The organism is Paraclostridium tenue (genome assembly GCF_039521565.1).
Taxonomy (GTDB): domain Bacteria; phylum Bacillota; class Clostridia; order Peptostreptococcales; family Peptostreptococcaceae; genus Paraclostridium; species Paraclostridium tenue.
In genome coordinates, this window is sequence record NZ_BAAACP010000014.1 from 1 (window position 1) to 57,671 (window position 57,671).

General features: G+C 27.9%; 54 protein-coding genes, 1 rRNA gene and 1 other annotated feature (1 of these 56 running past the window's edge). Of the genes, 52 read left to right on the forward strand and 3 right to left on the reverse strand.

All coding sequences use genetic code 11. The annotated features are described in order from the left end of the window. The 10 genes from rrf to ABFX13_RS11090 all read left to right on the forward strand — a co-directional run. Positions 1 to 89 (forward strand): 5S ribosomal RNA (rrf, locus tag ABFX13_RS11045); the annotation flags it as partial. A gap of 196 nt (positions 90 to 285) precedes the next feature. Next, positions 286 to 1,710 (forward strand): aminotransferase class I/II-fold pyridoxal phosphate-dependent enzyme, encoded by a 1,425-nt coding sequence (locus ABFX13_RS11050; RefSeq protein WP_346045933.1) that lies wholly within the window; start codon positions 286 to 288, stop codon positions 1,708 to 1,710. A 70-nt stretch (positions 1,711 to 1,780) separates the two neighbouring features. Beyond that, positions 1,781 to 2,470 (forward strand): dTMP kinase, encoded by a 690-nt coding sequence (locus ABFX13_RS11055; RefSeq protein ID WP_346045935.1) that lies wholly within the window; start codon positions 1,781 to 1,783, stop codon positions 2,468 to 2,470. Positions 2,471 to 2,472: 2 nt separating this feature from the next. Beyond that, a complete protein-coding gene (locus tag ABFX13_RS11060; RefSeq protein ID WP_346045937.1) occupies positions 2,473 to 3,408 on the forward strand; it encodes a DNA polymerase III subunit in 936 nt (311 codons plus the stop codon). Beyond that, the gene (locus ABFX13_RS11065) at positions 3,405 to 4,289 is read left to right on the forward strand and encodes a PSP1 domain-containing protein (RefSeq protein WP_346045939.1); all 885 of its coding nucleotides are present in this window, start codon (positions 3,405 to 3,407) and stop codon (positions 4,287 to 4,289) included. The genes ABFX13_RS11060 and ABFX13_RS11065 overlap by 4 nt, the downstream gene beginning before the upstream one ends. A 61-nt stretch (positions 4,290 to 4,350) precedes the next feature. Continuing rightward, complete coding sequence (locus ABFX13_RS11070) at positions 4,351 to 5,103, forward strand: tRNA1(Val) (adenine(37)-N6)-methyltransferase (protein ID WP_346045941.1); 753 nt, start codon at positions 4,351 to 4,353, stop codon at positions 5,101 to 5,103. Next, the gene (gene rsmI, locus ABFX13_RS11075; RefSeq protein ID WP_346045943.1) at positions 5,104 to 5,937 is read left to right on the forward strand and encodes a 16S rRNA (cytidine(1402)-2'-O)-methyltransferase; all 834 of its coding nucleotides are present in this window, start codon (positions 5,104 to 5,106) and stop codon (positions 5,935 to 5,937) included. A 17-nt stretch (positions 5,938 to 5,954) separates the two neighbouring features. Next, complete coding sequence (locus ABFX13_RS11080; RefSeq protein WP_346045946.1) at positions 5,955 to 6,653, forward strand: HD domain-containing protein; 699 nt, start codon at positions 5,955 to 5,957, stop codon at positions 6,651 to 6,653. A gap of 191 nt (positions 6,654 to 6,844) precedes the next feature. Further along, on the forward strand, positions 6,845 to 8,035 hold the full coding sequence (locus ABFX13_RS11085; protein WP_346045948.1) for a pyridoxal phosphate-dependent aminotransferase: 1,191 nt from the start codon (positions 6,845 to 6,847) through the stop codon (positions 8,033 to 8,035). 160 nt (positions 8,036 to 8,195) lie between these two features. Next, positions 8,196 to 8,894: a M15 family metallopeptidase gene (locus tag ABFX13_RS11090; protein ID WP_346045950.1), complete on the forward strand. Its 699-nt coding sequence runs from the start codon at positions 8,196 to 8,198 to the stop codon at positions 8,892 to 8,894. 38 nt (positions 8,895 to 8,932) lie between these two features. Here the strand turns inward: ABFX13_RS11090 and ABFX13_RS11095 are convergent, their stop codons facing one another. Both ABFX13_RS11095 and ABFX13_RS11100 read right to left on the reverse strand, forming a co-directional pair. Then, a complete protein-coding gene (locus tag ABFX13_RS11095) occupies positions 8,933 to 9,361 on the reverse strand; it encodes an Lrp/AsnC family transcriptional regulator (protein ID WP_346045952.1) in 429 nt (142 codons plus the stop codon). Positions 9,362 to 9,389: 28 nt separating this feature from the next. Further along, positions 9,390 to 10,820, reverse strand: a complete 1,431-nt coding sequence (locus ABFX13_RS11100) for a nicotinate phosphoribosyltransferase (protein ID WP_346045954.1) — start codon at positions 10,818 to 10,820, stop codon at positions 9,390 to 9,392. A gap of 148 nt (positions 10,821 to 10,968) precedes the next feature. On the opposite strand from ABFX13_RS11100, the gene ABFX13_RS11105 reads away from it, so the two are divergent. From ABFX13_RS11105 to ABFX13_RS11150, 10 genes are all read left to right on the forward strand, one after another. Continuing rightward, a complete protein-coding gene (locus tag ABFX13_RS11105; protein ID WP_346045956.1) occupies positions 10,969 to 11,526 on the forward strand; it encodes a nucleoside recognition domain-containing protein in 558 nt (185 codons plus the stop codon). Next, positions 11,526 to 12,050 carry a spore maturation protein gene (locus ABFX13_RS11110; protein ID WP_147547798.1) on the forward strand — a complete coding sequence of 175 codons (525 nt, stop codon included), beginning with the start codon at positions 11,526 to 11,528 and terminating at the stop codon, positions 12,048 to 12,050. Before ABFX13_RS11105 ends, ABFX13_RS11110 begins: the two co-directional genes overlap by 1 nt. A gap of 181 nt (positions 12,051 to 12,231) precedes the next feature. Further along, positions 12,232 to 12,463, forward strand: a binding site (T-box leader). Positions 12,464 to 12,526: 63 nt separating this feature from the next. Next, positions 12,527 to 14,461, forward strand: a complete 1,935-nt coding sequence (metG, locus tag ABFX13_RS11115) for a methionine--tRNA ligase (protein WP_346045958.1) — start codon at positions 12,527 to 12,529, stop codon at positions 14,459 to 14,461. 12 nt (positions 14,462 to 14,473) lie between these two features. Beyond that, positions 14,474 to 15,244 (forward strand): TatD family hydrolase, encoded by a 771-nt coding sequence (locus ABFX13_RS11120; protein WP_187006788.1) that lies wholly within the window; start codon positions 14,474 to 14,476, stop codon positions 15,242 to 15,244. A 155-nt stretch (positions 15,245 to 15,399) separates the two neighbouring features. Continuing rightward, on the forward strand, positions 15,400 to 15,930 hold the full coding sequence (gene rnmV, locus ABFX13_RS11125) for a ribonuclease M5 (RefSeq protein ID WP_147547792.1): 531 nt from the start codon (positions 15,400 to 15,402) through the stop codon (positions 15,928 to 15,930). Positions 15,931 to 15,954: 24 nt separating this feature from the next. After that, on the forward strand, positions 15,955 to 16,824 hold the full coding sequence (rsmA, locus tag ABFX13_RS11130) for a 16S rRNA (adenine(1518)-N(6)/adenine(1519)-N(6))-dimethyltransferase RsmA (RefSeq protein ID WP_346045961.1): 870 nt from the start codon (positions 15,955 to 15,957) through the stop codon (positions 16,822 to 16,824). A 68-nt stretch (positions 16,825 to 16,892) separates the two neighbouring features. Next, positions 16,893 to 18,053: a hypothetical protein gene (locus tag ABFX13_RS11135; protein ID WP_346045963.1), complete on the forward strand. Its 1,161-nt coding sequence runs from the start codon at positions 16,893 to 16,895 to the stop codon at positions 18,051 to 18,053. A gap of 98 nt (positions 18,054 to 18,151) precedes the next feature. Further along, a complete protein-coding gene (locus ABFX13_RS11140) occupies positions 18,152 to 19,267 on the forward strand; it encodes a M20/M25/M40 family metallo-hydrolase (protein WP_147547786.1) in 1,116 nt (371 codons plus the stop codon). A 181-nt stretch (positions 19,268 to 19,448) separates the two neighbouring features. Further along, positions 19,449 to 20,345, forward strand: a complete 897-nt coding sequence (locus ABFX13_RS11145; RefSeq protein WP_346045966.1) for a cation diffusion facilitator family transporter — start codon at positions 19,449 to 19,451, stop codon at positions 20,343 to 20,345. Positions 20,346 to 20,455: 110 nt separating this feature from the next. Then, the gene (locus ABFX13_RS11150; RefSeq protein ID WP_346045968.1) at positions 20,456 to 21,250 is read left to right on the forward strand and encodes a hypothetical protein; all 795 of its coding nucleotides are present in this window, start codon (positions 20,456 to 20,458) and stop codon (positions 21,248 to 21,250) included. A 50-nt stretch (positions 21,251 to 21,300) separates the two neighbouring features. Here the strand turns inward: ABFX13_RS11150 and murC are convergent, their stop codons facing one another. Then, the gene (gene murC, locus ABFX13_RS11155) at positions 21,301 to 22,653 is read right to left on the reverse strand and encodes a UDP-N-acetylmuramate--L-alanine ligase (RefSeq protein WP_346045970.1); all 1,353 of its coding nucleotides are present in this window, start codon (positions 22,651 to 22,653) and stop codon (positions 21,301 to 21,303) included. A 224-nt stretch (positions 22,654 to 22,877) separates the two neighbouring features. On the opposite strand from murC, the gene purR reads away from it, so the two are divergent. From purR to ABFX13_RS11315, 32 genes are all read left to right on the forward strand, one after another. After that, complete coding sequence (gene purR, locus ABFX13_RS11160) at positions 22,878 to 23,762, forward strand: pur operon repressor (RefSeq protein WP_270647011.1); 885 nt, start codon at positions 22,878 to 22,880, stop codon at positions 23,760 to 23,762. A gap of 169 nt (positions 23,763 to 23,931) precedes the next feature. Further along, positions 23,932 to 24,210: a septation regulator SpoVG gene (gene spoVG / locus ABFX13_RS11165; protein ID WP_147547775.1), complete on the forward strand. Its 279-nt coding sequence runs from the start codon at positions 23,932 to 23,934 to the stop codon at positions 24,208 to 24,210. Between the two features lie 207 nt (positions 24,211 to 24,417). Continuing rightward, on the forward strand, positions 24,418 to 25,785 hold the full coding sequence (glmU, locus tag ABFX13_RS11170) for a bifunctional UDP-N-acetylglucosamine diphosphorylase/glucosamine-1-phosphate N-acetyltransferase GlmU (RefSeq protein ID WP_346045973.1): 1,368 nt from the start codon (positions 24,418 to 24,420) through the stop codon (positions 25,783 to 25,785). A gap of 98 nt (positions 25,786 to 25,883) precedes the next feature. After that, positions 25,884 to 26,837, forward strand: a complete 954-nt coding sequence (locus tag ABFX13_RS11175; RefSeq protein WP_147547771.1) for a ribose-phosphate diphosphokinase — start codon at positions 25,884 to 25,886, stop codon at positions 26,835 to 26,837. 1,571 nt (positions 26,838 to 28,408) lie between these two features. Continuing rightward, complete coding sequence (locus ABFX13_RS11180; RefSeq protein WP_346045986.1) at positions 28,409 to 29,470, forward strand: type IV pilus twitching motility protein PilT; 1,062 nt, start codon at positions 28,409 to 28,411, stop codon at positions 29,468 to 29,470. Further along, positions 29,470 to 30,249, forward strand: coding sequence for a prepilin peptidase (locus tag ABFX13_RS11185; RefSeq protein WP_346045988.1), 780 nt, complete (start codon positions 29,470 to 29,472; stop codon positions 30,247 to 30,249). The genes ABFX13_RS11180 and ABFX13_RS11185 overlap by 1 nt, the downstream gene beginning before the upstream one ends. Before the next feature lie 113 nt (positions 30,250 to 30,362). Further along, a complete protein-coding gene (locus tag ABFX13_RS11190; protein ID WP_346045990.1) occupies positions 30,363 to 30,977 on the forward strand; it encodes a prepilin peptidase in 615 nt (204 codons plus the stop codon). 45 nt (positions 30,978 to 31,022) lie between these two features. Next, a complete protein-coding gene (gene pth / locus ABFX13_RS11195) occupies positions 31,023 to 31,583 on the forward strand; it encodes an aminoacyl-tRNA hydrolase (RefSeq protein ID WP_346045992.1) in 561 nt (186 codons plus the stop codon). Between the two features lie 20 nt (positions 31,584 to 31,603). Further along, entirely contained in the window at positions 31,604 to 35,005 is a 3,402-nt protein-coding gene (gene mfd / locus ABFX13_RS11200) for a transcription-repair coupling factor (protein ID WP_346045994.1), read from the forward strand. A gap of 14 nt (positions 35,006 to 35,019) precedes the next feature. After that, a complete protein-coding gene (locus ABFX13_RS11205; protein WP_346045996.1) occupies positions 35,020 to 36,015 on the forward strand; it encodes a peptidylprolyl isomerase in 996 nt (331 codons plus the stop codon). Positions 36,016 to 36,116: 101 nt separating this feature from the next. Continuing rightward, positions 36,117 to 36,656: a stage V sporulation T C-terminal domain-containing protein gene (locus tag ABFX13_RS11210; RefSeq protein ID WP_346045998.1), complete on the forward strand. Its 540-nt coding sequence runs from the start codon at positions 36,117 to 36,119 to the stop codon at positions 36,654 to 36,656. Between the two features lie 164 nt (positions 36,657 to 36,820). Next, positions 36,821 to 37,360, forward strand: coding sequence for a stage V sporulation T C-terminal domain-containing protein (locus ABFX13_RS11215; protein ID WP_346046072.1), 540 nt, complete (start codon positions 36,821 to 36,823; stop codon positions 37,358 to 37,360). Positions 37,361 to 37,478: 118 nt separating this feature from the next. Then, positions 37,479 to 39,104 (forward strand): putative polysaccharide biosynthesis protein, encoded by a 1,626-nt coding sequence (locus ABFX13_RS11220; protein WP_346046001.1) that lies wholly within the window; start codon positions 37,479 to 37,481, stop codon positions 39,102 to 39,104. Positions 39,105 to 39,187: 83 nt separating this feature from the next. After that, positions 39,188 to 40,639: a bifunctional methyltransferase/pyrophosphohydrolase YabN gene (gene yabN / locus ABFX13_RS11225; RefSeq protein ID WP_346046003.1), complete on the forward strand. Its 1,452-nt coding sequence runs from the start codon at positions 39,188 to 39,190 to the stop codon at positions 40,637 to 40,639. Positions 40,640 to 40,725: 86 nt separating this feature from the next. Continuing rightward, the gene (locus tag ABFX13_RS11230) at positions 40,726 to 41,004 is read left to right on the forward strand and encodes an HU family DNA-binding protein (protein WP_147547760.1); all 279 of its coding nucleotides are present in this window, start codon (positions 40,726 to 40,728) and stop codon (positions 41,002 to 41,004) included. A gap of 62 nt (positions 41,005 to 41,066) precedes the next feature. Next, complete coding sequence (locus ABFX13_RS11235) at positions 41,067 to 41,309, forward strand: RNA-binding S4 domain-containing protein (RefSeq protein WP_346046006.1); 243 nt, start codon at positions 41,067 to 41,069, stop codon at positions 41,307 to 41,309. Positions 41,310 to 41,372: 63 nt separating this feature from the next. Beyond that, positions 41,373 to 41,627 (forward strand): sporulation protein YabP, encoded by a 255-nt coding sequence (gene yabP / locus ABFX13_RS11240; RefSeq protein ID WP_346046008.1) that lies wholly within the window; start codon positions 41,373 to 41,375, stop codon positions 41,625 to 41,627. Continuing rightward, positions 41,627 to 42,121, forward strand: a complete 495-nt coding sequence (gene yabQ, locus ABFX13_RS11245) for a spore cortex biosynthesis protein YabQ (protein ID WP_346046010.1) — start codon at positions 41,627 to 41,629, stop codon at positions 42,119 to 42,121. Before yabP ends, yabQ begins: the two co-directional genes overlap by 1 nt. A 13-nt stretch (positions 42,122 to 42,134) precedes the next feature. Further along, positions 42,135 to 42,434, forward strand: coding sequence for an FtsB family cell division protein (locus ABFX13_RS11250; RefSeq protein WP_346046012.1), 300 nt, complete (start codon positions 42,135 to 42,137; stop codon positions 42,432 to 42,434). Positions 42,435 to 42,487: 53 nt separating this feature from the next. Beyond that, positions 42,488 to 43,408 carry a Ppx/GppA phosphatase family protein gene (locus tag ABFX13_RS11255; protein WP_346046014.1) on the forward strand — a complete coding sequence of 307 codons (921 nt, stop codon included), beginning with the start codon at positions 42,488 to 42,490 and terminating at the stop codon, positions 43,406 to 43,408. 91 nt (positions 43,409 to 43,499) lie between these two features. Further along, positions 43,500 to 45,866 carry a stage II sporulation protein E gene (gene spoIIE / locus ABFX13_RS11260; protein ID WP_346046016.1) on the forward strand — a complete coding sequence of 789 codons (2,367 nt, stop codon included), beginning with the start codon at positions 43,500 to 43,502 and terminating at the stop codon, positions 45,864 to 45,866. Between the two features lie 439 nt (positions 45,867 to 46,305). Beyond that, on the forward strand, positions 46,306 to 48,207 hold the full coding sequence (pepF, locus tag ABFX13_RS11265; RefSeq protein WP_428833877.1) for an oligoendopeptidase F: 1,902 nt from the start codon (positions 46,306 to 46,308) through the stop codon (positions 48,205 to 48,207). Between the two features lie 262 nt (positions 48,208 to 48,469). Continuing rightward, positions 48,470 to 49,117, forward strand: coding sequence for a fructose-6-phosphate aldolase (gene fsa, locus ABFX13_RS11270; RefSeq protein WP_346046018.1), 648 nt, complete (start codon positions 48,470 to 48,472; stop codon positions 49,115 to 49,117). Positions 49,118 to 49,274: 157 nt separating this feature from the next. Continuing rightward, positions 49,275 to 50,273, forward strand: coding sequence for a class II fructose-bisphosphatase (glpX, locus tag ABFX13_RS11275; RefSeq protein ID WP_346046021.1), 999 nt, complete (start codon positions 49,275 to 49,277; stop codon positions 50,271 to 50,273). A 198-nt stretch (positions 50,274 to 50,471) separates the two neighbouring features. After that, positions 50,472 to 51,908, forward strand: a complete 1,437-nt coding sequence (gene rho, locus ABFX13_RS11280) for a transcription termination factor Rho (RefSeq protein ID WP_346046077.1) — start codon at positions 50,472 to 50,474, stop codon at positions 51,906 to 51,908. A gap of 113 nt (positions 51,909 to 52,021) precedes the next feature. Next, positions 52,022 to 52,222 carry a 50S ribosomal protein L31 gene (gene rpmE / locus ABFX13_RS11285; protein ID WP_025161269.1) on the forward strand — a complete coding sequence of 67 codons (201 nt, stop codon included), beginning with the start codon at positions 52,022 to 52,024 and terminating at the stop codon, positions 52,220 to 52,222. A gap of 57 nt (positions 52,223 to 52,279) precedes the next feature. Beyond that, positions 52,280 to 52,855, forward strand: a complete 576-nt coding sequence (locus ABFX13_RS11290) for a thymidine kinase (RefSeq protein ID WP_187006811.1) — start codon at positions 52,280 to 52,282, stop codon at positions 52,853 to 52,855. A gap of 87 nt (positions 52,856 to 52,942) precedes the next feature. Continuing rightward, a complete protein-coding gene (locus ABFX13_RS11295) occupies positions 52,943 to 53,842 on the forward strand; it encodes a DUF1385 domain-containing protein (protein ID WP_346046025.1) in 900 nt (299 codons plus the stop codon). Positions 53,843 to 53,856: 14 nt separating this feature from the next. Then, entirely contained in the window at positions 53,857 to 54,708 is an 852-nt protein-coding gene (gene prmC / locus ABFX13_RS11300; protein WP_346046028.1) for a peptide chain release factor N(5)-glutamine methyltransferase, read from the forward strand. 43 nt (positions 54,709 to 54,751) lie between these two features. Beyond that, positions 54,752 to 55,816, forward strand: a complete 1,065-nt coding sequence (prfA, locus tag ABFX13_RS11305; RefSeq protein ID WP_147547747.1) for a peptide chain release factor 1 — start codon at positions 54,752 to 54,754, stop codon at positions 55,814 to 55,816. Positions 55,817 to 55,953: 137 nt separating this feature from the next. Next, positions 55,954 to 56,631: a ZIP family metal transporter gene (locus tag ABFX13_RS11310; protein ID WP_346046030.1), complete on the forward strand. Its 678-nt coding sequence runs from the start codon at positions 55,954 to 55,956 to the stop codon at positions 56,629 to 56,631. A 28-nt stretch (positions 56,632 to 56,659) separates the two neighbouring features. After that, positions 56,660 to 57,671 carry the 5' portion of an L-threonylcarbamoyladenylate synthase gene (locus ABFX13_RS11315; RefSeq protein ID WP_487047215.1) on the forward strand. The gene runs 29 nt beyond the window's last position, so only the first 1,012 of its 1,041 coding nucleotides appear in the window; it begins with the start codon at positions 56,660 to 56,662; its stop codon lies off the right edge, out of view.

Below are 57,671 nucleotides of genomic sequence, written 5' to 3' on the forward strand. Positions count from 1 at the left end.
CTGTTCCCATTCCGAACACAGAAGTTAAGCTCTTTAGCGCCGATGGTACTTGGTGGGAAGCTGCCTGGGAGAGTAGGACGTAGCCGCGTAATCTTTTTTATTTTGTTATAATAAATTTAATAAACTAACTTGTATTTTAAAGAATGAAGTGTAAAATAAATATAAGAATATAACTTAATAAAATTTTAATGTAAAAGTCACTTTAATAAGTGGCTTTTATTTGTATAATAAAGTGTATTATTGAAAGGAGGAGCTTTAGTGTAATATTTACCTAAAGCTATAAAGATGGAAACACCTATTATAAATTCGTTAAGAAATTTAGTTGATGAAAACATAATATCATTTCATGTTCCAGGTCATAAAAAAGGGAATATTTATGATAAATTAGGATATGGAGATTTGTTTAAAAATTTATATAAACTAGATACAACAGAAGTACCTGGAACAGATAATTTACATTCACCTGAAGAATGTATAATGGAATCACTTAAAATAGCATCAGAGACATTTAAAAGCGATAAAACATATTATTTGATAAATGGATCAACTTGTGGAATTGAGGCAGCTATAATGGCTGTAACAAAGCCTAAAGAAAAGATTATAATGAATAGAGAATGTCACCAATCAGCTATAAATGCATGTATTGTTGGAGATATAAACCCTGTATATATAAAAGCAAATATAAATGATCATAGTAATACTTTAAATGGAGTTAAATTTGAACATGTAAAGACTGTTATAGATAGTAACTTGGATGCAAAAGCATTATTCTTGACGTATCCAACTTATTTTGGAAATATATGTGACCTAAAAAGCATTTGCGAGTATGCTCATAGTAAAGATATGATTGTAGTAGTAGATGAAGCTCATGGAGCTCATTTAGGATTAAGTGATAAACTACCAGATACTGCATTGAGTCAAGGTGCAGATTTAGTAATACAAAGTACACATAAGACATTGCCAGCATTTACACAGTCATCTATGATCCATATTAAGGGTAATAGAATAGATGAGAATAGATTATCTAATATGCTTAGAATAACACAATCATCAAGTCCATCTTATTTACTTATGGCATCTCTAGAGATTGCTGTAAATATTTACTTAAATAAAGGAAAAGATTTGATGGAGGAGTTACTTGGAAATATATCAGAATTTAAAAATGATATTTATAAACTTAAATATATTTCAACAGATGAATCTGACGATAAAACTAAGATATTTTTAAACACAAAAAAATTAGGAATAACAGGATATGATTTAGAAAAAATTTTAAGAGAAAAATATAAAATACAAGTTGAGTTAGCTAATTATTATGGAGTTTTACTTATATCGACTATAGGAAATACAAAAGAAGATTTTTCTAAATTAAAAGAGGCTTTATATGAGATTGATAAAAAGTATAAAGATGAATCTACATTAAGAAATATATATTATCCATTGAATATGCCTAAAAAAATATTAACTCCAAGAGAGGCATTTTACACTGATAAAAAAAATGTTAAAATAAATGATAGTATAGGCAAAATAGCTGGTGAATATATTATTCCATATCCACCTGGTATTAGTTTAGTATCTCCTGGAGAAGAGATTACGGAAGAAGTTATTGAATATATTATAGAATGTAGAGAAAAAGGTATGAATGTTAGCGGAGTTAAAGATTCTAATCTTGAATATATTCAAACTATAGACATAAAGCAAACTAAGTAGAAAGGAATTAACTTTTAAGCAAGGATATATAGTTTTAATAAATTTGCTTATATAGTGATAGGTGTAAAATATGAAAGGTAAGTTAATAATTATAGAGAGTGGCTCAGATGCTAGTGGAAAGGCTACTCAAACTAAAAAATTATATAATAAATTAATTGAAGATGGATATAATGTAAAAAAAGTGGAATATCCAAATTATAAATCAGAATCATCTGCTTTAGTAAAAATGTATTTGAATGGAGATTTTGGAAAAAATGCTGACGATGTTGATGCGTATGTAGCATCTACCTTTTTTGCAGCAGATAGATATGCATCTTTTAAAACTGAATGGGAGTCGTTTTATAATGAAGGTGGAATTATAATAGCGGATAGATACACTACATCTAATATGGTTCATCAAGCATCTAAAATGGATGAAAATGAAAGAGATAAATTTATTAATTGGTTATTTGATTATGAGTTTAATTTATATAAAATACCAAAACCAGATTGTGTAGTATTTTTAGATGTTCCTATAGAGTTTAGTAAAAGACTTATGGAAAATAGAAAAAATAAATTTACAGGTGATGATAAAAAAGATATACATGAAGGTGATATAGAGTATTTAACTAGATCTTATAATAATGCTTTATATATAGCGGATAAGTATGATTGGAAGAAAATTAACTGTATAGAAAATGAAAATTTAAGAAGTATAGACAGTATTCATGAAGAAATATACAAAATAGTTAAAGAAACTATAGATTCTATGGAGAAGTAAATATGTATTTTGATAAAATTATAGGTCAGAGTTTTGCAAAAAAATATTTATCAAATTCTATTAAAAAAGATAAGATAAATCATGCATATTTATTTGAGGGAATAGATGGAGTTGGAAAAAGTACATTTGCAAAAGAGTTTGCAAAGTACTTACTTAAAACAGAACATATTGAAAATAGCCCAGACTATATAAATATAGAACCTCAAGGTGCAAGTATAAAAATTGCTCAAATAAGAAATTTGCAAACAGATGTAATAATAAAACCACATGGTGATTATAAAATCTATGTAATAAATAATGCAGAAAAAATGACTATAGAGTCACAAAATGCATTATTAAAAACATTAGAAGAACCTCCTATATATGTAATAATAATACTTATAACTAATAATAAAAATTCTTTACTAGATACAATAAAATCTAGATGTGATATAGTCAAGTTTTTACCAATACCACTGGTGGAATTAAAAAGGTATTTAGAAGATAGAGGTATAGATGAAAAAAAATCTAGTATGTTATCAACTTTTTCAAGAGGAAGTATTAGTAAAGCATTGGAGTTATCTGAGTCATCAGACTTTATGATTATGAGAGAAGATATCCAAAATAATATACAAATAATGTTAGAAAAAAATGTAGTAGAAGTATTAGAGCTTCCTAATAAATATGATAAATATAAAGATAATATAATAGAAGTTTTAGATATAACTATAAATTATTTTAGGGATATAATGATGTTAAAAGAAAATATAGATAAAGATATGATTATAAATATAGATAAAATAACGTATTTGCAAAATATGAGTAAAAAAATTAACTATTCTCAAGTATCTAAGATTATTGATATAATAGAGGAGACTAAGAAAAAGTTAAGAAGCAATTGTAACTTTAATTTGAGTGTACAAGTAATGGCTTTAAATATATATGAGGTGATTAAATGATAAGAATAGTGGGTGTTAGATTCAAAAGTGCAGGGAAAATATATTATTTTGATCCTGTAGATTTTGAAATAGAGAAAACTATAGATGTAGTTGTAGAAACTGCAAGGGGATTAGAATACGGTAAGGTTGTTGTAGGACCTAAAGAATTAGATGAAAGTGAACTTGTATCACCTTTAAAGCCTATCGTTAGAATAGCGACTGAGGAAGATACTAAGATATATTTAGAGAATAAAGAAAAGGCAAAAGAAACTTTTGAAGTATGTCAACAAAAAATAAAAGAACATAATTTAACAATGTTTCTTATAGATTGTGAGTATACATTTGATAGAAATAAGTTAATATTCTACTTTACAGCAGAAGGAAGAATAGATTTTAGAGAGCTTGTAAAAGATTTAGCATCTATATTTAAGACAAGAATAGAATTAAGACAAATAGGTGTAAGAGATGAAGCTAAATCTATAGGAGGATTAGGGCCATGTGGAAGAAGCTTATGTTGTTCTTCGTGGTTAGGAGACTTCCAACCTGTTTCTATAAAAATGGCTAAAGACCAAAATTTATCACTTAATCCAACTAAAATTTCGGGTATATGCGGTAGATTATTCTGTTGTTTAAAATATGAACATGATGTATATAGTGAAGCATTAGAAAAAATGCCTACAGTAGGATCAGTAGTTCAAGTTCCAGATGGAAAAGGTAAAGTAATAGAAATTAATCCACTTTTAGAACAAGCTAAGGTAGAATTACAAGATAAAAATATCAAATTATACGAAGTAGAAGATATAAAGGTTTTACAAGAAGCAAGAAAGTGTGGAGGCTGTGGTTCAAGAGATGAAAAACTTGATGCAGAAACTCTAAGAGAGTTAAGAAAACTAGAAGATTAATATGGGGTAGGATAATTCCTACCCTTTAAATTATAGATTTTTTATAGCAAGGAGTAAATTTATGGACGTAAAGATAAAAGACACGGAAAGAATAGATGATATTCAATTAAAAGGACTGAGGTTAATACAAGATACAACAGGTTTTTGTTTTGGAGTAGATGCTGTATTACTTGCTAACTTTGCAAAGGTAAAAAGAGGAGCTAGTGTTGTAGATTTAGGAACAGGAACAGGTATAATACCAATACTTATAGCTGGAAAAAGTGAAGCTAAAGAAATAATAGGTGTTGAAATACAAGAAGAAGTATATGAGATGGCAACAAGATCTGTATTATTAAATGATTTACAAGATAGAGTAAAGATAGTTAATGGAGATATAAGAACTATAGATGAAACTTTAGAAGTTAATAAATTTGATGTAGTTACTTCAAATCCTCCATATATGCATGATAACGGAATTAAAAATCCTAATGATAAAAAAGCTATATCTAGACATGAAGTTAAATGCAACTTAGAAGATGTAATAAGATCTTCATCTAGATTACTAAAAGACTTAGGAAAATTTTATATGATTCATAGACCAACAAGACTAATAGAAATAATAACATTGGCAAGAAAATATAAATTAGAACCTAAACAAATTCAATTTATACACCCAAAACAAGGAAAAGCTCCTAATATAATGTTAGTTCAATTTACTAAAGGTGGAAGACCGGATTTAAAAATATTAGACCCACTATATGTTTATGATGAAGATGGGCAATACACTAAAGCAATCAATGATATATACGCAAATGAGGATATAGGAGAGAAGTAAATGAGTGGAAAATTATATGTATGTGGAACTCCAATAGGAAACTTAGAAGATATAACATATAGGACTTTAAGAGTGTTAAATGAAGTTGATTTAATAGCAGCAGAAGATACTAGACATAGTATTAAACTTTTAAATCATTTTGAGATATCTAAGCCACTAACAAGTTATCATGAACACAACAAGGATAATAAAGGTGAATATCTAATAAATAAATTATTAAGTGGAGAAAATATAGCATTAATAAGTGATGCAGGAATGCCTGGTATATCAGATCCAGGAGAGGAAATAATAAAACAAGCTATAGAAAATGATGTAGAAGTAGTTGTTTTACCTGGAGCTACAGCTTCAATAACAGCTTTAATAGGTTCAGGTCTTGAAACAGGTAAATTTGCATTTGAAGGATTTTTAGATAGAGACAAAAAAAGAAGAAGAGAACAATTAGAAGAACTAAAACATGAAAAAAGAACTATAATATTTTATGAATCACCACACAGATTAAAAGATACATTAAAAGATATGCTTAAAATATTAGGAAACAGAAATATTGCTATAAATAGAGAATTAACTAAGAAGTATCAAGAAGTAATAAGAAATGATATACAGGGATGTATAGATATATTCAATGAAAGAGAAGTAAAAGGTGAATTTGTACTTATAGTTGAAGGATTTAAGGGTGAAATAGAAAAAACTTGTGAATATGATAATCTAAATGATAGAGAATATGTAATAAAGCTTATGGAAGAGGGCACAACTAAAAAAGATGCAATTAAAGTTGTATGTAAAGAAAGAAAACTTAAAAAAGATATAGTATATAAACAAGTTTTAGATTTATAAAATAGAGGTGATAAAACATGACATTAGTTAAGAAGCTAATGGATTGTATAAAAAGTGAAAATAGTTGTAATCATCTAAGAGATATGGATAAATTAGGTGAATTAGAACAAGTACTTCCTATTATATCGAAGATGAAAACTGTTGGTGAATGTAAATTTCACGTTATAAATTGTTTTGAACATTCAATACTAGCATTAGAACTTTTAGAAGAAATAATACAAGAAGAATCATTTTTCGATACACATATAAGATCTAAAGTATTTGAAAATTTAAATGAAAAATTAGATGATGGAATTAGGAAAAAAGAACTTATAAAATTAGGTATATTTTTGCACGATATGGGGAAACCATTAGCTCAAACTATTGATGATAATGGTAGAGTTCACTTTAAAAAACATGAAGTTATAGGTGCAAATGAAATTTTTGAAATAGGTAAAAATTTAAGGTTAAGTGAAAAAAATATAAATATCTTATATAAATATGTAAGATACCATATGACATTACTTGAGTTTTATAAAAATAATAGTATGGGTAAAGATGATTTATTTAATGTATTTGACATATTAAAAAATGAGAGTATAGATATTTTTCTTATAGGCTATGCTGATATAGTGTCTACTAGAAAGCTAATAAGACCTAATGAAGACACTGGAGTTATAAAATCATATATGACTTATGGAATAACAAATTACTTATATAGATATAATAGAATTTAAGTAAAATTTTTTAAAATTTAAATATAGACAATTTTAAGAAATTTGTATATTATAAGAGTGTATTAACAATTTAAGGTTAATACACTTTTATTGTATTTATATTTAAAGCCTTTGGGAAGCAAAGGTTTAATTAATAATTTCATGGAAAACGATTTTACAAAAGGTGACTTAAATTTGGGGGAGGATAAAACATGAGAAAAAACATATCAAATAAATTAAAGTCGATTCAGCCATCAGTAACTTTAGCTATAACTGCCAAAGCTAAGAGTTTAAAGGCTCAGGGGATAGACATAATAGGATTTGGGGCTGGGGAACCAGATTTTAGAACTCCTAAGCATATAAGAGATGCAGCAATAAATGCTATAGAAAATGAAAGCATAGGATATACAGCAGCTTCAGGAATGGAAAGTTTAAAAAAAGCTATATGTGATAAATTAAAAAGAGATAACAAATTAGAATATACACAAGATCAAATAGTTGTATCAAATGGAGCTAAACATTCTTTATTTAATACTTTATCAGCAATATGTAGTCCAGGGGATGAAGTAATAGTACCTAATCCATATTGGGTAAGCTATCCAGAATTAGTTAGACTTGTAGATGCAAACCCTGTATTTGTTGAGTGTCCAGAAGAAGCTGAGTTTAAATATACTATTGAAGCTTTAGAAGCTGCTATAACAGATAAAACTAAAGCTATAATATTAAATACACCAAATAACCCAACAGGTACTGCTTATAAAGAAGATGATTTAAGATCAATAGCTGATTTAGCTGTTAAACATAATATATATATAATATCAGATGAAATATATGAAAAATTATTATATGAAGGAACTCATACAAGTATAGCTTCATTCAATGAAGACATAAAAGATTTAACTATAGTAGTAAATGGAGTAGCAAAAGCTTATGCTATGACGGGATGGAGAATAGGATACACTGCATGTAATAAGGAAATAGCTAAGGCTATGTCTAATTTCCAAAGTCATGCTACATCAAATCCTAATACTATAGCTCAATATGCAACTATAGAAGCACTTAATGGTCCAGAAGAAACTTTAAATGAAATGATTAAAGCATTTAAAGAAAGAAGAGATTTTATGGTTGAAAAGATAAATTCTATAGAAAACTTATCTTGCTTAAAGCCACAAGGAGCTTTCTACGTAATGGTAAACATAAGCAAATTAATAGGTAAAACTATAAATGGAAAAGTTATAAATAATTCAATAGATTTTGCAGATTACTTATTAGATGATGCAAAAGTAGCAGTTGTACCAGGAATAGGATTTGGAAATGATAACTACATAAGACTTTCTTATGCAACTTCATTAGATAATATAAAAGAAGGATTAGATAGAATAGAAAAAGCTATAGCTTTATAATATAAAAAGGGTATCTCAAAATTGAGATACCCTTTTTATATTATAAGTCATAATTTAAATAAGTTACATAAAATGACAAAATAAATAATTTAGTAGAAGTAAATGTAATTATAAAGTATAATTATTTATATTGTTTAGAAATTGAAATATGGGGGAAGATATGTTGAAAAAAGGAGTAATTGCTATAGCTATTGCAGTATTTGTATTTCAGATTTATAGCTTGATAGCATCTAAAGAAAAAGATACTTATGCAGATGAACAAAAAACACAAGTTCATGAAGTTAAAGAAGAAAAACCAAAGCACAATATAAGTGATTATGTAGAAGGAGAAAAACCTTTATATATAGATGGTATATTAGTAGTAAATAAAGATTATGGACTTCCTAAAGACTATGCTCCTGAAAGCGGGCGAGAGGACACAGAAGCAATGAAAGCTTTTAAGGAAATGAAAGCAGCAGCAAAAAAAGATGGGATTATAATAAATATTAGAAGCGGTTATAGAAGTTATAATACTCAAGTACAGTTATATAATAATTATGTGAAAAAAGATGGAAAAGCAGAAGCAGATAGATACTCTGCTAGACCTGGATTTAGTGAACATCAAACTGGATTAGTATTAGATATAACTACAGGCAATACATCAAGACCAATAGGTCCATGGTTTGATAATACACCACAAGCTAAATGGTTGTATGAAAATGCATATAAATATGGTTTTATACTTAGATATCCTGAAGGAAAAGAAGATATCACAGGATATATGTATGAATCATGGCATTATAGATATATAGGAAAAAAAGATAGTCAACATTTTAATATGAATAATTTAACCCTAGAAGAATATTTGGGATTAAAATAAAAAGGATGCTTTTAGCATCCTTTTTATTTTAATTGATTTTACAATATTGATTTAGACTCTATTATTGTTGATAAGATAACTGATGTTTTAGTTCTACCTACTTGTTTTATTTTATCAATGACTTTCTCAAGTTCATACATATCTTTAACTATTACTTTTAAAAGTAAACAGTCTTCACCAGTTATATGATGACATTCTACAATACGATTATCATCCTTAGCATATTCTATGAAATTGCTGTAATTTTCACTAGGTAAAGATATATTTATAAAAGATTTAATTACTCTACCTAACTTATCTGGATTTACTATAGCTTTATAACCTTGTATAATTCCAGACTCTTCAAGTCTTTTAACTCTTTCAGATACAGCTGGGGAAGTTAAACCAACTATTTTACCTAAATCTTTCATAGAAATTCTACCATCTTCTTGCAATATTTCTATAATTTTGTAGTCTGTTATATCCATGTTTGGACCCCCTTTAATTTATACTGATTTAAATATTTTTTTTAGTATTTAACATGGAATTTTTTAGGTTCCAAAGTTTTTCTGATAAGTCAACTTTATAAGTTTGAGGATATATTAATCTTTTATATTCTCTCCATAAAGTATTTAATTCATTTTTAGTATATTCTTTTATTTCTAATACAGATCTATGTTTATAAGTACATTTTCCTTCAATAAATAAAGGTTGTAATAATTCTCTAATTGTATAGTTTTTAAATATTTTCTTTTTCCAAGTATATACTGGATGGAATATAGTAAGAGGCTCAGTTGTATCTATAACTTCATTTTCAAGCATTACTAAATCAGCTTCAGCTTTTCCTTGTGTATTATATATTCTAACCACTTTTTTATATCCTGGGTTAGTTATTTTTTCTGGATCTTCAGAAATTTTAATTTTAGGTTCAAAACTACCGTCTTTATATGAAGCAACAAGTTTATAAACTCCTCCAAGTGAAGGTGAATCAGATGATGTTATTAATTTTGTTCCAACTCCCCAGGAATTAATAGGAGAACCTGAAGATTTTAATTCAGAAATAGTATGTTCATCTAAATCATTAGATGCTGTTATTTTTACATTATCAAAACCTTCTGCATCTAATAGTTTTTTACATTCTTTAGATAAATAATCTAAATCTCCTGAATCGAGTCTTATACCCATTGGTTCAAATCCTTTTTTTCTTAAATCTTTAAACACTTTTATAGCATTAGGTACACCACTATTTAAAACATCATAAGTATCTACTAATAAAAGACATTTATCTGGATAAATATTAGCATAAGCTTCAAAAGCTTCTAATTCCGAATCAAATTTTTGTACCCAACTGTGGGCGTGAGTTCCTACTATAGGTATATTAAACATTTTCCCCGCAAGTACATTTGCAGTAGCGCTACATCCCCCAATTATAGCCGCTCTTGCACCATAAATACCAGCATCAGGACCTTGAGCACGTCTTAGACCAAATTCTAACACAGAATCATCTTTAGCTGCAAAACAAACTCTAGAAGCTTTAGTAGCAATTAATGATTGAAAATTAATAATTGTAAGTAGCGCAGTTTCAATAAGTTGAGCTTGATAAAGAGGCGCTTTTATCCTTATTATAGGTTCATTTGGAAACATAACAGTACCCTCAGGAACTGCATAAATATCTCCCGTAAATTTAAAGTCTTTTAAGAAGTTTAAAAATTTTTCTGAGAATAAGTTTAAACTCCTAAGATAGTCTAAATCGCTATCTGAAAAATTAAGGTTATTTATGTATTCAACAAGTTGATCTATACCACAAACTATAGTATACCCACCTTTGCAAGCGTTTTTCCTAAAGAACATATCAAATACAACAATATCATTATGGACATTATTCTCAAAATATCCATTAATCATAGTGAGTTGATATAAATCAGTAAGAAGTGTTAAATTTTTCATTATATATCTCCTTATTACCCTAAAAATATAAATAAATTAGATAATTATACTTAATCATAATATAGAATAAGTTTCAAGTATAATCTCATAACTTAATATCATAAAATTGATAAGAGGGGGGATTTATATAACAAAGATATGGTTTTGGATGATATTTATTGGGATAGTTGGAAGCATATTCACTAATAATTTAGGTCAATTAAATGATGTAATATTAAGTGAAGCATCTAGAGGGATTGAATTTGCAGTTAGCTTAGCTGGAATAATGGCTTTGTGGATGGGGATTATGAATATAGCAAAAGATTCTGGATTGATAAATAAAATAGGTGATATGTTATATCCAATTTTAAAAAAATTATTTCCATCTGTACCTAAAGGGCATAAAGCTATGTCATATATAGTAATGAATATAGTTTTAAATATGTTAGGTGCTGGAAATGGAGCAACTGCTTTTGGACTTAAAGCTATGAATGAATTGCAAACACTAAATAATAAAAAAGACACAGCTACAAACGATATGATTATGTTTTTAGTAATAAATATTTCTTCTATACAGATTATTCCATTTACTATGATAAAACTAAGATTAGATGGAGGCGCTGCTAATCCAAGTGAAATAATACCTACTACTTTATTTGCAACACTTATTTCTACAGTAGTTGCTATTACAACTTGTAAAGTGTTTCAAAAAGGGAGGTATAGATGATGTTAAATATATTTTCTAACTCAATAATACCTGTAATAATTTTAATTATAGTAGTTCATGGAAAAATAAAAGGTGTAGATATATATGATAGCTTTGTCAAAGGTGCAATTGATGGCTTAAAAGCTACCTGGGGTATATTACCGTACATAATCGGAATATTTTTAGCAATAGGGATATTTAAAAGTGGAAAAGGTATAGATATGTTGGAATTTATATTTAAACCTATAACTGATTTACTTAGCATACCTAAAGAGTTAATAGGTCTTATAGTTATAAAGCCATTATCAGGAAGTGGAGCTTTAGGTATGTATAATGAACTTGCAACTAGGGTTGGAATGGGTACAATAATTGAAAAGATGGGGGCAACTATAGTAGGTGCTTCAGAAACCATATTTTATACTATGGCAATATACTTTGGAAGTTTAAAAATTAAAAATACTAGACATACTTTAACTTGTTCTATGATTAGTCATATTGCGGGAGTAGTAGCTGCTGTATTTATATGTTACATATTATTTAGTTAAAATTATTTTAAGAATATAAAAATTAAATAATTCTTTTATAAAGTTATATAAAAGCAAGTAATATAGCAAAATAAGATTGACATAATGTAGTAAATTTAATAAAATTAAGCTTAATAAGTTAATATAAAAATATTCACAAAAATGGTGAATAAAACATAATATTTATGTAAATTATATAAACAATTAAGCTATGAAAAGATGAGTAAGTAACAATTTTTTCTACAGAGAGCTAGGGTAGGTGAAAGCTAGTGTTAAAAGAATTACTGAATATGGTCTTGGAGCTATTTTATCCGAATAATAGACTAAGTCTATTTTTAAGATAGAACGGTTAGACTCGTTAACGTCTTCTAAGATATCTATAAAATAATTATAGATAATTAGGGTGGTACCGCGAATATAACCTCGCCCCTATGATATTACATAGGTGGCGAGTTTTTTATTTATAGAGAAAACATAAATTTGAGGAGGAAATATATATGACAAAACCTACTTTTTACGTTACAACTCCTATATATTACCCAAGTGGTAACCTACATATAGGACATACTTATACAACTGTTGCAGCAGATGCTATAGCAAGATTTAAGCGTTTCTGTGGATATGATGTAAAGTTTTTAACAGGAACTGACGAACACGGAGAAAAGATACAAAAAACTGCTAAAGAAAAAGGAATGACAGAAATAGAGTATCTTGATGGAATGATAGCTGACATACAAAAACTATGGAAGACTATGGATATATCTTATGATGATTTCATAAGAACAACTCAAGAAAGACATGAATTTATAATACAAAAAATATTTACTAAGTTATATGAACAAGGTGATATATACAAAGGTTCTTATGAAGGAAGATATTGTACTCCATGTGAGAGTTTCTGGACAGAATCTCAATTATTAGAAGGAAATAAATGTCCTGACTGTGGAAGAGATACTTATATAGCTAAAGAGGAAGCATACTTCTTTAAATTATCAAAATATGAAGATAAATTAAGAGAATTATTTGCTGATTCAAACTTCTGTTTCCCAGTATCTAGAAAGAATGAAATGGTTGCAAACTTCTTAGATAAAGGATTAGAAGATTTATGTGTAACTAGAACTACATTTGACTGGGGAATAAAAGTTCCTTTCGATGAGAAACACGTTATATATGTTTGGGTAGATGCTTTATGTAACTATATAACAGCATTAGGATACATGAGTGAAGATGATTCTGAGTTTAAAAAATACTGGCCAGCAAATGTTCATATAGTTGGTAAAGAAATAATGAGATTCCATACAATAATATGGCCAGCTATACTTATGGCTTTAGGTGAAGAAATGCCTACACAAGTATATGGACATGGATGGATATTATTTGATAATGATAAAATGAGTAAATCAAAAGGAAATATAGTTTACCCAGAGCAAATGATAGAAAGATATGGAGTTGATGCTCTTAAATACTTCTTATTAAGAGAATTTGCATTCGGTCAAGATGGTAACTATACTCATAGAAACTTTGTAACAAGACTTAATTCAGACTTAGCAAATGATTTAGGAAACTTAGTAAGTAGAACTGTTTCCATGGTTGAAAAATACAATGATGGAATAATACCAATGCCAAAAGTAAGTACTGAATTTGATGCTAGTTTAAAAGAAACTGCTAAAACTTCAGTAGAGAACTTTGAAATAGAAATGAATAAGTTACAATTTAATGAAGCATTAGAATCAGCTTGGAAGTTAATAAGAAGAACTAACAAGTATATAGATGAAACTATGCCTTGGGCGTTAGCTAAAGATGAAGCTAAGAAAGATGAGTTAGATGCAGTTTTATATAACTTATGTGAATCTATAAGAATAGTAGCTACTCTTATAAATCCAATGATGAACGATACTGCTAAGAAAATATATGCTCAATTAGGTATAACAGATGAAAACTTAATGACTTGGGAAAGTACTAAAACTTTTGGATTAATAAAAGAAAATACAAAAGTTGAAAAAGGAAATGCATTATTCCCAAGATTAGATATAGAAAAAGAAGTAGAAGAATTACAAGAATTATTTGCTGAAAAGAAAGAAGAACAAGAAGCTCCATTAGAGCATAAGCCTGAAATATCTATAGATGATTTAGATAAGATAGAGCTTAGAATAGGTAAAATAGTAAAATGTGAAAAGCATCCTAAAGCAGATAGACTATTAGTATCACAAGTTAAGATAGGACCAGAAACAAGACAAATAGTATCTGGAATAGCTAAGTGGTATAAGCCAGAAGATTTAATAGGAAAAGAAGTTACAGTTGTATGTAACTTAAAACCTGTAAAACTAAGAGGTGTTGAATCTCAAGGTATGATATTAGCTGCAGGTGATGACGGTGATGATTTAGTATTACCATTAACAGAAGGTGCTAAAGACGGTTGCGAAGTTAGATAAGGAGATGACGAAATGTTATTTGACTCACATGCACATTTAAATGATGAAAGATTTGATGAAGATAGAGAAGAATTAATTAATTCACTAAAAGCTAAAGGTGTAGACTTAGTACTAAATCCTGGAGCTTGTATAGAAACTTCTAAAAGTAGTGTAGATTTAGCTAATAAATATGATTTTATATATGCAGCAGTTGGAGTTCATCCTCACGATGTAGGTGAAATGACTGAAGAGGATATAGAAACTTTAAGAAAACTTGCATTAGAAAATGAAAAAGTAAAAGCTATAGGAGAAATAGGATTAGATTATTACTATGACAACTCTCCTAGAGAAATTCAAAAAAAATGGTTTAAAAGACAAATAGAATTAGCTAATGAACTAAAATTACCTATAATAATTCATGATAGAGATGCTCATGGCGATACATTTGAAATAATAAAAAACACTAAAAGTCCTGAAATAGGATGTGTGCTTCACTGCTATAGTGGAAATGTAGAACTAGCTAAAGAGTATGTAAAAATGGGTTGTTATATATCTATACCAGGTACAGTAACATTTAAAAATAATAAAAAAACTAGAGAAGTAGCTAAGGAAATACCACTTGAGTATTTACTTATAGAAACTGATTCTCCATATATGGCTCCAGAGCCACATAGAGGAAAAAGAAATGATCCTTCTTTAGTTCAATTTGTAGCTGATAAAATAGCTCAAGAAAAAGGAATTTCCTATGAACAAGTTTGTAAAGCTACAAAAGAAAATGCAAAGAGATTTTTCAATATAAAGTAACATAAATAATGGGGCTATCTCAAAATAGAGATAAGCCCCTATTTTGCGAAATAGACATTTATTTTAGCTATAACCGAATTTGTAGCCTTGATAAAATTTAGTATAAAGCTTAAAATATAAAGATATTAAGTAAAATGAACGAAAAAGGTGATTAGATGATAAAGGAAATAATAGTAGTAGAAGGAAGAGATGATGTAACGGCTGTAAAAAGAGCAGTGGATGCTGAACTTATAACTACAGGTGGGTTTGGATTTCCTAAGGGAGTTATGGAAAGAATAAAATCAGCACAAGAAAGAAGAGGAGTTATAATCTTTACAGATCCAGACTTTGCAGGTGAAAAAATAAGAAAAAAAATAGCTGCAGAAGTTCCTGGATGTAAACATGCATTTTTACCAAGAGAAGAAGCAAAGAAAAATGGAGATATAGGTATAGAGAATGCTACTCCAGAAAGTATAAGAAAAGCACTTGAGAAAGTAAGAACAGAAAGTACTGATAAAAGAGATGAATTCGGACAAGTAGATTTAATAAGAAATGGACTTATAGGAAATGATGATGCATCTCACAGAAGAGATAAGTTAGGAATGATATTAGGTATAGGTTACGGAAATGCAAAACAATTTTTAAATAGATTAAATAATTATGGAGTTAGTAGAGAAGAGTTTGAAAAAGCTTTAGAAACTTTATAATAATATAAATAAAGGAGATAAAATATGGATAGACTTTCGTCACATAGAAAAACTAAAGAAGTAGTAGATAAGCATGGATTTAAGTTTTCTAAATCATTAGGACAAAACTTTTTAATAGATGACAATGTAATAGATAGAATATTAGATGGAGCAAGACTTTCAAAAGGAGATAAAATAATAGAGGTAGGTCCTGGTATAGGTACACTTACTCGTGAGATGGGTAAAGTTGCAGATAAGGTTGTAGCTATAGAAATTGATAAAACATTAATACCAATACTTAAAGATACTCTAGATGAATTTGATAATATAGAGGTCGTAAATCAAGATATATTAAAAGTTAATGTAGAAGAGTTAGTAAAAGAGAAGTTAAGTGGAGGACCAGTTAAGTTAGTAGCAAATCTTCCATACTATATAACAACTCCTATAGTTATGAAATTCTTAGAAGAAGATATACCAGTAACAGATATAGTTGTTATGGTTCAAAAGGAAGTTGCTGATAGAATGAATGCAAATCCTGGAACTAAAGATTATGGAGCATTATCAGTAGCTGTTCAATATTACTGTAATACAGAAACAGTAGCAAAAGCTCCAAGACATATGTTTATACCACAACCAAATGTTGATTCTACAGTAATTGGACTTCATGTAAGAGAAGAAAGAAAATACAATGTAGATAATGAAGATATATTCTTTAAAACTGTTAAAGCTGCATTTGGGCAAAGAAGAAAAACTTTACTAAATGCATTAGGGACATTAGGATTTTTAAATAAAGATGAAATAAGAGAAGTTTTAAGTGAAGCTAATATAGATGAAAAAAGAAGAGGAGAAACTCTTACAATAGAAGAGTTTGCAAATCTTTCAAACTGTGTTAATAAAAAAGTACCTTCTAAATAGAAGGTACTTTTTTGCATGTCCAAACATATAATGTTTAGAGGGACTTATATTTTATAGGGGGGATAGCTTTGAGTACTAAAAAGAAGTATAAAAGAGATTATATAATTCTAGAAGCTAAAGACATGAACTTTAGATATAAAGATAGAGTATTGCCAAAGGCATTTGCAAAAATTGAAGTTACAGAAGAAAAATCTTTGGTAGCACTTTATGTAGAAAATCTTAAGTATATTAGAGATGGATATAAAGTGGTAGCTATACTAGAAGATTACAACACTTTAGATTTAGGGCGTATAGTATTGAGTGAACAAGGTAAAGGGGAATTTGCATTAAATTTAGATGAAAACAATACTAACATAAAAGCTGTGGCTTTGGTATCTGAAAAAAACATACCATTAATTGGATTTAAGGGAAGTAAAATTGATAATTATGAAGAAATAATATTTACATCAGATGAAGAATATATGGAATATGAAGAATTAGAAGATGACGAAGAATATGTATATGAGGAAGTTGAATACGTAGAAGTTGAAGATGGAGAAGATTGTGAGTATGAATATGAGTATTTAGAATATGTAGAAATAGAACCAGATGATAATGAAGTAGATACAGATTATAATTATGAAAATGAAGAAGATAATGAAGAAATAGAGTACGTATCATCTCCTAAACAAAAAAATCAAAGAAATAAATCAACTAAAACTAATAATACTAAACCTGTAATTGAAGAGAATTTAAAACGTAGTGAAAAAGTAAGTGAAGAGATAAAGCAAATTGATGAGGACATAAATTATGAAGAAGCCCAAGTAAATACAGCTAGAAATTTATTAATGCCTAGACAGATAAAAAAAGGATTAAAAATGTTTAAAGAAGTTAAGCCGTTTGCAAGAGATACTATAGAAAATACTAGATGGTGGAAAATAGAGATAACACCTATGACAATGTGCGGATATACTATGCCTTACTTAGGTTATATAAATACTCTAAATTATACTATGTATAGTGACATAGTTTTACAATCATATAGATATAGACATTACTTATTTGGAGTTCAATATGATGAATACAACAAGCGTAAACATTATATGTATGCTATTCCAGGAAATAAAAATGAGCAACCAGATCAAGGTCATACAGGATTTAATATGTATAAACCATGTGATGATAGAAGTGATAAGCTTGGCTATTGGATTTGTTTTGTTGACTCTAGAACTAGAAAAATTTTAAAGTAAATTGTGTGAGAAGTCTGATAATATCGTTTTCTATTGAAAAAAATTATGGAATAATTTACAATATATGTATGTAATACAAACTAGGAGGAGAATTGAATATGATAAATAAACAAAGATTAATCGATGAATTCATAGAATTAGTAAAAATAGATAGTCCTTCATCTAAAGAAGGTAACGTAGCTAAAGTACTAGTAAAAAAACTAGAAGCTATAGGATGTGAAGTTTGTATAGACGAAGCTGGTGTTAAAGCTGGTGGAGAAACAGGAAACGTAATAGCTAAATTAAAAGGAAACAGAGAAGGTAAAACAGTATTATTCAGTTCTCACATGGATACAGTTAGCCCAGGAGAAGGAATAAAACCTATAATAGATGAAGCAAAAGGAATAATAACAAGTGATGGAACTACAGTTTTAGGTTCTGATGATAAAGCTGGTATAGCAGCTATATTAGAAGCTTTAAGAATAATAAAAGAAAACAACTTAGATCATGCTGATATAGAAGTAGTATTCTCTATATGGGAAGAAGGCGGATTATTTGGAGCTCAATACTTAGACTATTCTAAAATAAATGCAGATTATGCTTTCGTTTTAGATAGTGGTGGATCTCCAGGAGAAATAATAACAAAAGCTCCAGCACAAGATAAAATAGAGGTAACTATAAAAGGTAAGCCAGCACATGCAGGATTACAACCAGAAAATGGAGTAAGTGCTATAATGGTAGCTTCTAAAGCTATAGAGAATATGAAATTACTTAGAATAGATGAAGAAACTACTGCAAATATAGGTATAGTTAAAGGTGGAATAGCTACAAACATAGTTATGCCTGAGCTTGAAATAGTTGCAGAAGCTAGAAGTTTAGAGGAATCAAAATTAGATGCTCAAACTAATCATATGGTAGAAGAGTTCAAAAAAGCAGGAGAAGCTATGGGAGCAGAAGTAACTGCTAAAGTAACTAGAGCTTATGCACCATTTAAAATAGCTGATGATGCTGAGATAGTAGAGTTAGCTAAAAAAGCATTCTCTAACATAGGAATAGAAGGATATACTGCTTCAACAGGTGGTGGAAGTGATACTAACGTATTAAATGGAAACGGATTAAAAGCTGTTAACTTAGGAATAGGAATGAAAAATGCTCATACATTAGAAGAGTATATAGCAATAGAAGATATAATAAATTCTTCAAGAGCTGTATTAGAAATAATTAAAGAAGCATAATTAAATATATGATATAATAAAAGAATCGCCCAACATTCGTTGGGTGATTTTTCATTTTTAAGATAAATGATAATTAATATTGAATTAAAATTATAATTTATTGAAGTTAAAATTTAATATAAGTTTAAGAAAGAATAAAAATGGATAAAAAAATAAAGTATATATATTAGGAGGTAATATCGTGGAAACAAGATATGATGAAGCCAATAAGGTAACAATACAATCTATAATTTGGAATGTAGTATTAACATTTATAAAAATATTTTCAGGTATTGTTGGAAAATCTAATGCTATGGTAGCGGATGGATTACATTCAGCATCTGATATAATAAGTTCAGTAGGAGTTTTAATTGGTAATAAAGTTGCAAAAGCACCAAATGATAAAGAACATAATTATGGACATGAAAAAGCAGAAACATTAGTATCGTTTTTATTATCTATATTATTAATAGTTGTATCATTAAAAATCGGATTTAATGCACTTAAATCACTTTTTAACCTAGATAGAGTTCAAGTACCTACATTACTACCATTAGTAGTATCTATTATTTCTATAGCTATAAAAGAATATCAATATAGAATAACTATAAAAGTAGCTAATAAAATAAACTCACCATCATTAAAGGCTGATGCTTGGCATCATAGATCTGATGCACTTTCATCTATTGCGGCATTTATAGGTATAGGAGGAGCTTTACTAGGTTTTAAAGCATTAGATCCAATTGCATCTATAGCCGTAGCTTTATTCGTAGCTAAAGTAGGATTTGATATATTAAAAGATTCAGCTAATGAATTAATGGATTATTCAATAGATGAGGATCAAGAAAAACAGATAGTAAACATAGCAGAAAATACAGATGGAGTAATTAACTTAGGAGAAATAAGAACAAGAAAACATGGAGCTACTGCATATGTAGATTTAACTATATGTGTAAATAAGAATTTAACTGTTTATGAAGGTCATGAGATAGCAACTAAGTTAGAAAAACGTATAATAAAAGAGATGCAATTTGTAAAAGGTATAACAGTCCATGTAGAACCTTGTATAAATTGCCCAGGAAATTCCTGTAAAAAATAATAAAATAATATGAAATTTTATAAAAATAGCACTATGATTCGATTGTAGTGCTTTTTAGTTTGCATATTTTATAGTATAATAAAATCGTTAATTATATAGGGGGGGCTTTTATGGCAAAGAAAAGAAAGATTAAAAAAAGGATTTTAATTCTTGTAGGAATAATTGGATTCTTTATAGTATATACAGCTACATATATTTACTTTTCGAAAAAGCAGGCAAGTGATCAGCCTGTTAAAGTGGAAAATAAAGACACGCAAGAAGATTCAAGGTCATTACTAGCTCAGATGAAAACAACTGACACAGTTTATATGTCAGATAAAAATTTACAAGATGTGAGAGTAGAACAAGAATACTGGAATCAGATAAAATTTTTCTCTACTAAATTTAAAGAAGTAAGAAAGCCAAGTAACTATGAAAGCAAATATGAAGGCTATGTAGATAATGGCATTAGATTTTCTACTGATTTAGATTATTTTAGAATATTTACAGTAAATAAAGAAGAATTTTATAAAATACCTGTATCAGAAAAAAAGATATTTGATAAATTATTACAAGAAAGTATATACACATCTATAGATTCTGTAAAAAAATACAAAACATGGGATAGTATCGAAATTATATACGGAGATGAAGTTAAAAAACCATGGAGATGGAATTATGATGATTTAGCATATAGTATATCTGTAAAAAGACTAGTTGGAAAGATACAGCCAGAAAAAAGTAAAGAAAGAAGTCCATACAACTTTACAGTAAAGATAAAAGGAGATGGATATTCTATAACTCTTGAAACCATGGGAGATGACTATGTAAAAGTAACTTCTGATAAAGCAACAGCGTATTATGAAGTTCATAATGGATTATTTAATTATTTAAGAGATGATGTATTTAAAATTGAAAAGAAATAGTTATTACTATAATAAAAAAAGCTAGGTGAAATTAACCTAGCTTTTTTATATTATTTTTCAAGTAACATTTCTCCAACTTTATATACAGTACCAGCACCTGCAGTTATAACTAAATCATCTTCAGCAACATTTTCAGCAAGGTAATCTACTATTTCTTCAAATTTACTTAAGTATATTACATCAACATTATTTTGATATAATTTATCAACTAAATCTTTAGAATGTATATCTCCTGGATCTTTTTCACGAGCTGCATATATATCAGTTATTATAACTTTATCAGCCGCATAAAATGCATCAGAGAATTCATTTAATAATGATTTAGTTCTCGTGTAAGTATGTGGTTGGAATATACACCATAATTTATTTTTCTTAATTTTTTTAGCTGCAGATAATGTAGCTTTTAATTCTGTTGGGTGATGTGCATAGTCATCTACAACTAAAGCATTGTTGTATTTCCCTTTAACTTCAAATCTTCTACCTACACCACTATATAATGATATATTTTTTCTTATAGTTTCTAATTCTACACCAGAAACTAAAGCAGCTATTATAGCTCCTGTAGCATTGTATACGTTATGTATTCCAGGTACAGAAAGTTTAAATTCTCCTAAATCAATTCCGTTGTAATTTATATTAAATATTCCGTGGCCATCAGCGTCGAATCTAATATCTTTAATTAGAGCATTATTCCCTTCATTTTGACCATATTTAATAACAGTAGCTTTTATCTCATGTAATATATCCTTAGTATTTTCGTCATCTCCATTTATTATGAAGTAACCATCATAAGGTAATAATTTACCAAATTTATTAAAAGATGCTTTTATTTCATTTATTCCAGAGAAATAATCTAAATGATCTTCTTCTATATTTAAAACTATAGATATTTTAGGGTTGAAGTTTAAGAAACTATCAACGTATTCGCAAGCTTCTGTTATAAAGTTTTGAGATTTTCCTATCTTAACATTACCGCCTATTATGATTAAGTTTCCACCAACTAGTATCGTTGGGTCAAGTTCTGCATATTCAAAAATAGCAGATAGCATTGATGTTGTAGATGTTTTTCCATGAGTACCAGAAACAGCTATAGAATTTTGATACTCTCTCATTATTTGACCTAAAAAAGCAGCTCTATTTATAATTAATTTATTTTTTTCTTTAGCAGCAACTAATTCTTCATTATCAGATTTAACAGCAGCAGTGTAAACTACCATATCTATATCATCAGTCATATGTTCTTTTTTATGACCTATATATATAGTTGCTCCTTGATCACGAAGATTATCTAATAAATGAGAATCTGTAGAATCTGATCCGAAAACATTATAACCTTTATTTAAACATATTTTAGCTAATGCACTCATGCTAATACCGCCAACACCTATAAAGAATATGTTCATAGTGAAACCACCTTTCTACTAAATTAAAAGTTCTACAATAAGAACTATGTTTATGATATAATAGTATAATGTTCAATATTTTAAGCAAAATAAAATTATAAAATATTTCTACATATTAAATATATTAAATTTCGAATAAAACATAACAAATATTATAACATAATGATATAAAATATGCATTAACAAGTTAAAATACATAGGTTTTTAGTACAGGAGGTATTTACATGAAATTTAAAAGGACGGAGCGTATAGGTGCAATAGTAAAAATATTATCTGATAATCCTAATAAAATATTTACATTAAGCTACTTCACATCTAAATTTAATTCAGCAAAGTCTACAATAAGTGAAGACTTAATAGTTGTTAAAAATGTTTTTGAAAAACTTGAATTAGGACAAGTGATAACGATATCAGGTGCAGCTGGTGGAGTTAAATATATACCTAAGACATCTAAAGCAGAAAATGAAGAGTTTTTATTAAACCTATGTGAAGAAATAAAAGACCCATCTAGAATTCTTTCTGGGGGATTTTTATATCTGATAGATTTAATATATGACCCTAGAATAGCATCTAAAATAGGTAAAATATTTGCATCAAATATAGATTATTCACAAGCTGATTATGTTGTTACTATGGAAACAAAAGGTATACCTATGGCGCTTATGACAGCAAAAGCCATGAACTTACCTTTAGTTATAATAAGAAAAGATACAAAAGTATCAGAAGGTCCGACACTTAGCATGACATATGTAAGTGGAAATAGTTCAAAGGTAGAAAGTATGAGTTTACCTAGAAAAGCTGTTAAGCCTGGAAGTAAAGTTATATTAATAGATGACTTTATGAGAGGTGGAGGGACTATAAAAGGTATGATAGAACTTATGAATGAGTTCGGAGCTGAAGTTATAGGAAAAGGGGTATTTATATCTACAACTAATCCAATTAAGAAAATGGTTGATGATTATATATCATTAATTCAAATAGATGTAATCAATAATGAAGTAGTTAGTGTTGAACCAAATTTACAAACATTTAGAGAAGAATACTGGACTACTAAAGATATAAATAAAATTGTAGAAGAAGAAAGCATTATGGATGATTTAGAAGGATAAGACAAGTTTTGAGGGCAAATTTCTATCAAATTGAAAAAAAGTAAAAAAATAATAAAAAATTTCTAAAATAATAGAGGAAATTTAACAAGTTGATAGAATTAATATATTATAAAAGAGTTTCAGTTTTTTTAATTAAATTTGTCAAACACAAAAGGGGGATATTAGTAAAATGAAAATTACTGACGTGAGAGTGAGAAAATTAACTGATGAGGGGAAAATGAAGTGTATAGTTTCATTAACTTTCGATAATTTATTTGTAGTACATGATATAAAGGTTATAGAGGGACATAATGGATTATTTATAGCTATGCCAAGTAGAAAAATAGGAGAAGGAAACTTTAGAGATATAGCTCATCCTATAAATGCTGAAATGAGACAAATGCTAGAAGATGAAGTATTAAAAGCTTATCATGAAGCAGTATCTCAATTAGAAGTAGCTGCTGAATAATTAACAGGATTAAAAATATAATACAATTTTATGTATTTCTTGAAGGGCCTAATTTTAGGCTCTTTTTTATTTGAATAATATGTACTTTTTTAGACAAAAATGGTATATTAGTTATTGTAATTAACAAATTGTATACAAAATAAATAAACTAACATATTATAGATAGATTATTAAAATAATTAAAAAAAGTTGAAATGGAGTGGGTTTATGAATTTTAAAGCTATAATCCTAGCAGCAGGAAAAGGAACTAGAATGAAGTCAAGTTTACCAAAGGTAGTACACAAAGTTTGTGGAAGAGAAATGGTAAACCATGTTATAAATGTATCTAAAAATTCAGGTGTAAGTGAAATAGTTGCAATATTAGGTCATGGAAGTGACGTAGTTCAAGGTGTATTACCTGAAGAAACTAAAGTTGCTATGCAAACTGAACAATTAGGAACAGGTCATGCAGTTATGATGGCTAAAGAACATATATCAGAAAATGATACTATAGTTGTATTATGTGGAGATACTCCTTTAGTAAATTCAGATACATTAGAAAATTTATTCAAATATCATTTAGATAATGGATATCATGCAACTGTTTTAACAACAAAGGTAGATAACCCAACTGGATATGGAAGAATAATAAGAGATGAAAATGAAGATTTATTAAAAATAGTAGAGCAAAAAGATGCTAATGAAGAAGAAAGATTAGTAAATGAAATAAACTCAGGTATATACTGTTTCAATGGAAAAAGTTTAAAAGAAGCTTTATCAAAAATAAATAATAATAATGCTCAAGGAGAGTATTATTTAACTGATACAATAGAGATAATGAGAGGGAACTCATTAAAAGTTGGAGCGTTTAATGGTGCTACAATAGAAGAATTAATGGGTGTTAACTCAAGAGTAGAACTAGCTAAAGCAGAAGAAATAATGAGAAAAAGAATAAATACTATGCACATGGTTAATGGCGTAACTATAATAGATGTAAATAACACATATATAGAAGCTGGGGTAGAAATAGGAAATGATACAATCATATATCCTGGAGCTATGATAAAAGGAAACACTGTTATAGGAAGTAATTGTGTTATAGGTATGAATTCATGTATATCAAATTCAACAATAGGTGATGATACAGAGGTAGAAAGTTCTACTATAATAGATAGTAAAGTAGGTAATAATACTAAAGTAGGTCCGTATGCATACTTAAGACCAAAAAGTAATATAGGAAACAATGTTAAAATAGGAGACTTTGTAGAAGTTAAAAACGCGACTATAGAAGATAATTCTAAAGCATCACATCTAACTTACATTGGAGATGCTCATGTAGGAAAGAATGTTAATATAGGGTGTGGAACTGTATTTGTAAACTACGATGGAAAAAATAAATTTAAATCAGTAGTAAAAGATGGGGCATTTATAGGATCTAATTCAAACTTAGTTGCTCCAGTTACAGTAGAAGAAAATGGATATGTTGCGACAGGGTCGACAATAACTCATGATGTACCAGCTGGAGCTTTAGCAGTAGCTAGAGAAAGACAAGTAGTAAAAGAAGGCTGGGTAGAGAAAAAGAATAAAAAAAAATAAATAATTTTTTAAGTTAGACTTTAACGTAAATATAGCTTTTGGCTATATTTACGTTTAAATATAAATATTTTCTTTAACAAAATTTTCGGGAGGTAATTATGAATACTAGCGGAAGCGAAATTAAAATAATTGCAGGAAATGCGTCGAAAGAGTTAGCTCAAAAAGTAGCTGATTACATAGGTGTACCAATGGCTAAGTGTGAAGTTGGCACATTTAGTGATGGCGAAATATCTGTAAATATAAGTGAAACAGTAAGAGGATGTGATGTCTTCGTAATACAATCAACTAATAGTCCAGTAAATGATAATTTAATGGAATTATTAATAATGATAGATGCATTAAGAAGAGCATCTGCAGGAAGAGTAACTGCTGTTATACCATACTATGGATATGCAAGACAAGACAGAAAGGCTAAGGCTAGAGATCCAATCACAGCTAAATTAGTTGCTAACTTAATAACTGCAGCAGGAGCAGACAGAGTTTTAACAATGGATTTACATGCAGCTCAAATACAAGGATACTTTGATATACCACTAGATCACTTACAAGGTGGAAAAATATTAGCAGATTATTTCAATACTAAAAACATTGAAGATTTAGTAGTAGTTTCACCTGACTTAGGAAGTGTTACAAGATCTAGAAAATTTGCTAATGACTTAAATGGAGATGTTCCAATAGCTATAATAGACAAGAGAAGACCAAAAGCTAACGTATGTGAAGTTATGAACATAATAGGTGAGGTTGAAGGTAAAAATGTTATATTACTAGACGACATGATAGATACTGCTGGAACAATAGTAAATGCTGCAAATGCTCTTAAAGAGTTTGGTGCTAAAGATGTTTATGCATGTTGTACTCATGGAGTTTTATCAGGTCCAGCTATAGAAAGAATAGAGAATTCAGCTATAAGCGAATTAATAGTACTTGATACTATACAACTTCCTGAAGAAAAGAAGATAGACAAAATAAAAATAAAAACAGTAGCTCCTTTATTTGGAGATGCTATAAAGAAAATATTTGCTAACGAATCAGTAAGTAAATTATTTAACTAAATATACGTGTAAAAAAGAGATCTATAAAAGATCTCTTTTTTTATTTATTTTTTAGATACAGTTATACATGATTTTATATACGAGATTATTTAATGACAAGAAAATGATATATTTCATATTGTTTTGATTGCGTATCAATAGTATAAGGCTCATACAACAAAAAATAAAAATTTTTTATAAAAAATAAGTTTTTTCTATCAAGATTAGGTATGGATATAAATTACTAAAAAAAGACTTAATGATAGATAAGTGTAAAAAGCAAAAATATAATTTTATATTTAATACTAAAGAAGTCATATAAAAGTCAAATAAAACACCTGAAGTTGATAAAAAGAGCTATAAAGTCTTATGAATATATAAATTGATAAAATAATATCTTTAGATATATAAATAGTATAGAACATTTATTAGTAACAAGGTTTTTATTTAAATAATGAATGTTAAAGGTTTATTTAAAGAAATTTTAAGAATCAAAGAGGAAAATGAATAAAAAATACCAAAGTTATTAACGCTAGCAGAAAATTCAAGTTTCACAAGAAACTTAGTAAAATTTATATATGAGTTGAATAATTTAAATTATTTTAAGAATTTAAAACTTAAAATTATAAAAGTATGAAAATAAATTGAAATATTTATAAAGCTTGAATCAAATAATAATAGATTTACTCTTATTAAAAAGTAACAATTAAATTTTTCACTATATCTTTAATTATTACGGAGTTTTTTATGAAATTAAAAGAAAATATAAAAAAGTGAAAATCAAGTAAAAAATTTCATTTATATAACAATATAGGAATTGAGTTTACATAGCGTTTTAATAAAATTTATATAAGTACAAGCAAAAGTTATTGATAATAGTAAAGGTTAAGATATGAAAGATAAGAATGAATCCGTAAGCTAAAATGAATATTTTGATATTTTAAAATAGACTCTAAATCAAATTAAGATTATTGAAATATTCAATATATAATAAATGTTGCTTATAATGTCCAGGGAAATATCGAAGGAGGAGTAAATAAGTTTTTATTAAAAACAACCATCTATAACAATGAGAAGAAATATACTTCATATTCTGATAATTAACTAAAATATCTAGTAATGTAAATTATTAGTTATAGAGTATGGAAAGGTAAAAAACTTATTAGGAATTTTACTTATAAATAATCAAATTAATATATCTAATAAGTATATTTATAGGGATGAAAAATGAAAATGTATATGATATAAAAGATCAAAAGTATGGCTATGATTACTATAGTAGATAAAATTGACAATAAAGTATTAAGTAAGGGTTTCAAATATTTTAAAATAAAGAATAAAATTTTATAATCTTTATAGTTACAATAAACTTAATTTTCAATAAGTTAAATAGAGTAAAGTAATATATAAATTCAGAAACATAAATATTGTCGATAAATTATCTAAGGATATAGATTGAAGTTTTTATATTTGTTAATCATGAATATAATTTTATATGGAGTATGTTAAATGTTTAAGATATTTCAATAAATATAAATAACTTGATTGAGAATAGGATAATCCAACAAAGAAGTATAAAAAGGAGAGTTATTATGAAGATTTTTAGTATATTACAAATAGCTGTTGAGTTAGGGGCATCAGATATACATATAACAACAGATTGTGAACCTATAGCTAGGACAAAAGGGAAGTTTGTTAAATTATCAGATAAACTACTTACAAAAGAAGATACAGAAGAAATGGTAAAAGAATTGGCAGGGCAAAAAAATTTTGAAAGACTTAAAAAACATGGAGAGTGTGACTTTTCCGTGGCAATAGAAAATGGAGAGAGATTTAGGGTAAATGCATATAAACAAAAAGGGAATTATGCAATAGCAATAAGAACAATAACATCTGAAATCCCATCTTTTAAAACATTAGGATTACCAGAAGTAATAAGTAAATTTACTGAAAAAGAAAAAGGATTAGTATTAGTTACAGGGCCTACTGGAAGTGGTAAAAGTACAACTTTAGCAAGCTTAATAGATATAATAAATGAAAAACAACAAAAGCATATAATAACTTTGGAAGATCCAATAGAATATGTGCATCATCATAAAACTAGTATAATATCACAAAGAGAAATTGGAAATGATACTGAAAGTTTTAATACGGCATTAAAATCAATTCTTCGTCAAGATCCAGATGTAATTCTCATAGGAGAAATGAGAGATCCAGAAACTGTATCTATAGCATTGACTGCAGCTGAGACTGGACATTTAGTATTTTCAACTTTACATACTGTAGGTGCTGCAAAAACTATAGATAGAATAGTTGATATGTTTCCTACAGAACAACAGCAACAGATAAAAACTCAACTATCGACTGTATGTGAAGGAGTAATTTCACAACAACTTATACCTACTATAGATGGAAGAAATAGAGTTGTTGCAGTTGAAGTGATGATTACTACACCAGCTATAAGAAACTTAATAAGGGAATCAAAAACATATCAAATACCGAATATGATACAAACAGGTACAAAACTAGGTATGCATTCTATGGATCAAGAACTTGTTAATTTATTTAGACTAGGTAAGATCTCAAGGGAAAGTGTATTAAGTAGATGTACTGACTTTGAATATACTAACAGACTAATTGGCGGTGTATATTAATGGACATTTATTTTACAGTATTAGTATTTATAATGGGGATAATATTTGGAAGTTTTTATAATGTATGTATATATCGTATACCTAATAATCAGTCTGTAGTTAATCCACCATCACATTGCTATAAATGCAATATAAGGTTAAAGCCGATAGATTTAGTGCCTATTTTTAGTTGGATTTTATTAAAAGGAAAATGTAGATATTGTAAAGAAAAAATATCCCCAAGATATACAATAGTGGAATTGATAACTGGAATATTATTTTCACTTATATATATAACTTTTAAATATAGATTTATTACAATATATTATATGTTTTTAGCATCACTACTTATAATAATTACTTTTATAGATTTAGATTGTTATATAATACCAGATAAGTTGGTTCTAATAGGAAGTATAACTGCATTATTAGTTAATTTTTTAGGTTATGGAACACCGTTTATTGATGGACTAAAACGAGCTATATTTACAGGTGGGGGATTATCAGTATTAACATTGATCATAGAATGTATATTAAAAAAAGAAGTAATGGGCGGTGGTGATATAAAATTATTTGCAATGATAGGCTTATTTTTAGGAATAAAGTTATCATTATTAACTTTGTTGTTTAGTATATATATTGGAGGAGCATATGGAATAATATTTATTATTTATAATAAAGTAAAGAATAAGAAGTTTAATTCTATGATTCCATTTGGACTTTTCATATCATTAGCTACTATAATAACACTTTTATATGGTAATCAAATAATAGATTTTTATATAAAAACATTTATATAAAAAATAACCTATGAGCTATATGTTCATAGGTTGTTATTATTTTAGATTATAATAGGACTATAATCTATTTAGTTGGTTAATAATTTAAATATCCTGCTATGAGTATTTAAATTATGATAAAAATAATATTACTAAGTTTTTTAATGGTACAATTAATTCAATTTTCAATAAAAGAGTTATTTGAAATCAAAATAGATGAAGATAAATTTGCGAAAATATTATATATAATAACTCCGATAATAATATTAGCGTTATACGTGAAACTAGGTCTTAATGAAGAATTTTTTAGATATTCATTACTAGTGTGTTTTTTAGTGGTGATATCTATAATAGACTATTATACAATGTATATATACGATATAACTATAATTAGTGGTATAATAATTCAAGGAATTATATTGTTATTGGCAAAAAATAATATAATATATCATATACTAGGATTGGCATTTGGATTTATTATTCCTTATATAATGGTTAAACTAACAAAAGGTGTAGGCTCAGGAGATATAGGAGTCTATACTTTGTGTTGTTTTTGTGTAGGGATAGAAAAAAGTATATATATGATGCCTATATCTTTTATAATAGCAAGTATTTATGGAGTTTATTTGCTATTGTTTAAGAACAAATCTAAAAACTCATATATGCCATTTGCACCTTGTATATTTTTAGCAACAACATTCGTAATGCTATCACAACAAAACTTTATATTTAATATATTAAATTTTTGAAATTAACTTTATAACAAAGAATAATTAGTAAAGGGAGGAAGGAAAATGTACGTAATAGTAGGATTAGGAAATCCAGGTAAACAATACGAGCATACAAGACATAACGTTGGATTTGATGTTATAGATATTTTGGCAAAGGAATATGGCATAAGCGTAACGAAAATAAAACATAAGGCACTTATAGGTGAAGGTAGAGTAGGAAATGAAAAAGTTTTATTAGTAAAGCCTCAAACATATATGAACTTAAGTGGAGAAACACTAATAGATATATATAACTATTATAAAGTAGATTCTAATAATATCGTTGTTATATATGATGATATAGATTTAGATGTTGGAAAAATAAGAATAAGAAAAAAAGGCAGTGGTGGGACTCATAATGGGATGAGATCTATATTAAAATGCCTAGGAACTAATGAATTTCCAAGAGTAAGAGTTGGAGTATCAAAACCTAGACCTGGACAAGATTTAGCAGATTTTGTTTTATCTAGATTTAGAAAAGAAGAGTCTGAAGATATTCAAACTGGATTAGAAAAAGCAGCTAATTCGGTAGATTGTATAATAAGAGAAAATATAGATTTATCGATGAATAAATACAATGGTTAGTTTATAAGGGGGGTTAGAATATGAACGATATTTTTATATCTCCTTTGCAAAATTCTAAAGAATATAAAGACATATTAAGTAACATAGAAAATATTAAGGGAACACTACTTGTAAATGGGTTATTGCAACCTCAAAAACCAAACATAGTGTATTCTTTATTTAATGATTTAAAAAGACAGATTTTATATATTGCTAATACTGATTTAGAAGCTAAAAAAGTATATGAAGACTTATATTTTTATATGAAAGATAAGGTTGATTATTTAAGCTCTCAAGATATATACTTTTATCATTTAGATGCAAAGGATAGAAATGAAGAAGCTAGAAAGTTAAAAGTATTACTAAGAATGATAAGTAAAGAAAATACAGTTATAGTTACATCTGTTGAAGCTATTCTTAGTAAATATGTACCAAAGGAAGTTTTAAAAAAGAGTATTTTCACTTATAAAATAGGTGATATCATCGATGTGGAAAGTTTATCTAAAAAATTAGTTAATTTAGGATATGAAAGAGTATCTAAAATTGAAGGATTTGGACAATTTAGTGTTAGAGGTGGAATAATAGATATATTCTCACTAGAGTATGATACTCCTATTCGTATAGAATTATTTGATGATGAGATTGAATCTATAAGAACATTTGATGTATTTACTCAAAAATCTATAAAGAAGATAAAAAAATGTACAATAACTCCATCAAGAGAGTATATATATCCAGAAAGTATAGATGAATCTGTAGAAAGAATTAAAAAAGATACTAATGATTTTACAGATGATGATGTACATAGAAATATTGATAATGTAGCATCTTCAACATATTTTGAAGGTGTGGAAAATTATATAGATTATATGTATACGGAAGAAAATAAAAGTATATTTACTTATTTAAAAGATGATGCCATTATATTTGTAAATGATGTTTCTAGATTAAAGGAAAGATGTGAAAACTATATATCTGAGTTTAAGGAAAATTATAAATTAAATTTAGAAAGAGGTTTAGCACTAAAGCAACAAGGTAATCTTTTATACCATTATTCAGATTTAGAATATTTAATTGATAGTAAAAAAATAATTTTAAATATGTTGTTAACTAAATCCATAACTGACTTTAGTGTAGCGTCTATAGTTAATTTTGAAAGTAGAGAAGTTCCATCATTTAATGGGAAGTTAGATATTCTTGCAGAAGAATTAAATAGATTGAAATATAATGGCCATAAAGTTGTTTTAGCTACAAATACTTATGATAGAGCTAAAAAGTTAAATAAAGAGCTTTTAAATTTAGGTATAGAAAGTGTTTTAACAAGAAAAAGAGATATAGAGATACACTCATCTCAAGTTGTTATAGTTGTGGGTAACATAACATCAGGATTCCAATATAAATCAATCAAATTTGATGTTATAACAGATAAAGAAATGATAGGCTCTAATAAAAGAGCTAAAACATCTAAATCTAAAAAATTTAATAAAGGTCAAAAAATAGAAACATTTTTAGATTTAAATGTGGGGGATTATGTTGTCCATGAAAATAGTGGTGTTGGTAGATATGTAGGTATAGATCAATTGACTGTAAATGGAGTTAAAAAAGACTATATGCGAGTTGTTTACCAAGGTGGAGATAACTTATATGTTCCGATAGATCAAATGGATAAAATTCAAAAATTTATAGGAGCAGACACTGAAAAGGTAAAATTAAATAAACTTGGAAGTAGTGAATGGTCAAAAGCAAAAGCTAAAGTTAAAAAAGAAATAGAAGATATGACCAAAGACTTAGTAGAATTATATGCTAAAAGAGAAAAAATAAAAGGATATAAATTTTCTAAAGATAAATTATGGCAAAATGAATTTGAAACTTTATTCCCATATCAAGAAACAGATGACCAATTAAAAGCTATAGAAGAAACTAAAAAAGATATGGAATCAAATAAAGTTATGGATAGACTTATATGTGGAGATGTTGGATATGGAAAAACTGAAGTAGCTATAAGAGCTATTTTTAAAGCTTGTATGGATCAAAAACAAGTTGCTGTACTTGTTCCAACAACTATTCTTGCCCAACAACATTATAATACCTTTAAATCAAGATTTGAAAATTATCCAATAAGAGTTGAAGTTTTAAGTAGATTTAAAACTCCTAAAGAACAAAAACAAATTATAGAGGATGCTAGAAAAGGTTTAGTAGATGTAATAATAGGTACTCATAGAATTATATCTAAAGACATAGAACTTCCTAATTTAGGATTAGTAGTTATTGATGAGGAGCAAAGATTTGGAGTAAAGCACAAAGAATCTCTAAAGAAGATAAAGTCTACAGTAGATGTATTAACATTATCAGCAACACCTATACCTAGAACTCTTCATATGTCCTTAAGTGGAATACGAGATATGAGTGTTATAGAAGAACCTCCTCAAGAGAGATATCCAGTTATAACTTATGTTGTTGAAGGTAAAGAAAGTATAATACAAGATGAGATAGAACGAGAAATAGCTAGAGGTGGACAGGTATTTTTTGTTTATAATAGAGTTGAAAGAATAGATGAAATGGCTAGTATGATACAAAGATTAGTTCCAGATGCAAAAATAGCAGTAGCACATGGAAGGATGACAGGTAAGGAACTAGAAAATATAATACTAGGATTTTTAAATAAAGAGTACAACGTACTTGTTTGTACGACAATAATAGAAACAGGTATGGATATATCAAATGCTAATACTATGATTGTATATGATGCAGATAAAATGGGATTAGCACAACTTTATCAATTAAGAGGAAGAGTTGGAAGAAGTAATAGACAAGGTTATGCATACTTTATGTATGAAAAAGATAAAGTATTAAGCGAAATAGCAGAAAAAAGATTAAAGGCAATAAGAGAATTCACTGAGTTTGGGTCAGGATTTAAGATAGCTATGAGGGACTTAGAAATAAGAGGTGCAGGTAATATTTTAGGACCTCAACAACATGGACATATGGCAGTCATTGGTTATGATTTATATGTAAAAATGTTAAATGATGCAATAAGAAAAGTTAAGGGTGAGGTAGTACAAAAAGAAATAGATGTTGAAGTTGATTTACCTGTAAATGCATATATTCCTGATAGCTATATAGAAGATGAAATTATAAAAATTGAAATGTATAAAAAAATCGCATCTATAGAAAATGAAGAAGATATGAAAGACATAAAAGAAGAATTAGAAGATAGATTTTCAGATATACCTAAGTCTGTTAACGCCCTAATATCTATAGCATATATGAAGACTTTATGCAAAAAACTAGGTATAGAAAAAATTAGGATGTTAAAAAATGAAGTAATCCTGCTTCCTTTAACAAGATACAAGACAAAGGAAAAAAATGGGTATAAAATAATAGATGAGCTAAAAAATATACTTGAACAAATGTGTATGAGTAAAAATCAAAAAAATAATTAGAAAGGGTGGTTTAAGTGAAAAAAATAGTATCATTGCTAATGGTAATTATGTTAGGAATAGGTATGACAGCTTGTGGGTCAAAAAAACCTGTAGCAGTTGTAAATGGAGTAGATATATCTGCAGATGATTTTAAGAAGACTGTTGCTACCTATAAAGAATCTATTTCAAAAATGTATGGTAAAGATTTATGGAATCAAGAAATAAAAAAAGGTGTAAAATACAAAGATGAAATGAAAAAGGCTATTTTACAACAAATGATACAAGAACAAGTAGTTTATCAACAAGCAAAGAAAGAGAAGCTAGAAGCTAAGCAATCAGAAGTGGATAAGCAATTTAAGCAATTAAAAGAAAGTATAAAGAAAGATAAGGATTATGAAAAATTCCTTAAAGATAATGACATTGATGATGAGTTTTTAAAAGCTCAGTTAACTAAAGATATAACGATACAAAACTTTAAAAATAACTTTGATAAAAATACTAAAATAACTGAAGCAGAAATGAAAAAATATTATGATGAAAATAAAAATAATTATGTAGATAATGAGGTTAAAGCATCTCATATATTAATATCAACAGTAGATCAAAAAACTAATAAGCCATTTTCTGAAGAAAAGAAAAAAGAAGCTAAGAAAAAAGCAGAAGAGGTTTATAAAAAAGTTAAATCCGGAGATGATTTTGCTAAGTTAGCTAAAGAATATTCTGATGATAAAAGTTCTGCAGTTAATGGTGGAGATTTAGGATTTTTCTCAAAAGGTAAAATGGTTCCAGAATTTGAAAAAGCTGCATTTGCTTTGGATAAAGGTCAAATATCTGATATAGTTGAATCTCAATTTGGATATCATATAATAAAAGTTACTGATAAGAAGTACAAAGAATATACTTTTGATGAAGTAAAAAATAATATAAAACAAAACTTATTATATAAAAAATATACTGAGAAAGTTAATGAATTAGTTAAAAAAGCTAAAATAGAAAAAAATGAAGAAGAGGCTTTAAAAATTAATGCATAAAAGAAACCTATACCATTTGGAATGGTATAGGTTTTTTTGCATATTTTTCTTATCGTTGGTAAAAATAAACTCAAAGTTACTAATGGAGGTATTAATCTGATATGAGAGCCACAGGAATAGTTAGAAGAATAGATGATCTTGGAAGAGTTGTTATTCCAAAGGAAATAAGAAAGACATTAAGAATCAGAGAAGGAGATCCTTTAGAGATCTTTACTGCAAAAGATGGTGAAGTGATATTAAAAAAATATTCTCCAATAGGAGAACTTAATGAATTTTCACAAGAGTATGCAGAAACATTGGGTGAAACACTTGGACATGGAGTTATAGTAACAGATTTAGATTCAATAATAGCTGTATCAAAATTACCTAAAAAAGATTATAAAGAGAAAAGTATAAGCAAAGAATTAGAAGATCTTATAGAAAATAGAATATCTAATCATGTTAAAGATAATAAGTTAATATCTTTACACAGAGATGATTCAATGGAGTATAAATCACAAATAATAATACCTATAATAAGTTCTTCTGGCGATTGTATAGGATCTATATGTTTAGTGTCTAAAGAATCATCAGGTTTAAGTGAAAGTGATGAAAAATTATTGAAAGTAGCAGCTAATTTTTTAGGTAAACAAGTTCAATAATATAAACTGGACTCATAATGATATTATGAGTCTTTTTAGCATTAATTGGTAATTATCCTAAATTATTGAAATTTGTGAAGTTTATATGATATATTTATGTCTATTACATGACATTAAAAGGAGGAGATCCTATGAGTAAAAATAAATCAAAAGATTCATCTAATATGAAAGCTACAGGAATAGTTAGAAGAATAGATGATCTTGGAAGAGTTGTTATTCCTAAAGAAGTAAGAAAGACATTAAGAATTAGAGAAGGAGATCCTTTAGAAATTTTTACTGCAGATAATGGAGAAGTGATATTAAAAAAATATTCTCAAATAGGAGAGCTTAATGAATTTTCACAAGAGTATGCAGAAGCTTTAGGGGAAACACTTGGTCATGGAGTTGTAGTTACAGATTTAGATTCAATAATAGCTGTATCTAAATTACCTAATAAATATTATAAGCAAAAAAGTATAAGTAAAGAATTAGAATCTCTTATGAAAAAGAGAGAATCTATTCATGTTAAAGATAATAAATTAGTGTGTTTAAATGCAGATGATCCTATGAAATACACATCTCAAATAATAATACCTATAATAAGTTTTTCAGGTGATTGTATAGGATCAATATGTTTAGTATCTAAAGACAAAGTACAATTAAATGAAAGTGATGAAAAAATACTAAAGGTAGCCGCTAATTTTTTAGGAAAGCAAGTTCAATAATTTTTAAAAGACCCACGTTTGTTAGGGTCTTTTAATGTTTATATGGGAATATATTGAATCCATAATAGCATATATGTTATATTAGAATTTGTTATATAACATGATATGGGGGGTATTTATGGGTAATAGTAATGGGAAAGATTCGTTCTTGAAAGGTGCTTTGATACTGGGGTTAGCAGGAATACTTGTTAAGATAATTGGAGCATTTTTTAGGATACCTCTTGGGAATTTAATTGGGGCAGAGGGTATGGGTTATTACCAAGCCGCATATCCTGTGTATACTTTGTTTTTAACTTTAGCGACAGCAGGGTTTCCAACAGCTTTAGCGAAATTAGTATCAGAGAAGATGGCAATAGGTGATTATAAGGGGGCACATAAGGTATTTAAGGTATCTTATACCGTATTAGCTATAACTGGATTTATAGCATTTTGTATATTTTTCTTTGGAGCAGATTTTATAGTAAATGATATAATGGAAAACCCTGGAGCTAAATATGCTATGCTAGCAATATCACCAGCTCTTTTATTTGTTCCAGTTATGTCTTCTTATAGAGGATACTTCCAAGGAAGAAGAGAAATGACTCAAATAGCTATTTCTCAAATAAGTGAACAACTTTTTAGAGTAGTTTTAGGGATAACTCTTGCATACTTTCTTATGTATAAGTGGGGTGCAAACCCTGGGCCAGAACAAGGTGCGGCAGGAGCAATAATGGGTGCTACTATAGGTGCTATAGCATCAATTATATATTTAATAATTGCTTATTTAGTTAAATTAAAAACTATAAAAAGAGAAATAAAAATAAGTAAAAAATTTAAAGAAGAAAATATAGCTAGAATACTGAAAAAGTTACTGGTAGTAGCTGTTCCTATAACTATAGGAGCGTCTGTTATGCCACTTGTAAATATGATAGATAACGTTATTGTTATAAGACGGTTAATTGAAGCTGGATTTACCCAAACTCAAGCAAATGTAATGTTTGGACAATTAACTGGAATGGCTATGGCTATAATCAACTTACCATCTGTTATAACTGTAGCTATGAGTATGAGCTTAGTTCCGGCTATATCTCAAGCTTATGCAGTAGGAAATAGAATTAAAGCAATAAAAGAAACTAAGAGTGCTATAAAGATAACACTAATGATTGTTTTACCAGCAGCCTTTGGAATAGCATCATTAGCACATCCTATAATGAAACTTTTATTTCCTGGAGAACCAGCTACAGTAGGGACTATACTATTAGTTCTTGCTCCTTGTATAGTATTTTTAGGATTAATACAAAGTTTAAATGGAATACTTCAAGGTATGGGAAAACCAATGGTTCCAGTGATATGTTTAGTTATAGGTATGGTATTTAAAGTGGTTATAAGTTATACATTGACAGCTATACCACAAATAAATGTTATAGGATCTGCATTAGGGACTTTAACAGCTTATTTTGTAGCTAGTATCCTTGAATTAGTTTACATAAAAAAGGCAATGAGAATGAAGTTATCAAAGAAAGAATTTTTTATAAAGCCATTGGTAATAGTAATTACTATGTTTATAGCAGTTAAATTAAGCTATACATTTACAATAGGAATATTAGGCAATACTTTATCTACTATAATAGCCATAGCAATTGGAGCGATAGTTTATATATTGGCTACATTTACTTTAGGTGGTATAAAGAAAGAGGAATTACTAAGTATGCCTAAAGGAGATAAAGTATATAAAGTTCTTACAAAATTAAAAATTATGAAGTAATATATGTATACATATATGCAAATAAAGGAAATACTTATATAGGGTAATTTCCTTTATTTTTACAACAAGAAGGAGCTTTTTATATGGGAAAAATAACTATAGTAGGTCTTGGACCTGGAGAATATTCTTTAATAAGTAAAGGTGCTTTAGATGCTTTAAAAAATAATTCTAGAATATTCTTAAGAACAGAAAAACATCCTATAATGGATAATTTAAAAGATGAAATAAAATATACGTCATTAGATTATTTTTATAATGAAGATGAAGATTTTGATAATGTCTATAATAAAATATCTAATTTTATTATAGAAGAAGCTAATAAAGGAGATCTTGTATATGTAGTTCCTGGTCATCCTAGGGTCGCAGAAAAGACTGTAAGTATTATCAGTAGTATTGCTAATACAAAAGGTATAGAGATAGAGACAATAGCTTCTATGAGCTTTGTAGATGCCATGTTTAACTACTTAGAAGTTGATCCATCAGAAGGATTTAAATTAGTCGATGCATTTGAAATTGAAAATAGCTATATAGATACGAATACTAGCATGATAATAACTCAAATTTATGATAGATTCATAGCTTCAAATGTAAAATTATCACTTATGGAGTATTATGATGATGAGCAAGAAGTATGTATAGTAAAAGCAGCAGGTGTTAAAAATCTAGAAAGTAAGAAATATGTTAAGTTATATGAATTAGATAGAAATGAAAATGACTTTGACTATCTTACTAGTTTATATATACCAAAGTCTGATAAGATTACGTACAATAAAGTAAAAGATTTAGAAGATATAGTGGAAAGATTAAGAGGGAAAGATGGATGCGAATGGGATCAAAAGCAGACTCATAAATCTCTTAAAGCTCATATAATTGAAGAAGCTTATGAATTAGCACAAGCTATAGACAATGATGATATTGACGAGATGATAGAAGAATTAGGAGATATATTACTTCATGTAGTATTCCATTCTCAAATAGGCAAAGAAGAAGGATATTTTGATTTAAAAGAAGTAATAAAAACAGTTTGTGAAAAATTAGTATTTAGACATCCACATGTATTTAAAAATGAAACTGTAGATATGAATACATATGACAAAAAATGGGAAGATTTAAAAAAAGAAGAAAAAGGTGAAACTACAGTAACAGAAGGTTTAAGAAGAATTCCACCTAGTTTACCAGCTTTAACAAAAGCTAAAAAAGTGCAATATAAGGCGTCTTTAGTAGGGTTTGACTGGGATAATATAGAAGATGTATTTAAAAAAATTGTAGAAGAATATAAAGAATTACTTGACGAACACAAACAAGGAAATATAAAATACATAAAGGAAGAACTAGGAGACTTACTATTCTCGATAGTCAACCTTGCTAGATTTTTAGATATAAATCCAGAAGAAGCATTGAATCTAACTACTGAAAAATTCATAAATAGATTTGAGTTTATAGAAAATAGTGCTATAAGTTTAAATAAGAATTTAGAAGATATGACATTAGAAGAAATGGATGATTTGTGGAATAAATCCAAAAATAAGCAGTAAATAAAAGGTATTTCGTTAAAAATCTAGAATTTTATTTAATATCTAGTATAAAATTCTATAATATAAACTTTTAGGAGGTAAGAACCGTGAACAAGGCTGAATTAGTAGCAAAAATGGCAGAAAAAAGTGAATTAACAAAGAAGGAAGCGGAAGCAGCATTAAATGCTTTCATGAAGTCTGTAGAAGAAGCATTAGTAGAAGGTGAAAAAGTTCAATTAGTAGGATTTGGAACTTTCGAAACTAGAGAAAGAGCAGCAAGACAAGGAAGAAACCCAAGAAACCCAGAAGAAGTTATAGATATACCAGCTTCTAAAGCACCAGTTTTCAAAGCTGGAAAGGGATTAAAAGATATAATAAATGGATAATTTTATTTATATTTAAAAGTGTGGATATTCCACACTTTTTGTGTATAAGGAGGATTAAAAATATGAGATTAGATAAATTCTTAAAAGTTTCAAGAATCATAAAAAGAAGAACAGTTGCTAAAGAAGCTTGTGATAAGGGGATTGTAACTATAAACGGAAAAATAGCAAAATCATCATCAGAAGTAAATGTAGGAGATTTACTTGAAATTCAATTTGGTGAGAAATTAATGAAATTTAAGATAAGAGAAATAAAAGAACATGTATTAAAAAATGATGCAAAAGAAATGTTCGAGATAATAGAATAAATTCATAATATCCCTCGTATATTTATATTAGGTTATTATAAACATTGAATATGGAGGGATATTATGGAACACAGTATAGAGTTAAAGAATAGGTCAAGTTTAACTATTTCTGGAGTAGAGCATATATACTCATTTGATGATAAAAAGGTAGCAATACGAACTACTTGTGGAGAGATGGTTGTGGATGGAGAAAATTTAGATATGAGTAAGCTTAGTATAGACGAGAAAGTTATTACTATAACAGGTACAATAGATGGTTTATGTTATAGTAAATCCAAAGACCCTCAAGAAAGCTTCTTTAAGAAATTATTTAAATAATGATACCATTCACACAAGATTTAGGTGCTTTTTTTGCTACAATATACGGTGGCATATTTATAGGAGTATTATTTGATCTATACAGAGCTTGTAAGAAAAATTTTAATGCAATTAAAATTTTCTCTCTATTCTACGATATATTATTTTGGATAATTGTTACAGGGCTTGTTTTTATAACTGTAAATGTTATAGAATCCTTTGATTTAAGATATTATCATTTTATTGCCTTATTTATAGGATTTTTTATTTACTATAATACATTAAGTAAAATTGTTTTAAAGGTTTTAAACAAGTTGATAGGCTTTGTTATAAATACTATAAAACAAATTTTGGTATACATATGCAAGATTTCGGTGAATTTGTATTACGTTATAATCTACTCAATACATTTTTTATTTGATACTATATTTTATATACCTAATTTAGTAATGAATATTTTAAAGTTTATACAAGTTAAATCAGGTAAGTTAAAAAAGGTTAAAAGTAAATCGTAGGGGGGGGGAGATTATGAACAAAAGAAAAAAATTTATAGGGCAATATATTGTAGTTGGTATGTTTTTATGTTTAGTTGGGATATCACTTATAGGAGGAGTTGCAACTCAAATTATTAAGTCAGCTAAATATAAAAACGATATAATTTGTTTAAAGGATGAAATAAAGAATACAGAGAAAGAAATAAAGAGTTTAAAAGAAGCTAAAAAGAAAATAGATAATGATAAATACATAGAAGAGATTGCTAGGAAAAAGTTGAAAATGGTTAAACCAAATGAAATAATATATTTAGACATAAATAGAGGAAGTAATTAAGATACTTCCTTTATTTATATCTAAATTTAAAGCTTTAATAGGAGGACAAGTTAATGAAAATAGGCGCTATAGATATAGGAACGAATTCTATGAGGTTATTAATAGCTGATTATATAGATGGAAGGTTACTTAATAGAGAAAAATTTATAAATACAACTAGAATAGGTCAGGGAGTAGATAGTAAAGGTTATATAACGGAAGATGCTATAAAAAGAAATATAAAGGCATTAAAAGATTTTTCAGAACTAGCATATAAAAAAGGGTGTGAGCATTTATATTGCATAGGAACATCTGCACTAAGAGATAGCAATAATAAGTTAGAATTTATAAATTTAGCTAAAAATGAAGTGGGCATAGATGTTGAAATAATAAGTGGGCAAGAAGAATCTAATTTAGGCTTTATGGGAGTTTTACAAGGATTAGAAGAGAGTGAAGAAGTATTAGTAATAGATATAGGTGGAGGATCTACAGAGTTTATTTTAGGAGGAAATAATGGTATAGAATTTTCAAAGAGTGAAAATGTTGGGGCATTGAGAATGACAGAAAAATTTTTAAAAGAAGATCCTATATGTAACGAAGAGTTTGAAATTATGAAAAAATTTATATCCAGTACTATAAGCGATACTTTAAACATACTAAAGAATAAAGAAATAAAGTCTATTGTTGGAATTGGAGGAACAATTACATCTGTTTCTGCAATGAATCAAGAACTAGAGACTTACTCTATGGAAAAAATTCATGGAAGTCAAATAAATCAAAAAGAATTAGATATTATTTTACAAAATTTAAAAAACATGACACTAAGTGATAAAAAAACATTAAAAGGTCTTCAACCTAAAAGAGCAGATATTATAACAGCTGGTGTAACAATATTAAATATAATAATGAAAAAATTAGAAAAACAAAATATTATAGTAAGTGAATACGATAATTTGGAAGGATTATTATGTCATAAAGCAAAAAAAATGTCTTAATATTATCATGGACTAGCTACTGATTATGACAAAAAAGATATCTCTCCTTTGTTACAATTTCAATATGAAAATAACAAGGGGAGGTTTTTTTATGGAAAGAAGTGTGGTATTTAGCAATAGAAAAATTGATTTAAAAAATAATATGAAAATTAACTTATCAGATTCTAATACAATAATTTTATGTTTAATTGGATTTTTACTTAGTAGAGCTATGGTAGTAGATAATATAGCACCTTTAGGTGTTGCATTTTTCTTATGTGTGTCAAAGCTAGATAAATATAGACTACCAGTTTTTATATCTACTTTAGCTGGTATACTACTTTCATTCAATCAAACATCTAATATTATAAAATATTCAATGTGTGTAATTATTATGCATTTTTTATCAAATAATATAAAAAACATAAAATCTATAAATAAAATTTCTATAATAGGTATGCTTATAATAATGCCGTTATCTATTGGACAAGCCGTAATATTTGGAAATTATATATATAATTTAAGTATATCATTAGTTGAATGTATATTAATGTTTGTTAGCATATACATTTTTTCTTATGGGGTTTCAATTATAAATAAAAGGGCTTCTAGAAAAGTCGCCTCTAGCGAAGAAATTGTTGCTTTAACTATAATTATAACTTTTAGCATAATGGGTATAGGGGATGTATCTATAATAGGAATATCCATTAGAAATATTTTATCAACTATGACAATATTAATATTATCTATAACAGGTGGAGCTGCATTAGGAGCTTCTAGTGGAGTAATAATAGGGTTAGTATATTTTATAAATAATATAACATCTAGTATGTATATGGGTATTTATTCATTTGCAGGTTTAATTTCAGGAGGATTTAATAAAGTTAATAAATATTTAAGTATAGCAGGATATATAGTAGGATGGAGTTTGATATATATTTATACATCTGGAGCGGGTTCAAATATAATGGAGATTAGAGATATATTCATAGCAAGTATATTAGTTATGCTTATACCAGAAGAATTTTTTAAAAAAATAGAGAAGTTTTTTAAGGGTAATGGTGGATTAAGTGATGGCATAGAGGATTATTTATCTAGAAGTAGAGAAATAACTAACAATAGATTAAGAGGAATGTATAAAACATATTCAGATTTAGCTAACACATTTGATAGGATAAGGGAGAAAGAAAAAATATTAGATCAAAAAGATATAGCACATATTATAGATATGGTGTATAGCGATGAATGCAAAAATTGTGGGATGAAAAGAAGGTGTTGGGAAACTAGGTTTAATTATACATATACAATGATGAATAGAATATTAGAATGTCTAGAGGAAAGTGGAGAAATTCAACTTGATAATATACCTAGTGATTTTAAAAAAGATTGTATAAAGCCAGAGAGTATTGTAAAAACTTCTAATTGTTATTATAAAATGTTTGCTTTAGATTATAGTTGGCAACAGAAGTTTGCAGAAAATAGAAAGCTAGTAGCAAAACAAATAAGATATATGTCTAAGTCAATTGAATGCATGGCTATGGAGTTGGATAGAGATATAAGATTTGATATGGAAATGGAAAAAAATATACTAGTTGAACTTGATAGGAATAATATAAGTGTAAAAAAATTAAATTATATATCTAAAGATGTTAATGATTTTGAAATTTTAATAGAAAAAGAAACATGTAGAGATGGTAGTTTATGTGAAAGAAAAATAGCTGGAGTTGTATCGGGTGTAGTAGGACAGGACATGGATGTTAACAAAGTAGGTTGCACATGTTTAGGAGATAGTTGCAAAATAAAATTATCTAAAAGACAAGAATATAAAGTTGTAACAGAAGTTTCTAATATGTCAAAAGATGGATATATTATATCTGGAGATAATTATACATATATGGAAATATCAGAAGGAAAATACATGATGGCAATAAGTGATGGAATGGGAAAAGGTAAAAAAGCTTATGAGGAATCATCAATAACTATAGATATATTAGAAAAAATGATGGATTCAAAAATAGATGAAGAGATAGTGATTGATACTATAAATAACATATTAATGCTTAAATCTTCTGATGAAATGTTTTCTACTTTGGATTTAGGTATTGTAGATTTAAATAAAGGTATATTAAATACTATAAAAATGGGAGCATGTTCAACTTATATAAAAAGAAGTAATGGAGATATAGATTTAATATCAACAGCATCATTACCTGTGGGTATTTTATCTGATGTTAACATAGAAAGAGATACTAGAAAGATAAAAGATGGGGATTATATAATTATGGTTTCAGATGGAATTATAGATGCAGGAAAAAATAAAAACTTAGGTGATAATTGGCTTATATATTTCCTTAAAAATCTGGACACATCTAATCCGAAAGATATATCAAATGAAATTTTAAATAGAGCGTTGGATATACAAAATAATAATATATATGATGATATGACAGTATTAGTTTCTAAGGTTTATAAACATTAAAGTAATAAATCCACAACTTATACACAAAATGTGGACTATATGTGAATAAGTTGTGGATATAAAATTATGAAAAATATGAAAAAAATCGTTGAAATTACAATATTCGACAATATTGTATAAAATTGATTTATATATAATATATAAAGTTTAAGATTATAAGTTTATAATAGCTAAAAAATATTAACAGTTTAACATAAAAAAAAGAAAAAAATGTTTATAACTTAGTATAAAATGTTGATAACTTATATAAAAAACATATAAATGAGATTGATTATGCTGTATAAATATTGAAAAATGCAAGTTTTATGCAATGAAATAGATGTTAATATGTTGATAACTGTGTTGATAACTTAAAAAATACTTATTTTGGTAAAGTTGAATAATATATATACAAAAAGCCATCCTAATACTAATAAACTTAGTGAAAGGATGGCTTTTTATGGGGAAAAATATTTATAAAATCATAACAATTGTAATTGTTGTTATATTATTTTCGACTATTGCTCTGAAAAAAGAGATTGATAAAAGTATAAAAATAGTTAATGAAAAGATAACTGAAACAATGAATGATACTATTGAAGAAGAAAAACCTAAAGAAGAAGTTAAGAAAAAAACTAAGTATACATCTTGGAATTTAGGAGATTTATATAAAAGTAATTCTGAATGGGAAAAAAGTTTAAAAAGCTTTAGCAAAGGGACTAGAGAACTTAAAAATTATTTGGGGAAAGTCACTAAATCGTCTAAACATTTATTGTACGCATTAAATATAAAAGAGAATTTAGATTCAGAAATTGAAAAATTATATTCGTACATATCTTTAAATAAAGATATTAATAAAAGATCATATGAATTTAATAGTATGGAGAAAAAACTAGATGAAATATATAAAGGATATAGCTCTATTTGCTCTGATTTAGAATTAGAAATATTAAAGCTTTCAGATAAGGAATTTAAGGATATTACAAAAAATAAAAAAATATCGGGTAAGTACAAAATATATTTAAGTGATATAAGGAGAAATAAAAAACACTACCTTAAGGCTAATGAAGAGGAATTATTAAATGGGGTAAGTGATATTTCAACATTGCCTAAAGATGTATATGAACTTTTTGTAAATATGGATAAAAAATCATCATTAAATCCATCACAATATTCTTTGGCACTAGAAAGTGAAGATAGAGAAACGAGAAAAAAAGCTTTTGAAAGTGAATCTTTATTATACAATGACAATATAAATATGTTATCAGGGTTATTTATAGGTCAGGTCAAAAAAAATATATTTTATTCAAATGCTAGAGGATATAAAAGCTCAAGAGAGATGTATATGTCAGGTGATAATATAGATACTAAAGTTTATGATGAATTAATAAGTACAGTTAATAAAAACTTAAAAACATTGCATAAATACGTTAGTTTAAGGAAAAAAGTTTTAAATTTAGATAAGGTGTGCTCATATGATATGTATACACCGATAGTAAATCCTGTAGATGAAAATATTTCATATGACAAGGCTCAAGGCATGATATATTCTGCTTTAAACCCATTAGGGAAAGAGTATGGAGATGTGATTTATAAAGCTTTTAATGAAAGATGGATAGATGTTTATTCAAATGATAATAAAGTTAGTGGAGCATATTGTTTATCATTATATGATACTCATCCATATATACTGACTAATTATAGTGGGAATTTGGATTCGGTATCTACTTTAGCACATGAGTTAGGACATGCGGTTTATGGATACATGAGTGCTAAAAATCAGAATTACTTAAACTCAAAACCTAGTATATTTACACATGAAGTTGCATCTATAACAAATGAGTCGTTACTTTATGAGATGTTAATAAAAAATTCTCAAAATGATAAAGAAAAAGCTTATTATATAACTCAATATTTAGATTTAATAAAAAATACATTATTTGTACAAACTATGTATGCAGAATTTGAGAATCAAATACATTCTAAATTAGAAAAAAAAGAAACTGTGAATGTTTTAGTATTAAATGATATATGGGGTGATTTATTAAAAAAATACTATGGAGAAGATTTTAATGTAGATCAATTGTCAAAGGTAGGTTGGTCAAAGATACCACATTTCTATAATAGTTTTTATGTATATAAGTACGCTACGGGTTGTAGTGCAGCTATAGCATTTTCACAAGATATATTAAGTAATGGAGCTGATAATTACTTAGATTTTCTTAAAAAAGGAGGGTCAAATTACCCTATAGAGTTACTAAAAGAAAGTGGTATAAATTTATATAGTAAGAAGCCGATAGAAAAAACGACAGATAAATTTAATAAGCTAGTTATGGAATTAGAAAGATTATTAGAAAATTAACAATAGAAGGAATTTATAAATAGTGGTAGAATATATTAAGGGCCCTTACAGAGAAGGGCTTTTAATATTGAAATCTGCTGTGTAATATACGAATAAAAATATATAATGTAAATTATTAATGAGGTGATAGCATGGCAAAGGTTAATGATAAAAAAACTACTAGAGTGATAGCTTTAGCTATTATAGGAACGTTAGTACTTTCTAGTGTTGCTAGTGTAGTAAGTTTATTTATAGGAATGTAAATTTAAGGAGGTATGATAGTATGAAACTATTTATAGATACTGCAAATGTAGATGAAATAAAAGAAATCAACTCATGGGGAGTTATAGATGGAGTAACAACAAATCCATCTTTAATAGCAAAAGAAGGTAGAGTTTTTGAAAATGTAGTAAAGGAAATAACAGAAATAGTAGATGGCCCTATATCTGCAGAAGTCATTTCTATGGACAGTGAAGGAATGATAAAAGAAGGTGAAGAATTAAGTAAAATACATAAAAATATAGTTATAAAAATACCTATGTGTGCAGAAGGATTAAAAGCTGTAGCAGCTTTATCAAAAAAAGGTATAAAAACTAATGTAACTTTAATATTCTCAGCAAATCAAGCTTTACTTGCAGCTAAAGCTGGAGCTTCATATGTAAGTCCTTTTGTTGGAAGATTAGATGATATAGGACAAGAAGGAATAATGTTAATAGAAGAAGTTGCTGAAATATTCAATATACATGGTATAGAAACAGAAATAATATCAGCTAGTATAAGACATCCTCAACATGTTTTAACATCAGCTAAAGCTGGAGCTGATATATCTACTATTCCATATAAAGTATTTAAGCAAATGTTAGGTCATCCTATGACAGATATAGGTATAGATAAATTCTTAAAAGATTGGGAAAGTGTACCTAAAAACTAATAAAAAAGACGATAATTTACGAATTATCGTCTTTTTTATGCTTATAAAAATCTATATAGTATACTAATTATTATTTTGATGTCTATAAATATTTACTATTTATTAAATGTGATATATAATTTTATTAAAGATTAACGAATTAGGGGAGATGAATTTTATGGACAGAAATTTAGCATTGGAGTTAGTTAGAGTTACAGAAGCAGCAGCTTTAGTTTCTTCGCAGTTTATGGGTAGAGGTGATAAAAACGGTGCAGATGGTGCAGCTGTAGAAGCTATGAGACGAGCATTTGAAACTGTGAAGATAGATGGTGAAGTTGTAATAGGAGAAGGTGAATTGGATGAAGCTCCTATGCTATATATAGGTGAAAAAGTTGGTATGGCAACTGAAGACAGTATGAAAGTTGATATAGCAGTAGATCCTTTAGATGGTACTACATTAATAGCAAAAGGACTACCTAATGTTATATCTGTAATAGCTATGGGTAAAAAAGGAAGTTTACTTAAAGCCCCTGATACATATATGAAAAAGATTATAGTTGGTCCTAAGGCAAAAGGATGTATAGATTTAAATGCAAGTGTTGAAGAAAACATAAAAAACGTTGCAAAAGCATTAAACAAAAAAACTACAGAAATGACTATAACAGTACAAGATAGACAAAGACATAATTACATATTTGAAGCAGCTAGAAAACTTGGTACTAGAATAAAAATGTTTGGAGATGGAGATGTTGCTGCAGGAATAGCAACTTGCTTTGATGATACTGGTATAGATATGCTTATGGGAATAGGTGGAGGACCTGAAGGTGTTATAACGGCAGCTGCTATAAAATGTATGGGTGGAGATATGCAAGCTCAGATATATCCTTTAAGTGATTCAGAGAGAGTAAGATGTCATGAAATGGGATTAACAGATGCTGATATAGATAAGGTATTATCACTAGAAGATTTAGCAAAAGGCGATGAACTTTTCTTCGCTGCTACTGGTATAACTGATGGAGATTTATTAAAAGGAGTTGTTAGTTTAGGAAATGATAGATTAACAACTAACTCGGTTGTGATGAGAGCAAAAACAGGAACTATAAGATTTGTTGATGCTATACATTCAGTAGATAAAAATGATATATTAACGGATTTAATGGGTAAATATAGTAGATAGAATTATCATAAAAATAAAACTATTTTGTATGAGTAGTTTTATTTTTTTATTTATTGACCATAATGCATAAATAGTGATAATATTAAAGTTAATTATTTAGTACAAATACTGGAAACTTTTCATTTGCACGCCTTTAATTTCCGAATAAAAACTGTAATTGTATTATGGAATAGGAGGGTTTTTTTGAATATAAAAGATATGAATTTAGATAATTTAAAAGATATGACTCTAGTGCAATTAAAAGAATTAGCTAAGGAACTAGGGATTAAGTCTATAAGTAAGTATAAAAAGAATGAGTTAATACAAATAATAAGCGAGTATAAAAATAAAAATATGATAGATAATAATAAAGAAGCAGAAAAACAAGAAGAAATTAAAAGTGAACAAAAACCTAGTGTAAATAAGCCAGAAAATAAAACCTATGAAAATAGAAATCAAAGACACAATCAAAGCTTTAATAGAAATTCTTATAGTGTAAAAGAAGTTGATGAAGCTAAGATTGTAGATGAGTTTAACACGTCTAAAGATGATGAAGTAATGGGAGTATTAGAAATATTACCAGATGGATTTGGTTTTTTAAGAGGACCTAACTACTTATCTACAGAACATGATGTATATGTGTCTCCATCTCAAATCAGAAGATTTAATATGAAAACAGGAGATAAAGTCAAAGGTATAACTAGGCATCCAAAAAGTGGTGAAAAGTTTAGGGCATTATTATATGTACAAAGAATAAATGATGAACATCCTGAAACAGCTACAAAAAGAAGAGCGTTTGAAACTCTTACACCTATATACCCAGAAGAAAAACTTAAATTAGAAAAATATCAAAATGAAATATCTACAAGATTGATAGATTTAATATCTCCAATAGGTAAAGGACAAAGAGGATTAATTGTTGCTCCGCCTAAGGCTGGTAAAACTATACTTTTAAAAAGTGTAGCAAATAGTATAGTTAAAAATCATCCTGAAGTAGAACTTATAGTCCTTCTTATAGATGAAAGACCAGAGGAAGTTACTGATATGCAAGAATCTATAGATGCTGATGTAATTTATTCTACATTTGACCAAGTTTCTAGTCATCATGTTAAAGTTGCGGAAATGGTTTTAAATAGAGCTCAAAGATTAGTTGAACATGGAAAAGATGTTGTGATATTATTAGATAGTATTACTAGACTTGCAAGAGCTTACAATTTAAGTATATCACCTACTGGAAGAACGTTATCTGGAGGTTTAGATCCAGGAGCTCTTCATGGACCAAAAAAATTCTTTGGTGCTGCTAGAAATATAAGACAAGGTGGATCACTTACAATATTAGCTACAGCTTTAGTTGAAACTGGTTCTAGAATGGATGATGTTATATTTGAAGAATTTAAAGGAACAGGTAATATGGAACTTCATCTAGATAGAAAATTAGCTGAAAAGAGAGTATTCCCAGCTGTTGATATATATAAATCTGGTACTAGAAGAGAAGATTTATTATTAACAGAAGAAGAAAAAGCTGCACTTTGGAAATTAAGAAAAGAAATGAGTAATAATTCAGTTTATGAAGTTACTGATAAAGTATTAGAAATACTAAGAAGAACTAAAGATAATGACGCGTTTATAAAGTATGTAAAAGAGGCTTTAAACTAATTAGAAAACTCTTGAACGCTAAATAATCTTATGTTATAATGGTGTAGTTGAATGATGAAAAACGAAAAGTTAATATAATTAATTTCGAAAAGTAAGGAGAAGAGGTGACAAATATGCAAAAAGATATACAACCAAAATACCAAGAAGTTGAAGTACGTTGTGCTTGTGGTAACACATTCGTAGCAGGATCAACTAAAGATGAAATAAAAGTTGAGATATGTTCAGAATGCCATCCTTTCTATACTGGAAAGCAAAAGAATATAGAAGCTGGTGGAAGAATCGACAAGTTCAAGAAGAGATTCAAAATCGACTAATAGTAAATACGGAGTTGGCTTGCCAACTCCTATTTTATTTATATAGGAGGATTAAGGATGTATAGACCTATTAATCATGGATACATAGAAGTTGTTATAGGGCCTATGTATAGTGGAAAAAGCGAGGAACTTATAAGAAGGTTAAAAAGAGCTAAAATTGCAAAGCAAAATGTTGTTGTTTTTAAACCTGTTATAGATGATAGATATAGCAAGGAAGATGTAGTATCTCATAGTGGATACACTATAAATGCTATTCCTATAAAAGATTCATCTGAGATTAACAAATATATAAATGAAGATACACAAGTTGTGGGGATAGATGAAGTACAATTTTTTGATGATAAAATAGTAGACATGGCTATTGAATTAGCTGATAAAGGAATAAGAGTTATAGCAGCAGGATTAGATATGGATTTTAAAGGGGAACCTTTTGGACCAACTCCAAGATTATTAGCAGTAGCAGAATTTGTAGATAAAATACAAGCTATATGTTCTGTTTGCGGGCAACCGGCAACAAGATCTCAAAGACTTATAAATGGAGAGCCAGCTAAATATGATGAGCCGATAATTCAAGTTGGAGCTGTTGAAAGTTATGAAGCTAGATGTAGAAAGTGTCATGTAGTCAAAAAATAATATTTAGATAGTAAACACCTTTTAGGTGTTTTTTCTTTATCTGTATAGTAATATTATATATATGATATTATAAATTGAGGTGAAGAGATGAAAAAACAAGCTGTGGGAGGCCAAGCTGTCATAGAAGGAGTTATGATGCAATCTAAGAATAAGAGGGCAATAGCTGTTAGAAAAAATGACGGTGAGATTATAGTAGAAAAAAAGAAAATAAAAAGCTGGATATCTGATAAAAATATAGATAAGATCCCTTTTGTAAGAGGAGCTTTTATATTAATAGAAACAATGATAGAAGGTATAAAAAGTATGAATTTTTCGTCCGAATTTTTTTTAGAAGATGATGAAAGTGAAGAAGGGGCTTTTGATAGAATTATAAATAAAATATTTAAAGATAAAGCTGGTGATGTATTAATAATAATTGCTTTGATTTTAGGATTATCATTGGCCACATTGTTATTTGTAATTACACCTACTATTATAGGAGGGTTATTTTCAAAATTAATAGAAAATAAATTAGCACTTAACTTAATAGAAGGTATCACCAGGCTATGTATTTTATTTATTTATATAGCTTTAATATCAAGAAATAAAGATATTCAAAGAGTATTTGAATATCACGGCGCAGAACATAAATCTATTTATTGTTATGAAAATGACTTGGAACTTACTGTAGAGAATGCTAGAAAATTTACTACATTACACCCTAGATGTGGAACTAATTTTTTATTTATTGTTATGTTTACATCTATAATATTATTTTCATTTTTTGGATGGCCAAATCCTATAATAAGGATAATTATGAGAATTATATGTGTTCCTGTCGTAGCAGGAATTTCGTATGAAATTATAAAATTGCTTGGGAAATATAATAATAAATTGACTAGATTTGTTGCTTATCCAGGTATGATGTTACAAAAATTTACTACTAAAGAACCAGATGATAAGCAATTAGAAGTAGCGCTAAAAGCATTGAAAGCTGTTATAGAGTAATAAAGGAGAAAAATATGACAATAAGAGAAATATTAATTAAATATATGGAAAAGCTATCAGATATAAGTGATACTCCAAAATTAGATACAGAAATCTTACTTCAAAAAGCTCTTGGAAATGTAGATAGGTTATATATACAATTAAATTTAGATAAAAAACTTAATAATGAAGAGTTAGTTAATTTTAACAAAATGATGGAAGATAGATTGAATGGAAGACCAATAGCTTATATAGTTAATAACAGAGAGTTTATGGGATTAGATTTTTATGTAGAAGAAGGAGTGTTAATTCCTAGACCGGACACAGAACCACTAGTAGAAGAGGTTATAGAACTTGCAAATAACAGGGAAAATTTATCAATAGTAGATATAGGAACTGGTTCAGGGGCTATAAGTGTCAGCTTAGCGAAATATATTAAAGGATGTCATATATATTCACTAGATATATCAGAGAAAGCTTTGAGTATAGGAAAACAAAATGCTGTAAGTAATGGAGTTGAAGATAAAATTGATTTTATAAAGTCTGATATATTTACAGGAATAGAGGATAAAGGTTTAATGCTTGATATAATAGTTTCAAATCCTCCATATATAAGAAAAGAAGATATAAAAACTCTTCATACACAAGTTAAGGATTATGAACCGTATATAGCACTTGAAGGTGGAGAAGATGGATTAGATTTTTACAGAGCTATAACGGAGCAATCTGTAAATTACCTAAAGAAAGAAGGTATATTAGCTTTTGAAGTTGGTCATGATCAAGCTAAAGATGTTTCTGACATTATGAGATCTTATGGATATGAGAAAATATACACTAAGAAAGATTTACAAGGAATTGATAGAGTTGTTATAGGTTTTAAACTATGATATAATCAACTATTGATATGTTACAAATAAAGAGGTGAAAAGTATGCTAAATAAATTAGAAGTACTAGAAGATAAATATAAAGAACTAAGCGAAAAAATAGCTGATCCGGAAATAATAAATGATCAAAAAGTTTGGCAAAAGTTTATAAAAGAACATGCTGAATTAGAACCAATAATAATGAAGTTCAGAGAATACAAAGATGTAATGAATAGTATAGCGGAATCAAAATCTATTTTACAAGAAGAATCAGATGAAGAACTAAGAGAATTAGCTAAAATGGAATTATCAGAAATGGAAGATAAAGTAGAGCCGATAGAAGCTGAATTAAAAATATTATTATTACCTAAGGACCCTAACGATGATAAAAACGTTATAGTTGAAATCAGAGGTGGAGCTGGAGGAGATGAAGCAGCTCTATTTGCTGGAGATTTATTTAGAATGTATTGTAGATATGCAGAAAGAAAGAGATGGAAAGTTGAGCTATTAAGTGCTAGTGAAACTGGTGTTGGTGGATACAAAGAAGTATCTTTCATGATAAAAGGTAAAGGTGCATACTCAGTTCTTAAATATGAATCAGGAGTTCACAGGGTTCAAAGAATACCATCTACTGAGTCTGGAGGAAGAATACATACATCAACTGCTACAGTTGCAGTATTACCAGAGGTAGAAGATGTTGAAGTAGAAATAAATCCAAATGACTTAAGAATAGATGTTTTCCGTTCTTCAGGAAATGGTGGACAAAGTGTTAACACTACTGACTCTGCAGTAAGGGTTACACATATACCAACAGGAGAAGTTGTATCTTGTCAAGATGGAAAATCTCAATTAAAAAATAAAGAACAAGCTTTAAAAATATTAAAAGCTAGATTATACGATAAAGCAGTAGCTGAACAAAATAAAGAAATATCAGCAGAAAGAAAGAGTCAGGTTGGTACAGGGGATAGATCTGAAAGAATAAGAACTTACAATTTCCCACAAGGAAGAGTAAGTGATCATAGAATAAACTTAACATTATATAAATTAGATGCATTCTTAGATGGAGATTTAACTGAAATGATAGATGCGCTAATAACTGTAGATCAAACTGAGAAAATGATGGCTTTATAATTTAAATAATAAAAAATCCCTATTACCAAGATAGGGATTTTTTGTAAGTAAAAATGCTTATTCTCTAGTATTGGAATAATGATAATTTGTTGTACATAAAATTAGAACAAGTTCAATAATACTAGGGGGGAGTCATATTGCTTGAAATAACATTGATAGGACTTATATCTGGCGTTATAGGCACAGGTATAGGTGGTATTATATCTACTGTTTTTAGAAAAAATGTTAATAGGTATTTAAGTTTTTGCATGGGTATTTCTGGAGGAATAATGCTAGCTGTAGTGGTATTTGATCTTCTTAAAGAATCCATGTCAGAGGTAGGGGTTTTTAGTACGATTATATTTGTATTTATTGGAGCTATAGCTACAATGTTAATAAAAAACAGACTAGAAGTTAAATCTGACCTTAATTCTGGATACCTAATATTTTTAAGCATATTGCTACATAATTTACCTGAAGGCTTGGCTATAGGTTCTTCATTTATAGCTACAGAGAATTTAGGATTAGCACTAGCTATTGTAATTGGTATACATAATATACCTGAAGGGTTGGCTATGGCATTAAGTTTAGTCGGGAGTAAGATGAGCACTGTTAAAGTTATATTGTTAACTATAATTGCAGGTATTCCTATGGGAATAGGAAGTTTTTTAGGTGCATATTTTGCTGATATGTGTACTTCTTTAATAGGGGTTTTTCTAGCTATAGCAGCAGGAACAATGATGTATGTAGTTTTAGAAGAAATATTTCCAACAACTAAATCTATGTATTCTATAATAGGTTTTTTAGTTGGGATTTTGATAGTAAGCTATATATAAACTAATATGGAAGGAAGGTATACTAATGATAAAGACATTAATAAGTAATATAGATGAACTTAATATAGATAAGGAAGAAATAAAAAAACATGCTGATTTATTAGCAAAAGGAAAAACAGTAATATTTCCTACTGAAACAGTTTATGGTTTAGGTGCTAATGCTTTAGATGAAGAAGCTGTAAAGAAAATATATGAGGCTAAGGGAAGACCTAGTGACAATCCTTTAATTGTACATATATATAATGAAAATGAAATTAATTCACTAGCAACAGATATAAGTGAACAAGCGAAAAAATTAATGGATGAATTTTGGCCAGGGCCATTAACAATGATATTTAAGAAAAAAGATATAGTTCCTCAAAGAACAAGTGGAGGGTTAGATACAGTAGCTATAAGAATGCCATCACATCCTATTGCTAGAGAAATTATAAGACAATCTGGAGTTCCTATAGCTGCTCCGTCTGCTAATATATCAGGGAGACCTTCTCCAACTAAAGGTGAGCATGTTTGTGAAGAAATGAATGGAAGAGTTTCTGGAATTATAGTTGGTGGAGACTGTGACTTTGGTTTAGAATCTACGGTTGTAGATATGACATCTGAAAAGCCGATGATTTTAAGACCTGGAAGTATAACTAAAGAACAAATGGAAGTTTTAGTTGGTGAAGTTCTTATTGATCCGTCTATAGAAGGGAAAGCAGATATAAAAAAAGCTAAAGCGCCTGGAATGAAGTATACGCATTATTCTCCTAATGGTGATGTATATATAGTAAGTGGAGAAGAAGAAAATGTAATAAATAAAATAAATAGCTTGATAGAAGAACAAGAAGCAAAGAACTTAAAGTGTGGAGTGATTTGTAAAAATAAAAATATAAATAAGTATAAAGGTCAAGTTATAGGGCTAGGAAATAATCTTGAAGAAGTTGGAAGTAACTTGTTTAATTCATTAATAGAAATGGACAAAAAAGGTATAGATGTAATATATTCAGAAGCTTTTTCTAATACTGGAGTAGGACGAGCTATAATGAATAGACTAATGAAAT

Bases quoted from the DNA above. Each gene is read 5' to 3' on its own strand.
- ABFX13_RS11050 (WP_346045933.1), top strand. From the start codon at position 286: ATGGAAACACCTATTATAAATTCGTTAAGAAATTTAGTTGATGAAAAC.
- ABFX13_RS11055 (WP_346045935.1), top strand. From the start codon at position 1,781: ATGAAAGGTAAGTTAATAATTATAGAGAGTGGCTCAGATGCTAGTGGA.
- ABFX13_RS11060 (WP_346045937.1), top strand. From the start codon at position 2,473: ATGTATTTTGATAAAATTATAGGTCAGAGTTTTGCAAAAAAATATTTA.
- ABFX13_RS11065 (WP_346045939.1), top strand. From the start codon at position 3,405: ATGATAAGAATAGTGGGTGTTAGATTCAAAAGTGCAGGGAAAATATAT.
- ABFX13_RS11070 (WP_346045941.1), top strand. From the start codon at position 4,351: ATGGACGTAAAGATAAAAGACACGGAAAGAATAGATGATATTCAATTA.
- rsmI (WP_346045943.1), top strand. From the start codon at position 5,104: ATGAGTGGAAAATTATATGTATGTGGAACTCCAATAGGAAACTTAGAA.
- ABFX13_RS11080 (WP_346045946.1), top strand. From the start codon at position 5,955: ATGACATTAGTTAAGAAGCTAATGGATTGTATAAAAAGTGAAAATAGT.
- ABFX13_RS11085 (WP_346045948.1), top strand. From the start codon at position 6,845: ATGAGAAAAAACATATCAAATAAATTAAAGTCGATTCAGCCATCAGTA.
- ABFX13_RS11090 (WP_346045950.1), top strand. From the start codon at position 8,196: ATGTTGAAAAAAGGAGTAATTGCTATAGCTATTGCAGTATTTGTATTT.
- ABFX13_RS11095 (WP_346045952.1), bottom strand. From the start codon at position 9,361: ATGGATATAACAGACTACAAAATTATAGAAATATTGCAAGAAGATGGT.
- ABFX13_RS11100 (WP_346045954.1), bottom strand. From the start codon at position 10,820: ATGAAAAATTTAACACTTCTTACTGATTTATATCAACTCACTATGATT.
- ABFX13_RS11105 (WP_346045956.1), top strand. From the start codon at position 10,969: ATGATATTTATTGGGATAGTTGGAAGCATATTCACTAATAATTTAGGT.
- ABFX13_RS11110 (WP_147547798.1), top strand. From the start codon at position 11,526: ATGTTAAATATATTTTCTAACTCAATAATACCTGTAATAATTTTAATT.
- metG (WP_346045958.1), top strand. From the start codon at position 12,527: ATGACAAAACCTACTTTTTACGTTACAACTCCTATATATTACCCAAGT.
- ABFX13_RS11120 (WP_187006788.1), top strand. From the start codon at position 14,474: ATGTTATTTGACTCACATGCACATTTAAATGATGAAAGATTTGATGAA.
- rnmV (WP_147547792.1), top strand. From the start codon at position 15,400: ATGATAAAGGAAATAATAGTAGTAGAAGGAAGAGATGATGTAACGGCT.
- rsmA (WP_346045961.1), top strand. From the start codon at position 15,955: ATGGATAGACTTTCGTCACATAGAAAAACTAAAGAAGTAGTAGATAAG.
- ABFX13_RS11140 (WP_147547786.1), top strand. From the start codon at position 18,152: ATGATAAATAAACAAAGATTAATCGATGAATTCATAGAATTAGTAAAA.
- ABFX13_RS11150 (WP_346045968.1), top strand. From the start codon at position 20,456: ATGGCAAAGAAAAGAAAGATTAAAAAAAGGATTTTAATTCTTGTAGGA.
- murC (WP_346045970.1), bottom strand. From the start codon at position 22,653: ATGAACATATTCTTTATAGGTGTTGGCGGTATTAGCATGAGTGCATTA.
- purR (WP_270647011.1), top strand. From the start codon at position 22,878: ATGAAATTTAAAAGGACGGAGCGTATAGGTGCAATAGTAAAAATATTA.
- spoVG (WP_147547775.1), top strand. From the start codon at position 23,932: ATGAAAATTACTGACGTGAGAGTGAGAAAATTAACTGATGAGGGGAAA.
- glmU (WP_346045973.1), top strand. From the start codon at position 24,418: ATGAATTTTAAAGCTATAATCCTAGCAGCAGGAAAAGGAACTAGAATG.
- ABFX13_RS11175 (WP_147547771.1), top strand. From the start codon at position 25,884: ATGAATACTAGCGGAAGCGAAATTAAAATAATTGCAGGAAATGCGTCG.
- ABFX13_RS11180 (WP_346045986.1), top strand. From the start codon at position 28,409: ATGAAGATTTTTAGTATATTACAAATAGCTGTTGAGTTAGGGGCATCA.
- ABFX13_RS11185 (WP_346045988.1), top strand. From the start codon at position 29,470: ATGGACATTTATTTTACAGTATTAGTATTTATAATGGGGATAATATTT.
- ABFX13_RS11190 (WP_346045990.1), top strand. From the start codon at position 30,363: ATGATAAAAATAATATTACTAAGTTTTTTAATGGTACAATTAATTCAA.
- pth (WP_346045992.1), top strand. From the start codon at position 31,023: ATGTACGTAATAGTAGGATTAGGAAATCCAGGTAAACAATACGAGCAT.
- mfd (WP_346045994.1), top strand. From the start codon at position 31,604: ATGAACGATATTTTTATATCTCCTTTGCAAAATTCTAAAGAATATAAA.
- ABFX13_RS11210 (WP_346045998.1), top strand. From the start codon at position 36,117: ATGAGAGCCACAGGAATAGTTAGAAGAATAGATGATCTTGGAAGAGTT.
- ABFX13_RS11215 (WP_346046072.1), top strand. From the start codon at position 36,821: ATGAAAGCTACAGGAATAGTTAGAAGAATAGATGATCTTGGAAGAGTT.
- ABFX13_RS11220 (WP_346046001.1), top strand. From the start codon at position 37,479: ATGGGTAATAGTAATGGGAAAGATTCGTTCTTGAAAGGTGCTTTGATA.
- yabN (WP_346046003.1), top strand. From the start codon at position 39,188: ATGGGAAAAATAACTATAGTAGGTCTTGGACCTGGAGAATATTCTTTA.
- ABFX13_RS11235 (WP_346046006.1), top strand. From the start codon at position 41,067: ATGAGATTAGATAAATTCTTAAAAGTTTCAAGAATCATAAAAAGAAGA.
- yabP (WP_346046008.1), top strand. From the start codon at position 41,373: ATGGAACACAGTATAGAGTTAAAGAATAGGTCAAGTTTAACTATTTCT.
- yabQ (WP_346046010.1), top strand. From the start codon at position 41,627: ATGATACCATTCACACAAGATTTAGGTGCTTTTTTTGCTACAATATAC.
- ABFX13_RS11250 (WP_346046012.1), top strand. From the start codon at position 42,135: ATGAACAAAAGAAAAAAATTTATAGGGCAATATATTGTAGTTGGTATG.
- ABFX13_RS11255 (WP_346046014.1), top strand. From the start codon at position 42,488: ATGAAAATAGGCGCTATAGATATAGGAACGAATTCTATGAGGTTATTA.
- spoIIE (WP_346046016.1), top strand. From the start codon at position 43,500: ATGGAAAGAAGTGTGGTATTTAGCAATAGAAAAATTGATTTAAAAAAT.
- pepF (WP_428833877.1), top strand. From the start codon at position 46,306: ATGGGGAAAAATATTTATAAAATCATAACAATTGTAATTGTTGTTATA.
- fsa (WP_346046018.1), top strand. From the start codon at position 48,470: ATGAAACTATTTATAGATACTGCAAATGTAGATGAAATAAAAGAAATC.
- glpX (WP_346046021.1), top strand. From the start codon at position 49,275: ATGGACAGAAATTTAGCATTGGAGTTAGTTAGAGTTACAGAAGCAGCA.
- rho (WP_346046077.1), top strand. From the start codon at position 50,472: ATGAATTTAGATAATTTAAAAGATATGACTCTAGTGCAATTAAAAGAA.
- rpmE (WP_025161269.1), top strand. From the start codon at position 52,022: ATGCAAAAAGATATACAACCAAAATACCAAGAAGTTGAAGTACGTTGT.
- ABFX13_RS11290 (WP_187006811.1), top strand. From the start codon at position 52,280: ATGTATAGACCTATTAATCATGGATACATAGAAGTTGTTATAGGGCCT.
- ABFX13_RS11295 (WP_346046025.1), top strand. From the start codon at position 52,943: ATGAAAAAACAAGCTGTGGGAGGCCAAGCTGTCATAGAAGGAGTTATG.
- prmC (WP_346046028.1), top strand. From the start codon at position 53,857: ATGACAATAAGAGAAATATTAATTAAATATATGGAAAAGCTATCAGAT.
- prfA (WP_147547747.1), top strand. From the start codon at position 54,752: ATGCTAAATAAATTAGAAGTACTAGAAGATAAATATAAAGAACTAAGC.